The following is a 57671-nucleotide window of genomic DNA, read 5'->3' on the forward strand; positions in this document are numbered from 1 at the left end:
CGGGCAGCCGATCGACCCTCACGCCGACTGGGAGGAGTTCAAGGAGTTGCTGGCCGAGGCCGGGATCGAGGACCGACGCCAGCACGACGGCAGCCGTCACTCCGCCGGGACGATCCTCAACGAGCTGGGTGTGGACCCGTTCACCATCATGGAAATCCTCGGCCACTCGCAGATCAGCATGACCCGCCGCTACGTCAAGACGACCACGCCGACGACCCGCGAGGCAGCCCGGCGGATGGGCAACGCGCTGTGGCCCCAACCGGCCAAAAGTGAGACCACAACTGAGACCACGAACACGCGGGCGGCCCGCGCCCGTCGTCGCCGACGCATGATGTAGACGACAAAAGGCCCGGTCAGAGCACTGACCGGGCCTTTTGTCTTTTGAGCCGCCTGCGGGATTCGAACCCGCGACCTACGCATTACGAGTGCGTTGCTCTGGCCAACTGAGCTAAGGCGGCACCGTTGCCGTGTGTGGCGGCAACGCGGGCCAGTCTACACAGGTTCGCGGGTGATCCGTACTCGGATACCAGGGGGGTGGGTCAGGCGGAGGAGACGGCGAGCTTGGCGGCGAAGCCGGCGAACAGGACGGCGACGCCGCTGGTGAGGGTGGCGGAGAGGCGCTTGCGGCGGCGGAAGGCGGTGGCGAGGGTGGTGCCGGCGAAGATCAGCAGGGAGAGGTAGAGAACGCTGAAGGTCTGCAGGATGCCGCCGAGGAGGACGAAGGAGAGGGCGGGCCGGCCGTAGGAGGGGTCGACGAACTGGGTGAAGAAGGAGAGCAGGAAGAGGATGGCCTTGGGGTTGAGGAGGCTGACCACCAGGGCGCGGCGGAAGGGGTTCTCGGTGGACTCGGGGGCCGTCTCGGTGGCGGGGTCGGCCGTGGCCCGGCGTTCGCGCCAGAGCTGACGGGCGGCGCGGAGCATGCCGTAGCCGATCCAGAGCAGGTAGGCGGCGCCGCCGAACTTGACCACCGCGAAGACGGCCGGGTTGGCCTTCAGCAGGGAGGCCGCGCCGATCGAGGTGAGGCTGACCAGGGTGAGGTCGCCGACGAAGACGCCGGCTGCGGCCCGGTAGCCGGTCCGGATGCCCTTGCGGGCGGCGACGGACAGCACGTACAGGGAGTTGGGGCCGGGCAGCAGGACGATGACGAGGGCGCCGAGGACGTACGTCGCCAGGTTGTCGACTCCGAGCACGATGCGCTCCTGTGGGGGAAGGGCGGCAGAGGGGGGCGCTCATCGTAACGTCGCACCGGTAATCGATTGAAACGAAAACTACCTGCCGGCCGCCGGCGCCCGCGCCCCTACCGGTCGCAGCGCTTGCCCTGCTCAGGGGCCTCCCCGGTGAGCAGGAAGCGGTTCACCGCGCCGTCCACGCAGGCGCTGTGCCGGCCGTAGGCGGTGTGGCCGTCCCCGTCGAAGGTGAGCAGGCGGCCGGACTCCAGCTGCCCGGCCAGGGACTGGGCCCAGGCGTACGGGGTGGCCGGGTCGCGGGTGGTGCCGACGACGACGATCGGGGCGGCGCCCGCCGCCCGGATGGTGTGCGCCGCGCCGGTGGCCCGGACCGGCCAGTACGCGCAGGTCAGCGCCATCCAGGCCATGTCCCGCCCGAAGTGCGGCGAGGTCTGCTCGAAGTCCGGCACCGCCCGCTGGACGTCCTCCGGCCCGCTGAACGGGGCGGGCAGGTCCAGGCAGTTCACCGCGGTGTTGGCGAACATCAGGTTGGGGTACGAGCCGTCCGCCTCGCGCCCGTAGTAGGCGTCGGAGAGCTTCAGCAGCCCGGTGCCGTCGCCCGCCGCGGCGTCGGCGAGGGCGGCGCGCAGCTTGGGCCAGAGGAAGTCGGCGTACATCGCCTCGATGACGCCCGTGGTCGCCTGGGCCTCGGTGAGCCGCCGCCCGTTGTCGGTGGTGGGCAGCGCGGCGGTCCGGACGGCCGCGAACAGGGCGGTGAGCCGCTCGCCGGCCTGCTGCTCGGTTCGCCCGAGCGGGCAGTCCTCGCGCTTGGCGCAGTCCTTGGCGAAGGCGGCCCAGGCCGTCTCGAAACCGCCGGCCTGGGTGCGGTTGCCGGTGACCGAGTCGAGCGCCGGGTCCATCGCTCCGTCCAGCACCAGCCGGCCGGCCCGGCTCGGGAAGAGCCCGGCGTAGGTGGCGCCGAGGAAGGTTCCGTAGGACTTGCCGACGAAGTTGAGCTTCTCGTCGCCGAGCAGGGCGCGCAGCACGTCCATGTCCCGGGCGGCCTCGACGGTGCTGAGGTGGCCGAGTGCCGGACCGGCCTGCTTCCGGCAGCCCTCGGCGAACTCCTTGTCGGCGGCGACCAGTGCGTCGATCCCGCGCTGGTCGCCGGGGGTCAGGTCGACGGCGGTGAAGGCGTCCATCCGGTCGCCGCTGAGGCAGGTGACGGGGCTGCTGCGGCCCACCCCGCGCGGGTCGAGGCCGACCAGGTCGTACCGGGCGCGCACCCCGCTGTCGAACGTCCGGGCGGTGGCCTCCAGGTACTCGACCGCCGAGCCGCCGGGCCCGCCCGGGTTGAGCAGCAGCGACCCGAGCCGCGGGTCGTGGGCGCCGGCGCCGGGAACCGCGCCGGCGTCGGTGACCGCCCCGGCCGCGGCGGGGTCGGCCACCGAGCGGGCGGCAGCGAGGGTGAGGTCGCCGTCCCCCGGGTGGTCGTAGTCCAGCGGCACCCGGAACGTCGTGCACTCGAACCCGCCGTCGCACGACTGCCAGGCCGGCCGCTGCGCGTAGTACGGCGCGAGCCCGGCCGGGACGTCGGCGGGCAGCGGCTCCAGCGGCGTGGCCCCCGACGTGCCGGGGCCCGGGGCGGAGGACCCACCGGGGCGGGCCGAGTCGGACGAGGCCGCCCCCGGCACCCCGGACGGGCCCGAACTGCACCCGCCCGCCAGCAGCCCGACGGCCACCGCCGCGGCCGACAGCCGCACCGCGGCGGCCGGTACCCGAACCCGCCCGAAGGCCCTCATCCGGTTGCTCTCCTCAGAAGGGGTCGAAGGAACGAAAACGCGATGACGTGATGACGTGATGACGTGATGACGTGATGACGTGATGACGTGATGACGTGATGACGTGATGACGTGATGACGTGATGACACGAAGACAGACAGGAGGACGGGAGGACAGGGAGACGGGAGGGCTGGGGGACGCGGGGAACCCGGGGGATGCGCCGCTGCCCGGCACCCACCCCGGGGTACCGGGCAGCGTAACGCCCGCTCGGCGCTCCCTCAGGACGACTTGGCCAGCGCCTCGGCCAGGAACTGCGCCGCCTGCCGGACCAGCCGCAGCCGCTCCCGGTCGGGCGTGAAGTCCTGCACGTTGTCCGAGATCCGCACCTCGGCCTTGGCCGCCGGACCGGGGCCCGCCTTGAGCGAGGCCTGGAGCTTGCGGGCCGCGTCCAGCCCGGCGGCGTCGGCCTTGGCGGCGGCCAGCAGCAGCTTGGCCGCGCTGCCGGTCGGGGCCTCGGCGCCGGTCTGGGTGAGCGCGGCGGCGTCGTACCGGCCGGAGACCGCGGCGGCCGCGCCGTACAGGTCGGGGCGGGCCAGCCCGGCGGCGGCCGCGCACGGCGCGCCGCCCTCGACGCCGAGGGCACCCCAGGAGGCCGGGCCGGGTGGCAGGGTGCGGAAGGAGGCCGCGATGGTCGTGCGCAGCGCCGCGTCGTCGGCGACGGCGGCCGGGGCGGCGGCGACCAGCTCGCAGGGGTGGGCGGTGCCGTTGGGTGCCTCGGGGGCGACCAGGATGAACGGACGGGACTTGCCGGTCTGCAGCGCCGAACCGATGCCCTCGAAGACGTCGGGCACCTCGGCGTCGGCGGTCTTGCGCGGCGCGGCCGCGTGCATCACCACGACCGGGAAGCGCGCGTTGGGCTCCTTGGCGTACTGCGGCGGCAGCCAGACCCGGACGTTGCGCGGACGCCCGTCGGGGCCGAGCACGGCGGACTGGAGCAGCTCGCCGCCGCCCGGGTGGCCGACACTGTCGAAGCGGCTGGCCACCGCAGGGGCCGTGGTGGCGGCCGTGCCGGGGGCGGCAGCGGCCGACTCGGTGGCCGCGGGGGGCACCGCCTGCTGCCGGACGGCCGCACCGCCCGCTGCCCCCGCGTCCGCGCCCGCCGTGTCCACGACGGGCTCCGACCGGTCCGGTTGCCGGTCGCCGCGACCGAGGCCGCCGAAGGCGCCGAGCGCGGTGAGCAGCGTCAATCCGGTGACGCACACCCCGCAGACCATCGCGCCGCCCGCCCGCACCAGCATCGGCCACCGGTCGCCGGCCAGCTCGTAGGTCTCGGCGGCACGCAGGTCGCGCCAGCGCTGGAGGGCCCCGCGGGCTAGCCAGATCCCGCCGAGCGCGGCGGCCAGTAGGGGGATGACGAGGAGCGAACGAACCATGCGACGCACCGCCTCGGAGGAGGGCCGGCGCCGGACCGGACCCGGCGCGTACGGGAGGCGACCGGCCCGTCCGGGCGCAGTCGGCCCCCAGCGTGCACAACCGGCGGACGGTCACACGCGGGTGTGCCCGGCGCGTATCGCCCGTTCACTCGAAGGTGGGACAGCGCACCGGCTCCGGCAGGCGTACGGCCGTCGGCCGGTGGAGCGGTCGGACCGAGCCGGTCAGGCGGAGCGGTCGGACCGAGCCGGTCAGGCGGAGCGAGGCCCCGCAGAGCGCGTCGGAGCAGAAGCGCCTCGGGGCAGAGCGGGCCGGCGGACGACCGGGCGGACACCCCGCGGTCGGCTCAGCCCGCGCGCAGCGCCACCGTCATCGCCTCGACCGCGAGCAGCGGGTCCACGTTGCGGTCCAACGCCTCGCGGCAGGCCAGCACCGCCTCGATCCGGCGCAGCGTGCCCTCCGCCGGACCGGCCTGGGCCACCCGGTTCAGCGCCTGCCGCTGGTCCTCGTTGGCGAGCGCGCCGCTGGAGCCGAGCTGGATCGCGAGCACGTCCCGGTAGAAGCCCAGCAGGTCGAGCAGGGCCACGCCGAGGGTCTCCCGGCGGGTACGGGTGGCGCGGCTCTTCTGCCGCTTCTCCAGCTCCTTGACCGCGCCGGCCATGCCGCGCGGCGCCTTGCTGCCCTCGGCGGCGCCGTAGGCCGCCTTGAGGTCGTCGGTCTCCTTGGCGTCCTGGGTCTCGGCGAGCGCCTCGGCGTCGGCCTTGGCGGTGTCGACCAGGCGCTGGGCGGCGGCCAGGCAGCCGCCGATGTCACCGACCTCCAGCGGGATCCGCAGCACCTCCGCACGCCGGGAGCGGGCCTGCTCGTCGACGGCGAGGCGGCGGGAACGCTCGATGTCGCCCTGCCCGGCGAGCGCGGCGAGCCGGGCGGTCTCCGGGTCGACGCCGTCGCGGCGCACCAGCGTGTCGGCGACCGCCTCGGCGGCGGGGGTGCGCAGCACCAGCAGGCGGCAGCGCGAGCGGATGGTCGGCAGGACGTCCTGGACGGAGGGGGCGCAGAGCAGCCAGACGGTGCGCGGGGAGGGTTCCTCCACGCCCTTGAGCAGCGCGTTCGCGGCGGCCTCGGTGAGCCGGTGGGCGGCGTCCACCAGGATCACCGACCAGCGGCCGCCGGTCGGGTAGCTGGAGGCGCGCATCACCAGGTCACGCATGTCGCCGACGCCGATGGACAGGCCGTCCGTCCGGACGTACTTCACGTCGGCGTGGCTGCCGGCGAGCACGGTGTGGCAGCCGTCGCAGAATCCGCAGCCGGGCGTGCCGCCGAGCGCGAGGTCGGGGCTGGTGCACTGGAGTGCGGCGGCGAAGGCCCGCGCGGCGGTGACCTGACCGGCGCCGGGCGGACCGGTGAACAGCCAGGCGTGCGTCATCAGCGAGGCGTTCCCGCCCTCGACCGGTGCTGCCCCGCGACCGGCCTCGACCGTCGCCCCGGCCGCCCGGGCCGCGGCGGTCAGCTGCTCGACCACCCGCTCCTGGCCCACCAGGTCGTCCCAGACGGCCACTGCTGCTCCCAAGCTCCGTACGGCAGCGCCCGCGGCGCCTCTTCCCCGCCGTCGAGCATACGTCTCCGCCCTGACAGCCATTGCTCCGTCCGGGTCACGACGGACGGGCCCGGAAGCGGACGGCAGCACGCGGAGGCACCGGTGGAGGGCACCGGGGGACGCATCGGCGGACGGCACTGGCGGACGGCACCGGCGGACGGCACGGGCGGATGGCGGGACCACCACCGGCCGACACCGGCGCCGGCGCCCGCCCGACAGCAAGGCGGCGCCGCCGGGGACCTGCCCCGGCGGCGCCGCCGCGTCGTGTCCGGTCAGCCCCGGCGGCCCCAGCGACGGCCCTTGCCCTTGCCGTCGCCCTTGTCCTGCTTCTCCTGCTTCTCCTGCCTGTCCTGGCCCTCCTGGCCGAACCCGTCGCGCGGGTCCGCACCCTGCTGCGGAGCGCCCTGCGCCGGGCTGGCGTGCTCCCAACGCGTCCACTCGTCGTGCGAGCCGAGCAGGGTGTCGGTGAGGCTCGGCAGGTCGTCCATCGGCGTCTCCTCGGCCCACTCCGGCCGCGACCGCTCGGCGGCCGACGGGGGCTCCGGCTGGGCCTGGGGCTGAGGCTGGGCCTGAGGCTGCCGGCCCTGGGGCTGCGGCTGGCCCTGGGGCCGCTGCGCGGTCGGCTCCCCGCCGACTCGCGGCAGCTCACGCGTACCGTCCACCGGGCGGTCCGACCCGACCCGCGGCAGCACGGCCGTCCGGTCGGCGGCCTCCGCCGGCACCTTCGGCAGCACGGCCGTCTGATCCACCGCCGGCACCACCGGCAGCACGGCCGTCTGGTCCACCGCCGGCACCACCGGCAGCTTGGCGGTCTCGTCGACCGCCCCGGCGGCTCCGGCCGCCCTGCGCGCCTCGGCGGCATCGGCGGCCCGGACCGCGGTCTGCCGGTCCCGCAGCGACAGCTCGCGCGTCGCCTCGTCCCCGAGCCCGTCCGTCGGGCCCTGCGCCGACTCCTGCGGCACGTCCCGAACCGGCACGTCCCGAACCGGAGCACCCTGGTCCGAAGCGTCCCGAACCGGAGCGTCCTGCGGCGTCTCCCGGACCACCCGCAGCTCCGTGGTCACGGCGTCCCCGCCGGTCGACCCCGGCCGCCCGGCCGCCCGGTCCGCTGCCGTCTCGGCCGCCTCGGCCGCTGCCGCCAGGGCGGCGGCCTGCGCCAGCCGGGCCTCCTCGGCCCGCTGCAGCGCCTCCTCCGCCCGACGACGCTGCTCCTCGCGGGCGAGCTCGCGCTGGCGCTGCAGCTCGGCCTGGGCGGCCGCCTCGTCGGCGATCCGCTTGCGCTCGGCGGCCTCGGCCGCCAGCCGGGCCTCCTCGGCGGCGCGGAGCTTGGCCTCCTCCGCCGCGCGGCGCTCGGCTTCCGCCGCCGCCCGACGGCGCGCCTCCTCCTCGGCCTTGCGCCGGGCCTCGGCGGCGGCCCGCTCGGCCTCCTCCTTGGCCAGCCGTTCCTTCTCCGCCTGCTCGGCGCGCAGCTGAGCCAGCACTTCCTGCCGCTTGCGCTCGGCGGCCTCCTCCTCGGCCTTCTTGCGGGCCTCCTCCGCAGCGCGGCGCTCGGCCTCCTCACGGGCGAGGCGCTCCTGCTCGGCGCGGGCAGCCTTCTCCTGCTCGGAGAGCGGCAGCTCGCGGTCGAGCCGGTGCCGGATGGCGGTGGTGACGAAGCCGGGTGCCTGGCTGCCGTCCACGACCAGGTAGCGCGCCGGGTCGGCGGCCGCGAGGGCGAGGAAGCCGGCTCGGACCCGCTGGTGGAACTCGGTGGGCTCGGACTCCAGCCGGTCCAGCGCCTCGGTGAAGCGCTCCCGGGCCCTGGTCGGGTCGACGTCGAGGACGACGGTGAGGTCGGGCAGCAGCCCGCCGGTGGCCCAGCGGGAGATCCGGGCGACCTCGGTCGCGGCCAGGTCGCGCCCGGCGCCCTGGTAGGCGATGGAGGAGTCCATGTACCGGTCGGTGATCACCACGGCGCCGCGCGCGAGGGCCGGCCGGATGACGTTCTCGACGTGCTCGGCGCGGTCGGCGGCGTAGATCAGTGCCTCGGCGCGGTGCGACAGGCCGGTGTTGCCGACGTCCAGGACGAGGCCGCGCAGCCGCTGGCCGACCGGGCTGCCGCCGGGCTCGCGGGTGAGCACGACCTCGTGCCCCTTGCCGCGGATCCACTCGGCGAGCGCCTGGGCCTGGGTGGACTTGCCGGCACCGTCGCCGCCCTCCAGGGCGATGAAGAAGCCGGTGCCCGCGCCCCGGTGCGGCACCGGGCCGGCCGCGCCGCGCAGCGCGTCCACCAGGTCCCGGCCGAACGGCACGGTGCCCCGGCGGTCGTCGGTGCGCACCAGCACGACGGCGGCGAGCACCAGCGTGAGCAGCCCCGCGGTGGCCACGGCGAGGGCCGCGCCGCCGTGGATGAAGGTGAACGAGCCGGGCTCGGCGGTGCCGTAATCGACGTCCCCGTAGGCGGCGGCGATCAGCGGGACGACGACCAGCGCGGCGGCGACCACGACCCGCAGCACCGCGTACAGGTGCTCGGTGACCTTCGGCAGCCGGGCCTCCTCGACCTCCTGGGCGAGCAGGGTGCGCCCGGCCGAGAGGACGATCCCGGCAGCCAGGGCGGCCAGCACGGTGAGCAGCAGGACGAGCACGAAGTCCAGCACCAGCCCGGCCAGGATCAGCGCGACGCCCTGGGTGAGCAGCGCCAGCGCGAGCAGCCGGCGGCGGGAGAAGGTGGGCAGCGTGGCCCTGGTGAGCCGGGCGCCGAGGGCGGGCGCCCCGGTGGCGGCGAGCACCACCAGGCCGTAGCCGATCGGACCGGCCCGGTGCTCGGCGGCGGTCAGCAGCGCGAGCGCGGCGACGCCCGCCATCGAGGCGAAGGCCGCGGCGACGGCGAAGGTGAAGTAGGGGGCGCTACCGGTGCGGCCCTTGCTCAGCGCGGGGCCGGGGACCGCATCGGTCGGGGCGCGCAGGCCCTGCAGCGGGGAGACCGGGGCGACGGCCACCGGACCGCCGGGCAGCTGCTGGAGGTAGCCGCGGGCGGCCGAGGCGGCGAACAGGCCGACCGCGCCGAGCGCCGCGAAGGTGAGCTGGTGGGCGCGGAGCCAGTCCGAGCCGGCCGCCGCGCCGATGTTGTTGAGCAGGGTGAAACCGACCAGGCCGACGGCGGCCAGCGGCACGGTGACCCAGCCGGTGAAGCGGTCGATGACCCGGACGGTCTCCAGGTTGGCGGCGGCGGGCCGCCGCTCGGCGGCCGGGGCGTAGGGGTCGGCCGCCGGGAGCAGGCCGGGGACGGCGGCGGCCCTGGCGATCTCCCGGACCCGCTCGACCGCACCGGTGACGAACACGGTGGCGAGCAGGACGTAGGTGGCGGCGCCGGAGGGCTTGGAGCCGGAGCTCAGCCAGACGGTCCACCAGGGCGCGAGGCCGATCAGCAGGGCGCGCAGCGCGTCGGCGCCGAACAGCGTCCAGCGCCGGTCGAGCTTGCCCGCGACCAGCTGGTGCACCGGGCCGAGCAGCGCCACGCCGACCAGGCCGGTGGCCACCACGCGGACGGCGAGGACCGCGGCGAGGGCGAAGGAGAGGCTGCGCGGCAGGTCGCCGAACTGGCCGCCGAGGGCGGCGGCGATCACGGTGAGCGCGAGCAGCACCAGCAGGCCGAGCCGGTCGGCGGTGCCGCCGATCAGCTGGGTGGTCCACAGACGCCGGTAGGCGCGTGTCCGCAGCAGTGCCCGGGCCCGGTCCACCGGGGTACCGGCGGGTGCGACCTCGGGCAGGTCGGACGCCCAGGCTCTGGCGGCCGGGGCGGCGCTGGGGGTGGGCTGCTCCTCGCTCGTCATACGGTCAGCGTAGCGGGCGGGGCTTGGCCGGAATGTGGTGAACGGGCTTCCGGATCCCGCTCATCACCGGGTTGTGACGTTCCCCGCACAGATCCCGATCGTCTCGCCCGCCGGCTGAGGCCGACCCGGCCCACCGCTCGCCCGCGACTCGCCCCGCGACCCGCCCTCCGCTCGCCCTGCCCGCTCGCCCCGCGACCCGCCCGCGACTCGCCCGACCGCTCACCCGGCTGCCGACAGCGAACGGGCCCGCAACCCCCGGGATCGGGGGCGCGGGCCCGTCGGCGGTGACCGGCGATCAGCCCTCGTCGGTCGTCGTGTTCTTGCTCGCGGCCGTCTTCTTGGCTGCCGTCTTCTTCGCCGCCGCCGTCTTGGTGGTGGTGGTCTTCTTGGCGGCGGTCTTCTTCGCGGCCGCGGTCTTGGTCGCCGCGGTCTTGGTCGCCGTCGCCTTCTTGGCCGCCGTCTTCTTCGCCGGGGCCTTCTTCGCCGCCTTCTTCACCGGCCCGCGCGCCCGCTTCTCGGCGAGCAGCTCGTAGCCGCGCTCCGGCGTGATGGTCTCGACGTCGTCGTCCTTGCGCAGCGTGGCGTTGGTCTCGCCGTCGGTCACGTACGGGCCGAAGCGGCCGTCCTTGACCACCACCGGGCGCTCGCTGACCGGGTCGTTGCCCAGCTCCTTGAGCGGCGGGGCGGCGGCGGCCCGGCCGCGCTGCTTTGGCTGGGCGTAGATCGCCAGCGCCTCGTCGAGGGTGATCGTGAAGAGCTGGTCCTCGCTGGTGAGCGAGCGGGAGTCGGTGCCGCGCTTGAGGTACGGGCCGTAGCGGCCGTTCTGCGCGGTGATCTCCGCGCCCTCGGCGTCGGTGCCGACCACGCGCGGCAGCGAGAGCAGCCGCAGCGCGTCCTCCAGGGTGACGGTGTCCAGCGACATCGTCTTGAAGAGCGAGGCGGTGCGCGGCTTGACGGCGTTCTTGCCGGTCTTGGGCGTGCCCTCGGGCAGGATCTCGGTCACGTACGGGCCGTAGCGGCCGTCCTTGGCGACCAGCATGTTGCCGCTGACCGGGTCCGGGCCGAGCTCGAAGTCGCCGCTGGGCTTGGCCAGCAGCTCCTCGGCCAGCTCGATGGTGAGCTCGTCCGGCGGCAGGTCGTCCGGGATGTCGGCGCGCTGGCCGGGCTCGCCCTCGACGACGGAGGCGCGCTCGACGTACGGGCCGTAGCGGCCGACCCGCAGGGTGAGGTCGTCGCTGATCCGGAACGAGCTGATCTCCCGGGCGTCGATCGCACCGAGGTCGGTGACCAGCTCCTTCAGGCCGCCCAGGTGGTCGCCGTCGCCGTTGCCGGCCTCGGCGGCGCCGCCCGCGGCGTGGCCCTCGCCCTCGCCGAAGTAGAAGCGCTTCAGCCACGGCACGGACTGCGCCTCACCGGCGGCGATCCGGTCGAGGTCGTCCTCCATCTTCGCGGTGAAGTCGTAGTCGACCAGCCGGCCGAAGTGCTTCTCCAGCAGGTTGACCACGGCGAAGGACAGGAAGGACGGGACGAGCGCCGTCCCCTTCTTGAACACGTACCGGCGCTGGATGATCGTGTCGATGATCGACGCGTAGGTGGAGGGACGGCCGATCTCCCGGTCCTCCAGCTCCTTGACCAGCGAGGCCTCGGTGTAGCGGGCCGGCGGCTTGGTGGCGTGGCCCTCCGGGGTGATCCGCTCGGCGCCCAGCGGGTCGCCCTGGGTGACCTGCGGCAGCCGGCGCTCGCGGTCGTCGAGCTCGGCGTTCGGGTCGTCGGCGCCCTCGACGTAGGCCTTGAGGAAGCCGTGGAAGGTGATGATCTTGCCGGAGGCGGAGAACTCGACGTCCCGGCCGTCGGCGGAGTTGCCGCCGACCCGGACGGTGACGGACTGGCCGACCGCGTCCTTCATCTGGGAGGCGACGGTGCGCATCCAGATCAGCTCGTACAGCCTGAAGTCGTCACCGGTCAGGCCGGTCTCAGCGGGGGTGCGGAAGCGGTCGCCGGAGGGGCGGACGGCCTCGTGCGCCTCCTGCGCGTTCTTGACCTTGCTGGCGTAGGTGCGCGGGGCGTCCGGCAGGTAGTCGGCGCCGTACAGCTGGGTGACCTGGGCGCGGGCGGCGGAGATCGCGGTGTCCGACAGCGTGGTGGAGTCGGTGCGCATGTAGGTGATGAAGCCGTTCTCGTACAGCTTCTGGGCCACCTGCATGGTCCGCTTGGCGCCGAAGCCCAGCTTGCGGCTGGCCTCCTGCTGGAGCGTGGTGGTGCGGAACGGCGCGTACGGCGAGCGGCGGTACGGCTTGGACTCGACGCTGCGGACGCTGAACGCGGTCTGCTCCAGGGCGGCGGCCAGCTGCCGGGCGGCCTGCTCGTCCAGGTGCATGGTGTTGGCGCTGCCGGCCTTCAGCTGGCCGTTCGAGCCGAAGTCGCGGCCGCTGGCGATCCGCTTGCCGTCGACCGAGGCGAGCCGGGCGCCGAAGGTCTCCGGGTTGGCGGCGTCGGCCGGGGTGCGACCGGTGCCGAAGGTGCCGACCAGGTCCCAGTACGAGGCGGTGCGGAAGGCCATCCGCTCGCGCTCGCGCTCGACCACCAGCCGGGTGGCGACGGACTGGACGCGGCCCGCCGAGAGCTTCGGCATGACCTTCTTCCACAACACCGGCGAAACCTCGAAGCCGTAGAGGCGGTCGAGGATGCGGCGGGTCTCCTGGGCGTCGACCAGGCGCTGGTTCAGCTCGCGCGGGTTGGCCACGGCCTCCTGGATCGCCGACTTGGTGATCTCGTGGAACACCATCCGGTGCACCGGCACCTTGGGCTTCAGCACCTGCTGCAGGTGCCACGCGATGGCCTCGCCCTCACGGTCCTCATCGGTGGCGAGGAAGAGCTCGTCGGACTCCGCGAGCAGCGACTTCAACTTGCTGACCTGGGACTTCTTGTCCGCGTTGACCACGTAGATGGGCGCGAAGTCGTGGTCGACGTCCACCCCGAGGCGGCGCACCTCGCCGGTGTACTTGTCCGGCACCTCGGCCGCGGTGCTCGGCAGGTCGCGGATGTGCCCGACGCTCGCCTCGACGATGTAGCCGGGGCCAAGGTAGCCCTTGATCGTCTTCGCCTTGGCCGGCGACTCGACAATGACGAGTCGCTGTCCGTGCGCGGTCTCGCTGCTCGGGGACACCTTCGCTCTTCTCTCCCGGTCCTTATGTGGCTGGTCGGCGCGGCAGCACGGGCTGCGCTCCGCCCGACCCCTCCACCGTCCCGGGGTCGCCGCTTCACGACACCCCACCAGCGGAGTGTGACCGTACCCCGGCCACCCTTGTCAAACGGACGGATCCCGCTTTTTCACTTGCCGGGCTCACCGACGCCACTCGAACGGTAACCCGATGACGGAGGTTCGCGCCCCGTGGAGGCCGGGCTTCGGCAGGTTCCGGAGGATGGAATGACGGATTTCAAGATCTGTCAACGGAAAATCGACGGCCGGACGGGGGAGCTCGCCGAAGGCGCGGTCGGGACGTCGACGGGCGGGTGAGCGGGAACGGCGGCGCGCGGGTCGGCGGGAACGTCCGCACGGGTGGCTGGAACCAACTGCTCGCGGGCGGCCGGGGACGACCGCGCGCCGGTGGGCGGACCGCTCAGCCGCCGACCGCGGCCAGGAGGCCGGCGCCCGCCGCGAGACAGGCCACCCCCAGGGCGCTCCACAGCAGGTCGGCGACGGCGGCCCGGTCGATCTCCCCGGCCGCCGGCACCACCCGGCTCGGGCGCTGCGGGTCGTAGCAGATCCGTACCGGGGCACCCGGCGCGAAACGGGCCGGACGGCGCAGCGGGGTGTGCCCGCGCGGACGGGTGAGCACGAGCCCTGCCACCCGGCACGCGCCGGAGCCGCCGACCGAGGGCGGCACCGAGAAGGAGAGCAGCGGTGAGCTGTCCAGCTGGCCGTGCGCGTCGTCGTCGGCCACCACCGTGGCCACCACCGCCACCCCCCGACGGCGCACCCGGTGGCGGAGGCGCACTTCGGCGGCGCACCAGAGCAGCAGTACGCCACCGAAGAGGGCGAGCACCAGCCCGGCCACCGTCGCCGTCGTCGTGTCCACTCCTGGCCCCCGGCTCCCCAGCTCTGTCCACAGTCTGTGGACAGAGCCTCACAGCGGAGGGCCAACGCGGGGCAGCCGTTCGGGGACCACTGGACGAACCAGGAGGTACGGGCGGGTGAACCGGGGGCGCGATGCGGGCGGGACCGTCAGCGAACGGGTTCGATGAACCCCTGCTCGGTCAGCAGCCGCAGCGACTCCGGCACCCGGTCCCGCAGGACCACCCGGTCCTCGCCGAGCAGCTGTGCGATGGCGTCCACGATCTCGCCCGCGGACAGCGTGCCGTCGCAGACGCCGACGAAGCCGGCGCCCACCGTGTCCACCTTGGTGGCCCGCCGCATGCCGCGGTTGTGACGCAGGATCACGTGCTCCGGGTCCTCCGCGCCCGGCGCGCCGACCTGTTCCTGGACCACCTCGTCGGCCAGCAGGTAGCGGGCTGCGAGCAGGCCCGCGTCGTCGTGCGTGCGGAGGAAGTCCTGCCGGTCGAACCAGGCCTCGATGTGCGGGCCGAGCGGCTGCTCCACCGGGTGCGGCCACTCCTCGACCCGCACGGTCGGACGCTCGGCACCGCTCGCCCGCAGGGTGATCCACCCCATGCCGATGCCCTCGACCCCGCCCGCCTCGAAGGCGTCCAGCCACTCGCCGTAGCGGGCCTGGTAGTCGCCGCCGGGGCCGCGGTGGTCGCCGCCGTCGCGCAGCCACAACTCGGCGTACTGGGCCACGTCCTGGACCTCGCGCTGGACGACCCAGGCGTCCAGGCCGGTGCCCGCGACCCAGCCGGCCAGCCGCTCGTGCCAGTCCTCGCCCTTGATGTGCTGCCAGTTGGCGAGCAGCTGGCAGTAGCCGCCGGGCTCCAGGTGGTCGGCGGCGGAGCGGACCAGGCTGCGGCACAGGTCGTCGCCGGCCATGCCGCCGTCGCGGTAGGTGAACCGGCCGGCGGGCGAGATGACGAACGGCGGGTTGGAGACGATCAGGTCGAACTTCCGCTCCCCGACCGGCTCGAAGAGGCTGCCGGAGAGCACCTCGGTGTGGTCGAAACCGGACAGCGCCAGGGTCAGTTCGGTGAAGCGCAGCGCACGCGGGTTGAGGTCGGTGGCGGTGACCGTGCCGGCGTGCCGGGCCGCGTGCAACGCCTGCACGCCGGAGCCCGCGCCGAGGTCCAGCGCGGCCCGGACCGGACGGCGCACGGTGATGTTGGCCAGCGTGGTGGAGGCACCGCCGACACCCAGCACCAGGTCCTGCCGGGCCACCCCGTGCGCGGTCTCGCCGGAGCCGATTCCGCCCGCGCCACCCACCGCGCAGCCCAGGTCGGAGACCACCCAGGCGTCCGAACTCGGCATCCCGGCGACCTCGTTGGCGTACGGCCGGACGTCGACGGTGGCGCGCACCAGCTCCCCGTCGGGGCGCAGCCAGCCGTCCGCCAGGCAGTCCTCCACCGGCAGCGCGGCGGCGGCCGCCCGGTACGGCACCGGCTGCTGCAGCAGGAACAGCCGCACCAGCGTCTCCAGCGGACTGCCACCGCGTGTCGCACGCAGCGCCGGAACCGCCTCGCTGCGGGCCAGCGCCGAATAGCCGGTGGGCCCGAGCAGGTCCAGGCACCCGTCGGCGGTGAACGAGGCGGCGAGCAGCGCCTCGCGCAGCTTGGCGAGGCGGGTCGGGTCGAGAACGGGGCTACTGATCACCCCGCCATTGTCCCCCGCCGATCCCCCGCCGCCGCCCGCCGCGGGCCCGGGCGCCCCGCGCTGCGAGGTCCGCCTCCGGGCCGGCCGACCGCGAGCATCCCGTCGGGAGCCCGAGCCGGGACGCGCGCCCCACCGGGCTTCCACGCGCCCGGTCGCACGCCCCGGAGCCCGGGCGCGGTGGTTCCCTGCCGGTCGGCGGCTCGCTGTTGGCGCTCCTCGGCCTTGGCCGAGCCCGAGCCGTCTGCGCCTGTGCCTGTGCCTGCGTCTGCCTCTGCGCCTGCGCCTGTGCCTGCGTCTGCGCCTGCGCCTGCGCCTGCGCCCACGATGCGCAGCAGCCGGTGCTGCTCCTGCGAGCGGCACCGGCTGCTGCTTTCCCTCCCCTGGCAGGAGGGCGGGATCGTCTGCCCGGTCAGCTCGCGGTGGGAGCCGGGGTGCCGGCCGGGCCTGCCGGGGTGGTGGCGCCGGCGGCGGGGCTCGCGGTGTCGGTCGCACCGGGCGCGGGCGTGGCGGCGGTGCCCGGGGTGCCGCTCGCACCGGGGGTCGGGGTCGCGCTCGCGCCCGCGGGAGCCGGGGTGCCGCTCGCACCGCCGGTCGGGGCACCGCTCGCACCGCCGGTCGCGCCGCCCGTGGGGGCGCCGGCCGGGGACGGCTTGCAGCCCTCCTGCTTGGCCATCGCCGCGCCGAGGTCGCCGCGCTGCAGCTTGCTCTGCGCCTGGGTGGAGAGCGTGGCCAGCTGCTGCACCTGGTCGGCGACGCTGCGCAGCCCGTCGGCGAACTTGGCCTGGTCGTCGTTGGGCAGCGCGTCCAGCTTCTTCTGGACCTCCTGGTAGCCGTCGGCCGCCTTCTTCAGCTCGTCGACGGTGTCCTTCTGCAGGGCCGCGCCGTCCTGCACCTTGGGGGCACCGGCCGAGTCGATGGCAGCCGCTATGTCCTGGTTGGTCTTGGCCAGCCGCCCGATGTCCGTGGAGAGCCGCTTCTGCAGGTCCGCCGGGACCTCGCCGGTCTTCACCTGACCGGTGTCCGCGAGCGCGGTCCGGGACTGGGCGATCGGGTCCTTGGCCGCGCCGCAGACGTTCGACGCCCAGGACTCCAGCTGCTTGCTGTTGTCGTCGCCACCGCCGCAGCCGACGGCGCCGAACGCCAGCAGCACGCCGAGGGCGGGTACGGCCAGCAGTCGCTTGTTCACCGGGAGAAGCCTTTCGGTTTCGGTCGTCATCGGTCGTCGAACCTACACGGCCGCTCCCCACCGCCCGGTTCCCGGTTCCCGCCGCCGACCTCCCGTCCGGCCCGCCCACGTCTGCGGCCGCAGCCACGGCTCAGGCCCGCTCGACCCGGATCGGATCACCCGGCCGGACGGTGCGCAGCACGGCGGCGTCCCCGTCCAACGCGCCCAGGACGTTGCAGGGACCGGCCAGCCGGCACTCGCCGTCGCGTGCGATCGGCGTCGGCCCGTACGGCAGCGCGAGGCTGTCGCCGTCCGTCCAGAAGGCGACCGTGCCCGGCTCCACGACCTGCCGGGCATCGTTCTCGCGCGGCACGCTGACGGGCGTGCCGGAATAGACCTCCTCGCCCCAGGTGCTCGCCGACGAGCTGATCGGCAGCTCCGCCCAGAGCGCCTCGGCGGTGGGGGTGGCCGCCAGCGTGGCAGTCGCCTGCCCGGCCGGCCACAGGATGCGGATCCGCATGGAATTCCTCTTCCGCGACGAGGTCCGATCAGCGATCGGACCCGGTCGTGCCGGAAGCAGCGAACCGCGAGGCTCAACAGTTTGTCAACGCATGCCCGGGGAGCGGACCCCGCGCGCCTGGGAGGTGCCTCAGACCGAGACGGAGGCGACCGAGACCGGCCAGCTCATCCGGATCAGGCCACCGTCCGTGCCGTTGGTGACCTCCAGGTCCTCGACCAGGCCGGTGATCACGGCGATGCCCAGCGTGTCGTCCTCCGGCTCACCGCCGTCGGCGGCGCCCGAGTCCGGGACGGCGACGGGGCCGGCCTCGTCCTCGACCTCGATGAGGAAACGCTTCTCCTGGTCGGTCAGCGCGACCCTGACCGTGCCGCCGATGCCGCCCCGCTGGTGCAGGCCGACCGCGCGGGAGCACGCCTCGCCGACCGCGAGCCGTACCTCGTCGAGCACCGACTCGTCGACCCCGGCCCGTCTGGCGACGGCCGCGGCGACCAGGCGGGCCGTCCGCACGTGCTCGGGAAGCGCACTGAATCGAAGTTCGACGGTTGCCATCTCTCCCCCTCGGGGTGCTCCGACCGGGGCCGGAAGTACGGCCCCTACGGGCCGGCAGGGCCGGCCCAGAGGCGACCGGGACGCGCCGGGCCGCGGGGGCCCAGGCACCCCGGACGCGAGGAAACGGGGCGGGCCGGCCACGAGGGCCGGCCCGGCCGCGTCAGTCGGTCGCGTTGACCGCGTCGTCCACCGAGGTGTGGATCGGGAAGACCTTGGTCAGGCCGGTGATGCGGAAGATCTTCAGGATGCGCTCCTGGTTGCAGACGAGGCGCAGCGAGCCCTCGTGAGCGCGCACCCGCTTCAGACCGCCCACCAGCACACCCAGACCGGTCGAGTCCAGGAAGTCAACGCCTTCCATGTCGACGACGAGGTGGTACTTGCCGTCGTTGACGAGCTCGACCAGCTGCTCGCGCAGCTTCGGGGCGGTGTACACATCGATCTCGCCGCCAACCTCGACGACCGTGCGATCGCCGACTGAACGGGTCGACAGGGACAGGTCCACGGAACCTCCAGCACCTTGCCTTGCTACGTCATGTGCGATCCTCGGCCGGACGGCCGCCACCGCATGGTCGCGAGCCCGGACGCGCCCAGCCAACGCGTGGCAAGCCTCAGCGCTGCGACCCACGGCCGTACGGCCGTCACGGCCACATTCAACCACCTGCGACCATGCCCGCACGATGGCTTACGACGATTCTCCGTCACGCCGGTGACACACTGGGTCCTCATGCCGCCCCGACACAGCCCGCCCGAGGCACTGCTGACGACCCTGACCACTGATCGGGGGCGGTCCGACCGGCTCACCCATACGGAGCACCTTCCCGCCCGAACTGCGCGTTATTCACCCTGGCCCGAGTCGATCCGTCCGGAGATCGTGGACGCGGCACTCGCGGTCGGGGTCGAACAGCCCTGGGCGCACCAGGCAGAAGCGATGAACCTGGCGAAAAGCGGTCAGACTGTGGTGATCGCCACAGGCACCGCCTCGGGCAAGTCGCTTGGCTACCTCGCCCCGGTGCTCAGCGACCTGCTGGACGGCACCGAGGCCCGCAACGGCCGCGGCGCCACCGCGCTCTACCTGGCACCGACCAAGGCCCTCGCCGCCGACCAGCGCCGCCGGGCCGCCGAACTCGCCCCGCCGAGGGTCCGCGCCGCGCTGTACGACGGCGACACCCCGCCCGAGGAGCGCGAGTGGGTCCGCCAGTACGCCTCCTACGTGCTCACCAACCCGGACATGCTGCACCGGGGCATCCTGCCCGGCCACGCCCGCTGGTCCTCCTTCCTCAAGGCGCTGCGCTACGTGGTCGTCGACGAGTGCCACAGCTACCGGGGCGTGTTCGGCTCGCACGTCGCCCAGGTGCTGCGCCGACTGCGCCGCGTGTGCGCGCGTTACGGTTCGTCACCGACCTTCCTGCTGGCCTCCGCCACCACCGCCGATCCGGCCGCGACCGCCGAGCGCCTCACCGGCCTGCCCGCCGTGGCCGTCACCGAGGACGCCTCGCCGCGCGGGCCGATGGTCTTCGGCCTCTGGGAGCCGCCGCTGACCGAGAACGTCGGCGAGCACGGCGCGCCCGTCCGCCGCACCGCCACCGCCGAGGCCGCGCACCTGCTCACCGACCTGGTCGAACGGGGGACCCGCACCGTCGTCTTCGTCCGCTCCCGCCGCGCAGCCGAACTCGTCGCCCTCCAGACCCAGGACCAGCTCGGCCGACCGCTCGCCGAGCGGGTCGCCGCCTACCGCGGCGGCTACCTGGCCGACGAACGCCGGGCCCTGGAACGCGCCCTGCACAGCGGCCGACTGCTCGGCCTCGCCTCCACCTCGGCCCTCGAACTCGGCGTCGACGTCTCCGGCCTCGACGCCGTCCTGATGGCCGGCTACCCGGGCACCCGGGCCTCGCTCTGGCAGCAGGCGGGACGGGCGGGCCGCGAGGCCCAGGGCGCGCTGGCCGTCCTGATCGCCCGCGACGACCCCCTGGACACCTACCTGGTGCACCACCCGGAGGCGCTGTTCGCGGCGCCCGTCGAGGCCACCGTGCTCGACCCCGACAACCCGCACGTGCTCGCCCCGCACCTGTGCGCGGCCGCCGCCGAACTGCCGCTCGCCGAAACCGACCTGGAGCTGTTCGGCCCCTCCACCGCCCCGCTGCTGCCCGTCCTGGAACGGCGCGGTCTGCTGCGCCGACGCGGCGACGGCTGGTACTGGACCCGCCGTGAGCGCGCGGCCGACGCCGTGGACCTGCGCGGCAGCGGCGGCAGCCCGGTCCAGATCGTCGAGGCCGACACCGGCCGACTGCTCGGCACGGTGGACGCCGCGGCCGCGCACACCACCGTCCACACCGGGGCCGTCCACCTCCACCAGGGCCGCACCTACCTGGTCCGGGACTTCGACCTGGAGAACTCCGTCGCCCTGGTCGAACCGGCCGATCCGCCGTACACCACGGCCGCCCGCGACATCACCTCCATCTCCGTCCTCGACACCGACACCACCGTCGACTGGGGCGAGGGCCGGCTCAGCTTCGGCTCGGTGGAGGTGGTCAACCAGGTGGTCGGCTACCTCCGGAAGCGGATCTCCACCGGGGAGATCATGGGCGAGACCAAGCTCGACCTGCCGCCCCGCACGCTGCGCACCCGCGCGGTCTGGTGGACCGTCACCGAGGACCAGCTGCTCGACGCGGACATCCCGCTCGACCAGCTGCCCGGCGCCGCCCACGCCGCCGAGCACGCCTCGATCGGCCTGCTGCCGCTGTTCGCCACCTGCGACCGGTGGGACATCGGCGGCGTCTCCGTCCCGCTGCACCCGGACACCGGGCTGCCGACCGTGTTCGTCTACGACGGTCACCCGGGCGGGGCCGGCTTCGCCGAACGCGGCTTCCGGCGGGCGGCCGAGTGGCTGACGGCCACCCGCGCGGCGATCGCCTCCTGCGAGTGCGAGCGCGGCTGCCCGTCCTGCGTGCAGTCGCCCAAGTGCGGCAACGGGAACGACCCGCTGGACAAGGCGGCCGCCGTCCGGCTCCTGGACGTCCTGCTGGCCGGAGCACCGGGGGCCGCGGAGGCGGAGGCCGAGGCCGGGGCCGGCACGGGAGCCGGGGCCGGCACTGCAGCCGGGGCCGGGGCGTCCGAGTCGCGGGAGGTCGGGTCGGGACCGGACGGTGGGGCGCCGAGCGCCTCATGAGGCCGCCTCCGCACCGCCCGGGGCGCCGTCGAGGCCGTCCTCGGCGGCGGTGACCGCAGCCCGTACCGGCCCGGCCCGGGCCCTCGCCCGCGCCGGGCCGACCGGCAGGCGCACCGGGAGCCGGCCGACGTCCACCTCGGCCACCACGTCGACGGCGTCCGCCGACCGGTCCACCGCGCAGGACACCAGAACGGCGCCCTGGGCGGCGGCGATCCCCGCGGCCCGGGCGCAGCCGCCGTCCGGGTCCAGCAGCAGCCGGTCCGCCGCCGCGAGGGCCGCGAGGTCGGCGGCCGACTCGGCCCGGTGCCGGGCGGCGACCACGACGCCGATCGCGAGCGTCGCGGCGAACACCGCCGTGCCCAGCATCGCCAGGGCGAGCAGCCAGACCGTCGCCGAACCGGCGTCCGGCCCCCGCCCATCCGCCGCCGCTCGTCCCGCACGAGCCCGGGCGGCCCGTTCCACCGCCCTCCGCAGGCCGGACCGGACGGGCGGCGCCGCGGGGGCGGCGCGCCCGGGCCCGACGATCGGCCCGGCAAGACCCGTCGGCGCGGTCAGGGCGGGCGGAACGGGCAGATCGGGCGGAACGGGCAGGACGGTCACGGCGGCCATGCGGAGCCACCTCCCTCTGCGGCTCGCGCCAGCACGTCCTCACGCGCTGCCACGGCCGCCGCCCCGACCCGTACCGCGAGCAGTCCGCCGAGCCTGCCCGGCGCCGCGCACGGTGCGTCCACGTCCACCCGTACGGTGTCGGCCGCCGGGGTCACCCGGACGCGCGCGCCCGCCGGGGCCGCCGCACGGGCGAGTCCGGCGGCGTCCGCCTCCCCGCGCGCGGCCGCCCTGGCCCCGACCCGGGCGGCGTCCACGCAGCGGATCTGGGCGGCCGCCGCGAGCACGCCCCAGATCAGCATCGCCGCGAGCAGGACGAGCGCCGGCAGGGCCACCGCCGTCTCCGCCGTGACGAAGCCGCCGTCACCCCGCCGCCCCGACCGGCCTCCTCCCCGCGTCGCCCCGGGGCGCGGACCGACGCCCGGGCCCGGAAGGCGGGTTCCGGGCCCCGTCCTCGGCCCTCGGTGGTCCGCCCGGCGGGTCCGTGCGACCGCGTCGGAGCGCACGCCGAGCACGGCGGAGGACGGGAGCACGTCCCGGCCGGCGGGGCGGGGCACCTGCCCCGCGGGCGCCTCCCGGCCGGCGGGGAGCAGGAGCGGCGGTGGGCCTACGACGGTCCGTGGACTGGAACTAGGCCGCATGGAGCGCCCGTTGGAGCGTGTCGGTCAGCGCGCCGAAGACGGCTTCGCTGGTCACCACCTTGTACAGCACCGCGGCGAGGGCGCACGCGCCCAAGGTCCCGACGGCGTACTCGGCCGTGGTCATCCCCGCGTCCGAGCGGCCCCGGCGCCGGGCAACCCCGCGCATCCGGCAACCCGCCCAGCGGCTCTTCCTCCGCCACGCCCCGAGCAACCTCCGGAGCGGGCGCCCACCGACGGGCCTGATCGCGATCACTGCAGTCATGGATCCCTCCTGATCTCTCGATGTCCACACTTCTGATGTCACGTCACATCACTTGCCGGAAACGACCGGCGAGGCCGACGACCACCGGAACCACCCCGATCAGCACGAAGGCCGGCAGGAAGCAGAGCCCGAGCGGAGCGGTGGCGAGCACCGCGGCCCGGCGGACCCTGGCGTGGGCGGCTCGGGCCGCCGCCGTCCGCAGCCCCTGGGCCAGCCCGATCAGCGGCTCGGCGGCCGGGGTCCCGCCGAGGCTCGTCCGCACCAGGCAGCGCGCCATCGACGCCAGCGACGGGTGCTGGTCGCCGAGTCGGTTCCAGCACAGCTCCGGCGGAGCGCCAAGGGCCAGCTCGGCCCCGATCGCGGCCAGCCGCGGGCCCATCGGCGCGCCCACACTCCGGCCGACCGCCGACACCGCCTCGGAGGGCAATGCCGCCGAGCCCAGGCAGGCCGCCAGGAGTTCGGCACTCAGCGGGAGTTGCCTGGTCAGCAGCTCCTCCTCCAGCGCCGCCCGACGCTCCGCCGGTGACCGTGCCCCGGCCGACCAACGGTGGACGGCCGCCGCCGCCAGCGCCCCGGCGACGAGCCCGGCGCCGCCACCGATCAACAGGGCCGCCGCTATCCCCGCTCCGACGGCAGAGGCCGTCCGCCGTCGGCGTCCCGCCCCGGGACTCGTGGGCCCGGCCGGCGCCCGGCCCTCCTCCCGCTCACGGGCCCCGGCGATCGCCCGCCGACGTCTCGCCCTTTGCCGCACCAGCGCCCGCGCCCGCACCACGGCGGCCGCCATCGCCGGAACTCCGGCCACCGCCCACTCGGCTCCCCACATCACCCGGTCACCGCTTCCGCGCCGAGTGCCCGCTCCCTCAGTCGCGACAGCCCGCAACTCCGTCCGTCCGGGCGGGATGCGGACGGTGGACCGGCGGGAGCCCGGCGGGGCCCACCGCGCCCCGGAGGCGCCTCCAGTGCGCCCCGGGCCGCCGACCGGACGATGCGCGCCGTCCAGAGCACGCCCAGCCCCTCCAGAACCGCCCCCGCCACGAGGCAGCCCAAGCCGACGGGTGTGTGCAGCAGGACGGCCAGCGGGTCGGCCCCGAGCGCGGCACCGAGGAACAGCCCGGCTCCCGGCAGCGCGGCCAGGACGGCGATCGTCGTCCGCGGCCCGGCCAGCTCCCCGGCGATCTCCTCCGCCAACGCCTGCTCTCCGCGCAGCGCCTCCGCGACGCGGTCCAACGCGGCGGCCAGCCCCGCCCCGCTGTCCGCGGCGACCCGCCAGCAGGCCGCGAGTGCCGCCGCTCCGCACCCGCCCGGCAGTTCGGCCAGCAGGTGGAACGCTGCGGGCACGTCCCCGCCGTAGCGGCCCGCCGCGAGCCGGGCCACCGGCTCCTCGCCGAGCCTGCGCCGCCCGGCCGGGTCGCCGGCGAGCCGACCGGTGACCACGTGCAATGCCCGCTCCGGTGTCGCTCCGCCGCGCAGTTCCCCGGCCAGCCCGGCGCAGAGCTCCACGACGGCGGCGGCCCGCTGCCGGGCCTCGGCCGCCAGGCGTCGCCGCAACCGCCACCGGCGCAGCGGCAGGACGGCCAGGGCTGCCGCGAGCACCGGCACCGGAGAGGCGGCGGCCTGCCCGGCCGCCAACCCCACGGGCAGGGCCAGGAGTTCGGGCACGAGGACTTCCGATCGCCGGAGCCCGAGCCGGACTCGGAGTCGGGCTCGCAGCCACCTCGCCCGAGCCCGGCCAGGCGCCCACCCGGGGGGCCCACTGCCCGCAAGCACCAGCCTGGAACGCCGCCCGCCCGGCAGCCGATCCTGCAGCGCTCGCCACCCGGCGAAAGCCACCAGGCACAGCGCCAGCGTCCAGCAGAGCGCGAGCTGGTCCCTCGCCGCCATTCCTACCTCCACGGCCATGTCGCCGTCACTCCTTCCTTCTCCAGGCCCCGAGCAACGCCAGGGCACCGGCGGCGCAGCCGCCGAGCAGCAGGACGAAGGCGAGTTCGACCGCCCGCGCCCACGCGCCCGCCGTCACGACGGACCTCCGGGCCCGGTCCCGAGAGGCCCCGGTGCGAACCCCGGCCCGAGCGCCACTCCACGGGCCGCCAGCAGCCCGACCAGTCGCTCCCAGCCCGCCCCGGGAACGAGCCCGCCCGCTGCCGGGAAGGCCACCGCCGGGGTGGTCACCGCCAACCCGGTGCGGTCCCCGGCCAGGGTGTGGATCTCCGCCACCCGGCGCCGCCCCGAGCCCGGATCCCGGACCAGGTGCACCACCACGTCCAGCGCGGCCCGCAGTTGGCTGTGCAGCGCAGGCCGGTCGAGCCCGGCGAGTGAGCCCAGTGCCTCCAGCCGGACCGGCACGTCCGCCGCCGTGTTGGCGTGGACCGTGCCGCAGCCGCCTTCGTGCCCGGTGTTCAGCGCGGCCAGCAGGTCCGACACCTCGGCACCACGCACCTCGCCGATCACCAGCCGGTCCGGGCGCATCCGCAGCGCCTGCCGGACGAGGTCCCTGAGCGTGAACTCGCCCAGCCCTTCCTGGTTGGGCGGCCTGCTCTGCAGCCGGACCACGTGCGGATGGGCCGGTTGCAGCTCGGCGGAGTCCTCGGCGACCACGACCCGCTCGTCCGGCCCGACCAGCCCGAGCAGCGCGGCGAGCAAGGTGGTCTTGCCCGAGCCCGTCCCACCGGAGACGAGCAGCGACAGCCGTGCCCGCACGATGCCGGCCAGCAGGTCGGCGCCCTGCGGCGGCAGCGCCCCGCCCGCCACCAACTCGTCGAGCGTGAAGGGCCGCGGCCGGCACACCCGCAACGAGATGTGCGTGCAGCCGGCCGCGATGGGCGGCAGTACGGCGTGCAGCCGGGTGCCGTCCGGCAGCCGGGCGTCCACCCAGGGCCGGGCGTCGTCCAACCGCCGCCCGGCCGCGGTGGCCAGCCGGTGGGCCAGCCGCCGCACCGCCTCGGTGTCGGCGAAGCGGACTCCGGTGGCCCGTTGCAGGCCGCCGCCACGGTCGACCCACACCTCCTCCGGACCGTTCACCAGGACGTCCGTGACGTCGGGCGCCGCCAGCAACCGGTCCAGCGGGCCCGCACCCACCAGTTCGGCGCGCAGCGAGCGCACGGTGTCCAGGACCTCGTCCCCGCCGAGCGGTGGGCGGGTCGCCCGGAGCGCGGCGGCGACCGACCCCGCCGTCGGGGCGGCCCCCGACTCGGCCAGTCGCAGCCGCACCGCGTCCACCAGGGCCGCCGCCCGCTGCTCACGGGCCGTCCGGCCGTACGGGCAGGGCCCGTGCTCGGCCTCCGGCGGCCCGTCGGGCGGCGGGACGCTCCGGAGCGGCCGGTGCTCCCGCGCACCGGCGAGCGGACCGGGCTCGCCGCCCCGAAGGCTTGCTCTGCGCAGACGGACCATCAGTACACACCTCCTCCGACCGCCGGAACCGGCGGCAGCACCTCGTCCAGGAAGGTCGCGCAGAAGCGCGCGAGCGGGCCGCTCTCCCGGATCCCGGGCGGGACGCCCTTCTCGACGTCCGACGCCAGACCGGGCTCCGGCTCCAACTCCCCCGCCAGCGGCAGCCGCAGCCCGCGGGCGATCCGGTGGGCCGGGAGCCCGCCGGCCCGGACCGGCCGGACCACGGCCCGGACGTCCCCGAGCCGCATCCGGGCCGCCGCGGCGACCCGGTCGGCGGCGGCCACCGCCCGCAGCTCGGCCGGCACCACCAGCAGTGCCAGGTCGGACTGTTCCAGCGCCTGCCCGGCGGCCGCGTCGAGATGGCGGGGCACGTCGACCACCACCAGCCCGCCGCGCCGCCGGGAGGCGGCCAGCACGCTGCGCATGGCCTCCGGCGGCACCGTCAGGGTGTCGCCGCGGTCCCAGGAGAGGCAGGCCAACGCGGAGAGCCGTTTGAGCGCCGGCAGTGCCCGGGCCAGTTCGGCCCCGCTGACCCGCCCGCGCGAGCCGGCCAGATCGGGCCAGCGCAGCCCGCCCGCCGTCTCGCCGCCGAGGAGGACGTCGAGGCCGCCGCCCAGCGGGTCACCGTCGATGAGCATGGTCCGCCGGCCCGCCCGCGCGGAGGTGACCGCCAGCGCGCAGGCCAGCGTCGAGGCTCCGGCCCCACCACGGCCGCCGAGCACCGCGACGGTGACCGCCGGGGGCCCGCCGCCCTCCGCGGCGTCGGCGATCCGGTCGAGGAGCCAGGCCTCCGCGTCGGGCAGGAAGAGCACGTGCTCGGCGCCGAGCCGGACGGCCCGGACCCACACGCCGGGGTCGTCAAGGTCCAACCCGAGCAGCAGGACCCCGCCGCGCCGACCCAACTCGGCGCAGTGGACGGCCTGGTCGTCCCCGACCAGGACCAGTGAGGCCCCTTCCCAGAGCTCCCGCGTCGGCGGCGCGCCGCGGATCAGCCTCGGTTCGGTGCCCGCCGCCGCGCAGAGCCGCAGCAGGTGCTCGGCCAGGCCGTCGTCCTCGGTGACGACGAGCGGCCCGGCGGAGCCGGGGCCCTCGGCGGTGACGTGGTCGGCGATCGGCGTCGACATGGTGGTCTCCCCTCCGCGTCGCCGGCCACCGGGGCGGCCGGCGACGCACGTCGGACGGTTCCGGCGGACGGCCGCCCGGCAGACCCCTGGGAGAAGAAGGGGGATGGGGCCTGCCCGGCGACCGCCGCCGACCATCACGGTGGGGGGAGATCCGGATTCCGTCATCCACGTTGCGATTGCCTGTGGATAACTCGTGGGCTGTGGATGAAAACGTTCACCCGGGCGGGGGGCTAATCGGCGAAGAATTGACGAAAGGAGGTCACGGAGATGAACCGGCGACTCGTCGCGACGGGATCGGAGGATCTTCCGGCGGCCCTTACTCGGGTAACGGCACCCCGCGGACCGGTCCTGCCCCGCCGATCGGAACCAGCCGTTCGCTTCCCGGCAGCCATGAGCAAACAGCAACACAGAGTGACCGAAGACGGTCGGCGGGCCGAGGTGTCGACACCCCCTGTAGACCGTCGGCACGGCGCGGACGGAATGCGCCCCCAGGCGCCTTCAAGCCCCGAAAATGGCCCCGGACGTGCGACGACCCCCGCCGGGGGGGAGAGCGGGGGTCGTCTATCCACAGCCCGACTCGGGGGGGAGGAGCCGGACCGGGTTAGCACGGTCGCGAACGATCCGTGACTTCCATGGTGTACCCGAGCGGCCAGAAACACAAACCCGCACGCCCGCGAGTACGCCGAATGGCGGGGTGTTTTGTGGCTCCCTCTATCCTCGGTTCCCGTGGACACCACCGAGAACGCCGACGACCACGCCGACGAGTCCCAGGGCGGCACCAGCGGGCCCGAAGAGCTCCGCGCACCCGCCCCCGCCCGGTCCGGCGGGCTGCGCACGGCGGCCTTCTTCGACCTCGACAAGACCATCATCGCCAAATCGAGCGCACTGGCCTTCAGCCGCCCCTTCTACCAGGGCGGCCTGATCAACCGTCGGGCCGTACTGCGCAGTGCGTACGCGCAGTTCGTCTTCCTGGTCGGCGGCGCGGACCACGACCAGATGGAGAAGATGCGCGAGTACCTCTCCGCGCTCACCCGGGGCTGGAACGTCCAGCAGGTCCGCGAGATCGTCGCCGAGACCCTGCACAACCTGATCGACCCGATCATCTACGACGAGGCCGCCTCGCTGATCGAGCAGCACCACGCGGCCGGCCGGGACGTGGTGATCGTCAGCAGCTCCGGCTCCGAGGTGGTCGAGCCGATCGGCGCCCTGCTCGGCGCGGACCACGTGATCGCCACCCGGCTGAAGGTCGAGGACGGCTGCTACACCGGCGAGATCGAGTACTACGCCTACGCCGAGAACAAGGCTGCCGCCATCCGGGAGTTGGCCGCGGTCGAGGGCTACGACCTCGCCGCCTCCTACGCCTACAGCGACTCCTCCACCGACCTGCCGCTGCTGGCGGCGGTCGGCCACCCGTCGGCCGTCAACCCGGACCGCGCCCTGCGCAAGGAGGCGCAGGCGCGGGAGTGGCCGGTGCTGGTCTTCGACAAGCCGGTGGAACTGCGGCGGCGGCTGCCCGAGTTCTCGGCCCCGAGCGGTTCGGTGCTGACCGCGGTGGCGATCGGGACGGCCGCCGTGACCGCCGGGGTGATCTGGTACCTGGCCCGTCGGCGCCGCCCACTGGCCTGAGGACCCGCCCCGGGCTCCCTTCGGACAAAACGGGCAATCGGCACAGACTTCTTGTTTCGGGTTCCCCTTTCGCCCGAAACGCGATACAAATGAAGCACGGCCCGCGAGACCCGGTCAGGACCGAAGAGGTCAAACCGACAACGCAGTTCAGGCCCCACGGACCGCACGTACAGGTATCCGAGCACCCACATGCAGCCGACCCGCTGTCGGGCCGCCGGACCAGACGAACGGGCAGGATCCCCGTCTGATCGGCACTTCCGGTGCATGCATGGTCACCCGGTACCTGCACCAGCGGCGGCACCCTGCAACACCAGGTGCCGCCGCATCCGTGCGTACGGGCCCGCGCACGGGCCCGCGCACGGGCCCTTCCACCGCTCCGGCCGCTCAGGCCATGCCGCGCTGCATCGCCTCGCAGACCGCCGTGCTCTCCCGAACGCCGAGCCGCAGCGCCGCGCCGCAGTGCGCGATCCAGGCCGCCATCCCCTCGGGCGTGCCCGCGAGGTAGCCCGCGAGGGCCCGCCGGTAGGTGCCGGTGCCGAGCTCCGCCAGGCCGACCTCGGCCGGGCAGATCGCCTTCGGGTCGAGCCCCTCGGCGATCAGCACGATCCGCTGGGCGGCCCGCGCGATCACCCCGTTGTGGGCGCCGAACGGCCGCAGCGCGAGCAGTTCGCCGTGCACCACCGAGGCCACGACGAGGGCCGGCGTGCCCACGCCCTGCCCGTCCGCGCGCGCCACCAGCAGCCGGGAGAGCTGGTCGAGCCGGGCCGCGACCTCCTCCGCGCCCGGCGCGGGCGGCAGCTCGGGCAGCGGCCCGTCCACAGCCTCGACCCGGACGCTCTCCACCGGTTCCAGCTCCAGCGGGAACAGCGCCTCCGCGCCCTCCCCCGCCCGGCGCGGACGCCCTGCAGCCGGGTCCCCGTCGCCGACCGCGAGCAGGTGCAGCCGGGCCAGCACCTGGAGCGGCGAGTGCCGCCAGATGCTGAGCAGCTGGCCCGCCTCGGCGGCGATCCGCAGGGACGCGCCGACCGTGCGGGACTCCGCGTCCGCGCCGAAGTCGGTGCGGCGGCGGACCTCCTCCAGCGACCAGTCGGCCCCGGCCAGGGCCGCCGACGCGCGGGCGCCGCGCAGTGCGGACTCGGAGGTGACCTCGGCCGCGCGGCGGCGCATCACCCGGTGGCCGTAGAGCCGGTCGACGGCCTTGCGCACCTCGGCCACCGCGTCGGGCACCCCGGGGAGCTGGGCCAGCGGGGCGAGGGGATCTGTTCCAGTGCTCACCTACCCGAGAGTAATGAACGGGCCGCCCATCCCGGAACAGCAAACCCGCATCACCCGTTAGAGGCAATCCTCACTTCCCTCCCCCGGCGACGCCCAAACCCCGGCTAGCATGGCCACTATCGGAGACGATAACGATTTCCAACTAGGGGGCGCCCCCGTCACACGCGCCCCTGGACAGGCGGCCCCGAGCGAGGGCCCTGAGCGAGAGCCGGAGTCCCCAGATGAAGATCGCCTTCGTCGGCAAGGGCGGCAGCGGGAAGACCACGCTGTCCGCCCTGTTCATCCGCCACCTGGCCGCCGCCGGCCGGCCGGTCATCGCCGTGGACGCCGACATCAACCAGCACCTGGGCCCCGCCCTCGGACTGACGGACGGCCAGGCCGCCGACCTGCCCTCGCTCGGCGCGCACCTGCCGGAGATCAAGGAGTACCTGCGCGGCAGCAACCCGCTGATCCGCTCGGCCGAGGAGATGATCAAGACCACCCCACCCGGCCGCGGCTCGCGGCTGCTGCGGATCGTCGAGGAGAACCCGGTCTACGCCGCCTGCGCCCGCCCGGTCGCGCTGGACGAGGGCTCGGTCCGGCTGCTGGCGACCGGCGCCTTCACCGAGGAGGACCTCGGGGTGGCCTGCTACCACTCCAAGGTCGGCGCGGTGGAACTGCTGCTCAACCACCTGCTGGACGGCCCCGACGAGTACCTGGTCACCGACATGACGGCGGGCTCGGACTCCTTCGCCTCCGGCCTGTTCACCCGCTTCGACCTGACCTTCCTGGTGGCCGAACCGACCCGCAAGGGCGTCTCCGTCTACCGCCAGTACCGGGACTACGCCGCCGACTTCGGCGTCCAGCTGCGGGTGGTCGGCAATAAGGTGCAGGGCCCGGACGACCTCGCCTTCCTGCGCCGCGAGGTCGGCGACGACCTGCTCACCACCTTCGGGCACTCGGACTGGGTGCGCCGGCTGGAGCAGGGCGCCGAGCCGCCGCTGAAGTCCCTGGAGCCGGCCAACCGCGCCGTGCTGGAGCAGCTGCGGGCCGAGGCCGACGCGGCGTACGGACGGCGGGACGCGCACCGCTACACCGAGCAGGCCGTGCTCTTCCACCGCCGCAACGCGGAGAGTTGGGCCAACGCCAAGGTCGGCATCGACCTGGCCACCCAGGTGGACGAGGGCTTCGTGCCGGGCGGGTTCGCGGACGACCGCGAGCAGCCGACCCCGGCGGGCGCCCACGCCTGACGCACGCGCCACCGCGCCCGGACGGGCCGCGACCTCCCTCCACCCCGGGAAGGCCGCGGCCCGTCCGCCGTTTCCGGTACCGCCGCCCGCCCTGCCGCCCAGCCACCCACCGCCCGGCGCCCGGCGCCCGCCCGCCCGCCCGCCCACCGACCCCACCAGCAGATTCCCTGCGGTTCGGACACCACCCATTGGGGTGAACCAGGGGGTTTTCCGCTTCCCACCCGCAACCACGCTGTGCAAAGCTTTCATTACCCTCGGTTTACCGAGTCTTGATGGTCCGTCCCGACGGCCCTCGGCGAGACGTCCCGCACCTCGCCCGGGCTCCTGGCGGGCCCGATGGTCAACGCCGGCCGGTGACACCCGCACTCCCCGCCGCGCCACGCCATCCCGCCACGCCGTCGCGACCCACGACAGCCGATCCGCCCGGAGCCCCACCCCGGACTCACCGCCGGACCTGACTGCGTTCGTTCCCCCGGACAGACGGGAAGACAATGACCCTCGACATCTCCAGCGCCCCCATCGCCTCCGACACCACCGACCACGCACCACCGGGCCCCGGCGCCCGAATCCGCTGGGCCCAGGACCTCTCCGCCTCGCTCGTGGTCTTCCTGATCGCCGTGCCGTTCTCCCTCGGCATCGCGCTGGCCACCGGCGCCCCGCTCACCGCCGGGCTGGCCGCCGCCGCCGTGGGCGGCATCGTGGTCGGGCTGTTCGGCGGCACCGCACTCATGGTCAGCGGCCCCTCGGCGGCGCTGACCGTGATCACCGCCGGGCTGATCACCCAGTACGGCTGGCGGGCCACCTGCGCCGTCACCCTCGCCGCCGGCCTGCTCCAACTCCTGCTCGGCGCACGCCGGGTGGCCCGAACGGCGCTCGCCGTGTCGCCCGCGATCGTGCACGGCATGCTGGCCGGGGTCGGCCTCACCATCGCCATCGCGCAACTGCACGTCGTGCTCGGCGGCTCGCCGCAGAGCTCCGCGATCGCCAACCTCCTCGCCCTGCCCGGGCAGTTGGCCGGCCCCCACCCGCCCGCGCTGCTGGTCGGCGCGGTGACGGTGACCGTCCTGCTCGGCTGGCCCCGGCTCGGCCGACTCCCCGGCCGCGCGGGCCGGTTGGGCGCCCGGGCGGCCAGGCTGCCGGGCCCGCTCGCCGCCGTCGCCCTGGCCACGTCCCTGGCGCTCGCCCTGGACCTGCGGCTCGCCCACATCGAGCTGCCCGCGTGGCAGCCGCACTCCCTCGTGCCCGCCCTGCCGCACGGTCCGGTGCCCGGCCTGATCGCCGCCGTCCTCACCGTCACCGCCGTGGCCAGTGTGGAATCGCTGCTGTCCGCCGTCGCGATCGACCGGATGTCCCGCCGCACCGGCGACCTCGACCGCGAGCTGCGCGGCCAGGGCCTCGCCAACCTGCTGAGCGGCCTGGTCGGCGGGCTGCCGATCGCCGGCGGCGCGGTGCGCAGCACCGCCAACGTGCAGGCCGGCGCGCAGTCCAGGTGGGCCTCCGTGCTGCACGGCGTCTGGGTGCTGGCCGCCGCGCTCGCGCTGACCGGCGGGCTGCGCCGGATCCCGCTGGCCGCGCTCGCCGCGCTGGTCCTGGTGGTCGGGCTGCAGATGGTGAGCTTCGCGCACATCCGCAACGTGCACCGGCACCGGGAGTTCCCCGTCTACCTCACCACCGTGGTCGCCGTGGTGGCGGCCGGGGTGCTGTGGGGCGTCGCGATCGGGGCCGGCACCGCCGTCCTGCTCGCGCTCTACCGGCTGACCCGCGCCCACGTGGACGTCGAGACCGGGCCGGACGGCTCGGTCACCGTCCAGACGCACGGCCCGCTCACCTTCACCGCCGTGCCCCGGCTCAGCCGGGCACTGGCCGGCATCCCGGCCGGAGCCGGGGTCACGGTGATCCACGACGGCTCCTTCCTTGACCACGCCGCGTACGAGACGCTGCACACCTGGCGCGCCGGACACCAGGACGCGGGCGGCCGGGTCTCGATGGTGACGAGGCGCCAGGACGACGAGGTGCTCGATCCCGACGGCACGGTGCGCGCGGGGAGTTCACCAGGGCCGCACCGCTGCCGGGCCTGGACGCCCTGGGTCGGCCACCACTGCATCGACCAGCAGGAGGACCCGCACGGTCGGCTGCTGGACGGGGTCCGGGTGTTCCAGCTGCACACCGCCCCGCTGATCAGGCCCGAACTCGCCCGGCTGGCACGGGAGGGGCAGACGCCCTCCCAGCTGTTCCTGACCTGCGCGGACTCGCGGATGGTCACCAGCATGATCACCAACAGCGGCCCGGGCGACCTCTTCACCGTCCGCAACGTGGGCAACCTGGTGCCGGCCCCGTTCGAGCCCGGCGCGGCCGACGACTCGGTGGCCGCCGCGGTGCAGTACGCGGTCGAGGTACTGGAGGTGCGCTCCATCACGGTCTGCGGGCACTCCGGCTGCGGCGCGATGCAGGCCCTGCTGGACGGCGTGCACGAGCGCCCCGGTCCGCCCACCCCGTTGGCCCGCTGGCTGCGCAACGGCCGCGGCTCGCTGGACCGGCTCCGACGGGTGCCCGCGGAGTTCGCCACCCGGCCCGTGGTGGACCCGGTGGAGCAGCTCTGCATCACCAACGTGGTGCAGCAGTTGGACCAGCTGATGGCGAACCCGGCAGTGGAACGGCGGGTCCAGGAGGGCACCCTGCGACTGGTCGGGATGTACTTCGACTTCGCGACCGCCCAGGCCTACGTCCTGGACCGCGCCGCCGGGACGTTCAGCCCGGTGGAGGCCCGCACCGGGTCCGGAACGGGTGCCGGTTCCGGGTGTGGCCCCGGTCCCGGATCGGGGACCGGCGAGGGCTCCGCCGAACGGGTGAATGAGGGCGGTCTGGTTCCGTCCGGCGGCGGCGGGAAGGGCCCCCGACTGGCCGCCTGAGAGCCGGGCCCGTGTCCCCGCCGGGCGGGCCGGGGCACGGGCCCACCAGCCCCCGGACGGTCTTCCGCTCCCGGGCGGCGAACCGTGCGGGTCTCAGCCCGCCCAGCAGCCAAAGGTCTACACCAATTCCAGGGAGCCTCTTGTCAAGTGCCCCATTCGCCTGGTGAGCTGTGCGCTGGGACACACGGGACAATCCCCACGCACGGGATCGTCCCCGATCATGACTCGATGAGGAGTGCGTGTTGAGCAACGAGAGCCTGGCCAACCTGCTCAAGGAGGAGCGGCGCTTCGCTCCTCCGGCAGAGCTCGCCGCAGCGGCCAACGTCACCGCGGCCGCGTACGCGCAGGCCTCCGAGGACCGCCTGGCGTTCTGGGCCGAGCAGGCCCGCCGCCTCAGCTGGGCCGTCGAGCCGACCGAGACGCTGGACTGGTCGAACCCGCCGTTCGCGAAGTGGTTCGCCGACGGCAGCCTCAACGTGGCCTACAACTGCGTCGACCGCCACGTCGAGAACGGCCTGGGCGACCGGGTCGCCATCCACTTCGAGGGCGAGCCCGGCGACGGCCGCTCCATCACCTACGCCCAGCTCAAGGACGAGGTCTCCCAGGCCGCCAACGCCCTGCTGGAGCTCGGCGTCCGCAAGGGCGACCGCGTCGCCGTCTACCTCCCGATGATCGCCGAGGCCGTCGTCGCGATGCTGGCGTGCGCCCGGATCGGCGCCACCCACTCGGTGGTCTTCGGCGGCTTCTCCGCCGACGCCGTCGCCTCCCGCATCCAGGACGCCCAGGCCAAGCTCGTCATCACCGCCGACGGCGGCTACCGCCGCGGCAAGCCCTCCGCGCTCAAGCCCGCCATCGACGAGGCCCTCACCAAGGCCGACGGCGTCGAGCACGTCCTGGTCGTCCGCCGCACCGGCCAGGACATCGCCTGGACCGAGGGCCGCGACGTGTGGTGGCACGAGATCACCGCCCGCCAGTCCACCGAGCACACCCCCGAGGCCCACGAGGCCGAGCACCCGCTGTTCATCCTCTACACCTCCGGCACCACCGGGAAGCCCAAGGGCATCCTGCACACCTCCGGCGGCTACCTCACCCAGGCCTCCTACACCCACCACGCGGTCTTCGACCTCAAGCCGGAGACCGACGTCTACTGGTGCACGGCCGACATCGGCTGGGTCACCGGCCACTCGTACATCGTCTACGGACCGCTGTCCAACGGCGCCACCCAGGTCATCTACGAGGGCACCCCCGACACCCCGCACCAGGGCCGGTTCTGGGAGATCGTCCAGAAGTACGGCGTGACCATCCTCTACACCGCGCCGACCGCGATCCGCACCTTCATGAAGTGGGGCGACGACATCCCCGCGAAGTTCGACCTGTCCAGCCTGCGGGTGCTGGGCAGCGTCGGCGAGCCGATCAACCCCGAGGCGTGGATCTGGTACCGCGAGCACATCGGCGCCGGCAAGACGCCGATCGTGGACACCTGGTGGCAGACCGAGACCGGCGCCATGATGATCAGCCCGCTGCCCGGCGTCACCGAGACCAAGCCCGGCTCCGCGCAGCGCGCCCTGCCGGGCATCGCGGCCACCGTCGTCGACGACAACGCCGTCGAGGTCCCCAACGGCTCCGGCGGCTACCTCGTCCTCACCGAGCCCTGGCCCTCCATGCTCCGCACCATCTGGGGCGACGACCAGCGCTACATCGACACCTACTGGTCCCGCTTCGAGGGCCGCTACTTCGCCGGCGACGGCGCCAAGAAGGACGAGGACGGCGACATCTGGCTGCTCGGCCGGGTCGACGACGTCATGCTCGTCTCCGGCCACAACATCTCCACCACCGAGGTCGAGTCCGCCCTGGTCGGCCACCCCTCCGTGGCCGAGTCCGCGGTCGTCGGCGCCACCGACGCCACCACCGGCCAGGCCATCGTCGCCTTCGTCATCCTGCGCGGCGGCACCACCGAGAGCCCCGAACTCGTCGACGAACTGCGCGCCCACGTCGGCCGCACCCTGGGCCCCATCGCCAAGCCCAAGCAGATCAAGGTCGTCGGCGAGCTCCCGAAGACCCGCTCCGGCAAGATCATGCGCCGCCTGCTGCGCGACATCGCCGAAGGCCGCGAGGTCGGCGACACCACCACGCTGGCCGACAGCTCGGTCATGAGCCAGATCCAGGCCCAGCTGCCGCCCTCGGAGAACGGCAACGGCTGATCCGACTGAGACGGCGACTGTGCCCCGGGCGGTGGTCACCGCCCGGGGCACAGTCGTCGGCAGGGCAGCTCTGGCAGGGCATTCGCCGGCAGGGGCACTGTGTGCGGCGGGCCTTCGGGGAGGCGCGGCGCCCGCCGTCGGCAGCCCAGTCGTCGGCCGGGGGGCGGCCGGGGGGCGGCCAGTCGTCGGCCGGAGGGCGGCCGGGGAACCGGCAACGGTCACACCTCCGGGCGTGGGGCGGGGCTCCTCCGCGTTCACCCGGGTGCAGGCGACCGGGGCCTACAGGCACCGGGCCGCTCGTCCTCCGGAGTGCAGGACCGGCCCACAGGGCTTAAGTCCTTTATCAAGACAATCCGGATGTCACCCGAACACCCCGCTAGACTGTTAACGACGCATCAAGATCCCCTCGCCGGGGATCCGGGCGTCACAGGGCGAGCCGGGAAGTCTGGTCGGCAACTGCACCACCCGTGCATCCGTTGCCGCTCCCCGCCCCAGGAGGTCCCGCGTGACCGACCAGCCGCCCGTCCAAGAGCCGACGACCCGCCGCCGGCAGTTCCTCGGCCGGCTGCCACTGCCCGAGCGCACCTTCATCGCCGACGCCCTGCGCACCGAGACGGTCGGCGGTGTGCTGCTGCTCGGCGCCGCCGTCATCGCGCTGATCTGGGCCAACGTCTGGCCGCAGGCGTACCAGAGCATGATCGACTACACCATCGGCCCGTCCACCCCGCTGCACCTCGACCTCACGCTGGCCACCTGGGCCAAGGACGGGCTCCTGACGGTCTTCTTCTTCGTCGCCGGGATCGAGCTCAAGCGCGAGTTCGTCGCGGGCGAGCTGCGCACACCGAGCGCCGCGGTGCTGCCCGTCATCGCCGCCGTCTGCGGGGTGGCACTGCCCGCGATCCTCTACGCCCTGGTGAACTCCGGCAGCGGCGGACACCCCGGCGGCTGGGCGATCCCGACCGCCACCGACATCGCCTTCGCCCTCGGCGTGCTGGCCGTGGTCGGCAGCCACCTGCCCTCGGCGCTGCGCGCCTTCCTGCTCACCCTGGCCGTCGTGGACGACCTGATCGCCATCCTGATCATCGCGATCTTCTACAGCTCCGGCATCAAGTTCTGGGCGCTCGGACTGGCCCTCGCCGGGCTGGTGCTGTTCTGGTTCCTGCACCGGCGCGGGGTGCACGGCTGGTACCTGTTCGTGCCACTGGCGCTGGTGACCTGGGCCCTGATGCACGAGAGCGGCATCCACGCCACGGTCGCGGGCGTCGCGATGGGCCTGATGCTGCGCTGCCACCGGGAGGGCGACGAGCAGCACTCCCCAGGTGAGCACATCGAGCACCTGGTCCGCCCGCTCTCGGCCGGCCTGGCCGTCCCGCTGTTCGCGCTGTTCTCGGCCGGGGTGACGATCTCCGGCACGGCGCTGCGCGAGGTGTTCACCCAGGCCGTCCCGATCGGCATCGTGATCGGTCTGCTGGTCGGCAAGTCGGTGGGCATATTCGGCGGCACCTGGCTGACCGCCCGGTTCACCCGGGCCGAGCTGAACCCGCAGCTCAAGTGGGCCGACATGATGGCCGTCTCGGTGGTCGCGGGCATCGGCTTCACCGTCTCGCTGCTCATCAGCGAACTGGCCTTCCCGAACGACCCGACGCTCGCCGGCCGGGCCAAGACCGCCGTGCTGGTCGGCTCACTGCTCTGCGCGACGGTCGCCACGGTGCTGCTGAAGCTGCGCAACCAGCACTACCGCGCGCTGTGCGAGGAGGAGGAGCGGGACGTGGACGAGGACGGCGTCCCGGACGTCTACCAGGAGGACGACCCGGCCTGGCGGGCTCGGGTCTCGGAGCGGGCTCGGGTCTCGGAGCAGGCCCGGGGCTCGGAGCAGGCCCGGGGCTCGGAGCGGGCCCACCCGCTGCCCGGCGAGGCCTCCGGCGCTACCGGGGCCTCCGGCGTTCCCGGGGCCTCCCAGGATTCCGAGGACTCCCCGGACTCCCGGACCTCCGGGGACTCCTCGGCGGAGCACTGACGGTCCCTCCGGGACCCCACACAACGGACCCCGGAGCCCACCCCGGCGCTCCCGCCGGAACTCCCGCCGGAACTCTCACGGGAGCCCCGCCCCGGAACGTTCCCGGAATCCCTCCGGCAGCCCCCTCCAGGAGCCCCCCGGAGGCCGCAGGCGGCCGGACACGTCCCTCCGGCGGGGCCCCGGAGTGGTGTCCGACTGACCGGTAGAGGCATGATTCTGAGCTGTCGACAATCCACTGACGCCCCGGGACCCCCCACCGGCCCCCGGAACCGCAGACCCGCGGTGGCGTCACGCCGCACAGCCGCAGAGGAGAACCGCTGATGCCCGCAGGAGCCGCAGACCCGTCCAGCAACGGCCGGGCGCCCTACGAGGGCGAGCGTTCGGTGGGGCAGCTGTTCGCGGCGGCCACCGCCGACCTGTCCGCGCTGGTCCACGACGAGATCGCACTCGCCAAGGCCGAGATCCGCGCGGACGTCAAGCGCGGTGTCTCCGGCGGCGTCTCGCTGATGGTCGCCGGTGTGGTGGCGCTGTTCTCGATCCCGATGCTGAGCGCCGCGGCGGCCTTCGGCATCCACGCGCTGGGTCTGTCGCTGGGCTGGTCCTTCCTCATCGTGGCGGGCGCCTACCTGCTGCTCGCGGCGCTGCTCGGGGTGCTGGCGTACCGCTCGTTCAGGAAGATCGAGCCGCCGCACCGCACCATCGAGGGCGCCCAGAAGACCGCCGACGTGCTGAAGAACGCCCGGCCGCGCCCGGCCACCAAGGAGGAGATCGACCGGGCCCTGGGCCGCATCCCGTAAAGCACCCGCGTCAACGGACACCCCCTGGGCGAACCCCCCGACAGTGAGTGCCGGGCACGTGTCCGGTGCGCGGATGTGACACGCTCTCGGTATGCCGCTTGACCAGAAGCCCGTACCCGCGCAGCCGTCCGCCGGTTCCGGACCCGACTCCGGGCCAGACTCCGGGCCCGGCCCCGTCCCCGAGGGCCCCGGCCCGACCGCCGGACCGGAGACCGCCGGAGCGGCCGTCGAGGCGGGCACCGGGGCCGAGCCGGCAGCCGCGGGCGGGGGCGCTTTCGGGGCCGGGGCCGAGGCGTGGAGCATCCGGCAGGCCGGCCCGTGGACGCACCGCGACCTCGCGGCCAACGGCGCCCGCTTCCACATCGCCGAGCTGGGCTCGGGCCCGCTGGTGCTGCTGGTGCACGGCTGGCCCGAGTACTGGTGGGCGTGGCGCCACCAGCTGACCGCGCTCGCGGAGGCCGGCTACCGGGCGGTGGCGCTCGACCTGCGGGGCATCGGCGGCAGCGACCGCACCCCGCGCGGGTACGACCCGGGCAACCTCGCCCTGGACATCACCGGCGTGATCCGCTCGCTCGGCGAGCGCCGGGCACACCTCGTCGGGCACGCCTCCGGCGGCACCCTGGCCTGGGTGGCGGCGGTGATGCGCCCGTCCGTCATCCAGAGCCTGACCGCGGTCTCCGCCGCACACCCGAGGGACCTGCGCCGGGCCCTGCTGACCGACCGCCGCCAGTTCGCGGCCTTCGAGCACGTCCTGGGCTTCCAGCGGCCGTGGATACCGGAACGCCGGCTGGTGGCCGACGACGCCGCGCTGGTCGGCCGCTACCTGACTTCCTGGACCGGCCCGAACGGCCTGGACGAGGCCTCGGTGCACGCGTACCGGCAGGCGATCCAGATCCCCAGCACCGCGCACTGCTCGATCGAGCCGTACCGCTGGCTGATGCGGTCGATGGCCCGGCCGGACGGCATCCAGTTCGCCCGGCGGATGAAGAAGCCGATCACCGCGCCGACCCTGCACGTGCAGGGCGCGGCGGACCCGGTGCTGCTGTCGCACACCGCGCTCGGCGGCGGCGAGTACGTGGCCGCGCCGTACCGCTGGCGGCTGCTGCCGGGGGTCGGGCACTTCCCGCACGAGGAGGCGCCGGAGGAGTTCACCGCCGAGCTGCTGGACTGGGTCGGGCGCCACAAGGAGTGACGGACGGGGGCACCCGGGGCGGCCGACCGTGCGACGTCGCGGAGGGGCCCCAGGGTCCAACTGCCCTGACGCTGAGTTCATATGACAATCGCATAGGCCAATTTCGGCACAGCCTGGACGGTTTCCCCCACCGGCCCAGGGGCATCCATTCCGGTATGAGTTGGATGCCCGATCGCGGCGCCGCCCCGCGCGGCCGACGCCAGAACAGCCCCCAGCGTTCCGCCCACCGCCCCGACCGGGCGGACGACCTCGGCTTCGACGGCCTCGACGGCCATCCGCGCGCGGAACGGCGGGAGCTCGGCATCCCGCGCATCCTCGGCCGGCGCGCCCGCTGGGTGGGCGCACGGCTGCGGCGCGAGACCTGAGGCCCCGCGCCGCGTCTGTCCGGAGGTGGCGTCTGTCCGGAGGTGGCGGGCGGCCGTCGACGGCCGCCCGGCCCGCGCCGCTCAGTTCGTGATCGTGATCGGCGACAGCGCCGTGAACCAGAGCAGGACGAAGGTCGCCACCGACATGATCGGCACCAGCACCTTGGTCTCCACGTTGTTGCCGCTGCGCTTGATCAGCACGACCTCGTAGCGCTCCTTGTGCGGCCAGAGCAGCGGCGCGCCCTTCTTGGTCAGGCAGTCGCCCAGCAGGTGCGCCAGCGTGCCCAGCGCCACCGCGTACGGCAACCAGCCGGGCGAGTTGGGCATCCAGGTGTTCATCCCGAAGGTGCCCAGCGCGGACAGCCCGATGACGGTGATCCACGCCTCCGGGCCGTTGCTCGGCGGGCAGAGCCGCAGCGCCCTGATCGCGAGCGCCAGCAGGAAGAAGGTCAGCGCGAGCGTGAAGTTGCGGCCCAGGTAGGTGACGCCCGCCCAGGTGCCGGCGCCCATCAGGGCGACGAACAGCAGCGAGTGGGTGGCGTGCCGGTGGCCGCCGGAGGCCCAGGCCACGACGCGGCAGAGCGCCTTGGAGACCGGGCCGAGGAAGTTGGCGATCGAGCCGTCGTGGTGGTCGAGGTCCGGCAGCAGGGCGGCGCCCGCGCACAGCACTGTGCCCATCAGTATGTCCGCCGGCTTCAGCGTCGTGTGCAGCAGCAGCGGGGGCAGGAAGGGGGCCGAGGCCGCGTACAGCATCGCCCCGCTCACCGCGTGCGAGTGACCCATCATCGGACTGCCAGGACCTCCCCGTAAGGCCCACTCCGGGACGCGCCCGGTTGAGCCGAACGGGTGAGCGCGGCCGACGCTACCAGGGCGGGCTGACGGTGCGACGGATATCGCACGGCCCGGCCCGGCGCGTCCCGTCGCGCCCCGTCGTGCCGGCCCGACCCGGGGCCCGTCCGGCCTGCACACGCCCCGTCGTGCCGGCCCGACCCGGGGGCCATCCGGCCTGCACACGCCCCGTCGCCCCGCCCCGGGGGCCGATCCCGGCCCCGGGGCGCCCCCGTCAGAGCGCGCAGCCCTGGGTGTCCACCCGGGCGGTCGCGGCGCCGCCCTGCTGGGCGTCCTCGCGGACCTCGGCCGCGGTCAGCACGTACCCGGTGTCGGCGCTGTCCAGGGACTTGGCGAACACCACGCCGTACACCTGGCCGTCCGGGGTGAGCAGCGGGCCGCCGCTGTTGCCCTGGCGGACGGTCGAGCGCACCGAGTAGACGTCGCGCACGACCTGGCCGCGGTGGTAGATGTCCGGGCCGTTGGCCTGGATCCGGCCGCGGATGCGGGCGGGCTGGACGTTGAAGGCGCCGTTCTCCGGGAAGCCGGCCACGATCGCGCTGTCGTTGGTCTTCGCCTCGCCCGCGAAGGTGAGCGCGGGCGCGTTCAGCTTGGGCACGTCCAGGATCGCGATGTCGCGCTGCCAGTCGTAGCGGACCACCGTCGCGTCGTACAGCTGGCCGACGCCGCCGATCTGCACGGTCGGCTCGTTGACCCCGCCGACCACGTGGGCGTTGGTCATCACCCGGTGCGGGGCGAAGACGAAGCCGCTGCCCTCCAGGGTCTTGCCGCAGGAGGGCGCGGTGCCGACCACCTTGACCAGGCTCTGCTTGGCCCGCGCCACCGCCGGGCTGGCGGCCAGCGCCGGGTCCGGGGTGTCGACCTGGGTGATCGGCTCGTGCTCGAAGGGGTTGAAGACCTGCGGGAAGCCGTTGCGGGCGAGCACCTTGGAGAAGTCCGAGAACCAGTTCGGTGCGTCGGACGGCAGCGCGTTCTGCACGCCGCCGAGGATCGCCGAGGAGCGGACCTGCTTGGAGACCGTCGGCAGCGAGGCACCGGCCAGTGCCGAGCCGATCAGCCAGGCCACCAGCAGCATCGAGAGCACGTTCACCACCGCCCCGCCGGCCGCGTCCAGCACCCGGGCCGGACGGCGGTCGATGTGGCCGCGCAGCTTCCAGCCGAAGTGCGCGGTGATCGCCTGGCCGATCGCCGCGAAGACGATCACCACCACGACCGCCACCACCGAGGCCGTGGTGCCGGGGCTCAGGTGGTCCAGCAGCAGCGGCAGCAGCTCGACGGCCAGCAGGCCGCCGCCGAGGAAGCCGACCAGCGACAGCACGCCGACCACGAAGCCCTGCCGGTAGCCCGACACGGCGAACCCCACGGCGGCGATGATCAGCAGGACATCCAGGACGTTCACCACGACACCCTCCCACGGCCCGGCGGCCGGGTGTACCGACGGCCTGTCACGGGACGCTGCCGGCTCACGGGGCGCTGCCGGCTCACGGGGCGCCGCCGGCTCACGGGGCTCCGGCGTCGCCGCCCGGCAGGACGCGGGAGTGTTCGAGGTCGCCCTGGACCAGGGCCAGCGCGTCGTCCGAGAGGTCGACGATCCGGGACGGGGCCCAGGGCAGCTCCAGTCCGCTGTGGTGCAGCACCCGGTCGATCACCCCGGCGGTGAAGCCCCAGACCAGCCGCCCGGCGACCGCGAAGGCCGGACCGATGTGCCCCGACGGGTGGCGCAGCCGCACCCGGTTCGCCGGATCGGCCAGGTCGGCGATCGACACCCGGAACACCGCGCCGGTCTCGCCCTGGTCCACCGGGTGCACCGGCGACTCCTCGCGCCACCAGCCGAGCACCGGGGTCACGACGAAGCGGCTCACCGGGATGTACAGCCGTGGCAGCGCCGCGAACACCTGCACCCCGGCCGGGTCCAGTCCGGTCTCCTCCCACGCCTCGCGCAGCGCCGCGGCGATCGGGCCCGGACCGTCCGGGTCGCCGTCCTCCGGGTCCAGCGCGCCGCCCGGGAAGGACGGCTGGCCGGCGTGCGAGCGCAGTGAGCGGGCCCGCTCGATCAGCAGCAGGTCCGGCCCGTCCGGGCCCTCGCCGAACAGCATCAGCACGGCCGCCGCCCGGCCGCCGTCGGCCGGCGGCAGGAAGCGGCTCAGCTGCTCGGGCAGCACCCGCTCGGCAGCCTCCCGGACCGGCTCCAGCCAGGTCGGCAGGTCGTCCCGCTCGATCCCGCGCGTGATCATTCCGCCACCGCCAGGTCCGCGACCTGCCCGTGGTGGGCGGCGGCGTCCGCCCGGGCGGCCGCCTCGCCGGGGTAGTCCGCCGGGGGCCTCAGCCGTTGCCCCGGCTGGCCGCCCATCTCGTACTTGAGCAGCTTGCGCGCCTTCTCCGGGTCGGTCACGCCCTCGCCGTACGCGGGGCAGAGCGGCGCGATCGGGCAGGCGCCGCAGGCCGGCTTCTGGGAGTGGCAGATCCGGCGGCCGTGGAAGACCACGCGGTGCGAGAGCATCGTCCACTCCGACTTCGGGAAGATCTCCGCGACGGCCGCCTCGACCTTCACCGGGTCCTCCTCGGTCGTCCAGCCGAACCGCCGGGCCAGGCGGCCGAAGTGGGTGTCGACGGTGATCCCGGGGACCCCGAAGGCGTTGCCCAGCACGACGTTGGCGGTCTTGCGGCCGACGCCCGGCAGGGTCACCAGATCGGCCAGGCGGCCGGGGACCTCTCCGCCGAACTCGTCACGCAGCGCGATCGAGAGGCCGAGCAGCGACTTCGCCTTGTTCCGGAAGAAGCCGGTCGGACGGATGATCTCCTCCAGCTCCTGCGGGTCCGCCGCCGCCATGTCCTCCGGCGTCGGGTACTTCGCGAACAGCGCGGGGGTGGTCTGGTTCACCCGGAGGTCGGTGGTCTGCGCCGACAGCACGGTGGCCACCAGCAGTTGGAAGGGGTTGTCGAAGTCCAGCTCCGGATGCGCGTACGGGTACAGCTCCGCCAGTTCACGGTTGATCCTCCGGGCCCGCCGCACCATCGCCAGGTGCGACTCGGGCTTCCTCGGCTTCACGGCGGGCCGCTTCGCCGCCCGCTTCACCGCGGGCTCGGCCTTCGGCGCCGCCGCTTTCCGGACCTTGCTCTCTGCCATGCACGAAGGCTACGCCGACCGGCGGGTGGCCCGGGGGCGATCATGCGCGGAAGCGGGCCCGGCCGGGGCGAGTTCCTCGGCGGGATTCCTCGGGATTCCTCGGGATTCCTCAGGATTCCTCGGCGGGAGCGATGAGTTTCGCGGCGGGCGCCGGTCTACCCCTGTGACCGGCTCGCACGACGACAGAAGGAACTCCCATGAGCACCGTGGTCTCCACCGACGGCACCACCATCGCCTGCACCGTCACCGGCTCCGGCCCGGCCGTCGTGCTGGTGGACGGGGCGATCGGCCACCGGGCCTTCGACCCGGGCGTCGCCCTCGCCGAGCAGCTCTCGGCCCACCACACCGTGTGGGCGTACGACCGGCGCGGCCGGGGCGGCAGCGGGGACACCGCGCCGTTCGCGGTGGAGCGCGAGATCGAGGACCTGGCCGCGGTGATCGCGGCGGCCGGCGGCTCGGCCGCCGTGTACGGCATCTCCTCGGGCGCCGCGCTCGCGCTGCGGGCGGCCGCCGCAGGGGTCGGCGTGCGCCGACTCGCCGTCTACGAGCCACCGTTCAGCACCGCGGAGGGGCAGAGCGAGCGCTTCGTCGGGTACGCCGGCGAACTGGAGGCGGCGCTCGCCGAGGGGCGCCGCGGGGACGCCGTGGCGGCCTTCATGACCTTCGTGGGGATGCCCGCCGAAGCGGTGGACGGGATGCGCGCCGCCCCGGTGTGGCCGCTGTTCGAGGCGGTCGCGCCGACGCTGGCGTACGACGCGGCGGCGCTCGGCGCGCGGACCGGGGGGACCGTCCCGGTCGACGTGCTGGCCCGGATCGAGGTGCCGACCCTGGTGCTGGACGGCGGTGCCAGCCCGGAGCTGCTGCGGGCACCGTCCGCCGCGGTGGCCGCGGCCGTGCCGGACGCCGAGTACCGGACGCTGGCCGACCAGACCCACGAGGTGGCGGCCGGGGCTCTGGTGCCGGAACTGGTGGAGTTCTTCGCCTGACCACCGGCCTGCGCCCCGCCCCGCGGTCACTAGTCTTCCGACGAACCGATGAATCGTCGAACTGACGAACTGACGAACCGACGAACCGACGAGCGGAGAACGAGGGAGCATGGACGCGGACTTCAAGGACATCCCCACCACCACCCTGGCCGACATCCTGGGCCGCGAGCGGGTCATGGACATCGGCCTGCGCCCGCTCTGGGACGGCATGCCCCGGGTGGCCGGCCCGGCCTTCACCGTGCAGTGCCCGCCCGGGGACAACCTGATGCTGCACGCCGCGATCCACCGGGCCGAGCCCGGCTCGGTGATCGTGGTCGAGTCCGGCGACCTGGACTACGCACTGGCCGGCGGCAACGTGTGCGCCGTGGCGCAGCGCCGGGGCGTGGTGGCCTTCGTGGCCGACGGCCTGATCCGGGACCTCGGCGAGGTCCGGGAGGCGGGCTTCCCGGTCTTCGCCCGCGGGGTCATCCCGATCCCCGGGGCGAAGAAGGCGCTGGGCACGCACGGCGCCCCGGTGCGCTGCGGCGGCGTGCTGGTGGCGGCCGGCGACATCGTGGTGGCCGACGAGGAGGGTGTCGTGGCGGTGCCCGCCGCCGAGCGGGACCGGGTCCTGGAGGCGGCCCGGGCGAAGCTGGCCAAGGAGGCCGCCCAGACCCTGGACGAGTGGGCGGCGGAGCACCGCGACCGGATCGAGCGGACCCTCGCCGAGCTGGGCTTCCAGGGCTGACCCGCGGCGACCGGGCCCACGGCGGCGCTGCGGCACGTCGGCCGCCGTGGGCCGGCCGCCGTCAGCCCCGGTACAGCCCGTCCAGCTCCCCGAAGCCCAGCGCCCCGTCGAGCTGCGTCAGCGTCCCGGCGCCGAGCAGTTCGACGGCGGCGCGGCGGGCCGCGGTGTACGCGAGCTGGGCCAGGCCGGTACCGACGCTGATCCGCCGCACCCCCGTGGCGGCGAGTTCGGCGACGCTCGGCCCGCCCGGGACGGCCATCGCGTTCACCGGCAGCGCCGAGCGCCGGCACAGCTCGGTGAGGGCGTCGAGGTCCAGCAGCCCGGGGACGAACAGGCCGTCGGCGCCCGCCTGCGCGTAGGCCTCGGCCCGGACCAACACGTCGTCGAGCCCGCCCAGTCCGAACAGGAAGACGTCCGTCCGGGCGTTGACCACCAGCTCCGGCAGCCCCGCGGCGGCGGCCGCCGTACGGGCCGCGCGCAGCCGCTCGGCCTGCTCGGCCACCGGGAAGAGCGGGCCGCCGACGACCGTCGAGTCCTCCAGGTTGACGCCGACGGCGCCCGCCCCGACCAGCGCGGTCACGGTCTCGGCCACGTCGGCGGGCAGTGGCCCGTACCCGCCCTCGGCGTCGACGGTGACCGGCAGGTCCACCGCGGCGACGATCCGGCGGGCCGCCTCGACCGCGGCCGCCCGGCCGAGGCGCTGGCCGTCGCCGTGCCCGAGCGACCAGGAGACGCCGCCGCTGGTGGTGGCGACCGCCCGGGCGCCGGCCGAGGCGATCACGGCGGCACTGCCCGCGTCCCAGGCGTTGGGCAGGACGAGCCCGCCGTCCGTGACCAGTTCGCGCAGCCGCAGCGCCCGCTCGCGGGACTCGGGGGTGGTGGACATGGGTGTCACCGGCTTTCGTACGGATCGGTGGGGACGCAGGCATCCTGCGCCCGGCTCCCCCACCCGTACCAGTGATTAAGCTGAGGCTGAATCTTTCCCGGAGGGGGCCGCATGCGATCCGAACTGCACTTCTCCGCGCAGGACTTGGCTCTGACCAGGTTCGCCGTCTCCCCGATGCAGGAGGTGGTGACCAGCCTGCGCGCCCTCGCGCGGCACCCCGCGCCGGCGCTGCACCGCCGCTGGGCCGCGGAGGTCCGCGGGCGGCTGGCCGCCGCCGCGCCGACCATGGACCGGCTGGCCGCCCTGGTGCCGCCCACCGGCCACCTGCCGGACTTCCTCAACCCCGCCCCGGCCGGCCACTCCCCCACGCTCGCCGAAGAACTGGCCGCGATCACCGCCACCGGCGCCGAACAGGTCCGGGCCGACCTCGACATCATGGCCGCCGAGGCGGGCGGCCGGCTGCCCGCCGTCCTCGCCCCGCTGCACCGCGACCCGGCCGCCCAGCTGCCCCGGCTGGCCGCCGACCTCCGGGCGTACTGGGAGCTGGCGCTCGCCCCCTACTGGGCCCGGATCCGGGCGCTGCTCTCGGCGGACGTCTTCCACCGCTCCCGGCAGGCCGCCGAGCACGGCACCGCGCGGATGCTGGACGAGCTGCACGACACGGTCCGCTGGGACGGCACCGCACTGCTGCTGGAGCAGCGGCACTGCGCGGTCACCCGGCTGACCGCCGGCTCCGGGCTGCTGCTCCTGCCCTCGGCCTTCGCCTGGCCCCGGGTGCTCACCCGGGTGCTGCCGCCCGACCCGCCGCAGCTGATCTACCCGGCACGCGGCACGGCCGCCCTCTGGGAGCGCCGGGCGGGCACGGCGGCCCGCACGGACGCGCTGGCCGGCGTCCTCGGCCGCTCCCGCGCCCGGCTGCTGGCCGAGCTGGACTCCCCGGCCTCGACCACCGAGCTGGCCGACCGCACCGGGCTCTCCCCGGCCGGGGCCTCGCAGCACCTCACCGCGCTGCGCACGGCGGGCCTCACCAGCGCCCACCGGGCGGGCCACGCCGTCCTGCACGCCCGCACCGCGATCGGCGATTCGCTGTTCGATCAGAACGAACAGGAGTGCGACAGGAGCACGTGAGGGCGCTCCCGCAGCCCGCCCCGCCCCATGACCAACCGGTACGAATGGCCCCGCACGGCACACCTCGGCACACCCCCTCCTCATATGATCGGAGCGACATGCGCCATGCTTGGTGATGCAGAACACTGAACGGAACTTGCGCCGGACGGCCCACCCGCCGTACGGCCGAGAAGGAGGAAGCACGTGGACGACGTTCTGCGGCGCGCCGCACTCTTCGCGGCACTCGACGACGAACAGGCCGGCGAGCTGCGCGCTTCCATGACCGAGGTCACCCTCGCCCGTGGGGAGTCGCTGTTCCACGAGGGCGACCCGGGCGACCGGCTCTACGTCGTCGCGGAGGGCAAGGTCAAGCTGCACCGCGCATCCCCGGACGGCCGCGAGAACATGCTCGCCGTCCTCGGCCCCAGCGAGATGATCGGCGAGCTGTCGCTGTTCGACCCGGGCCCGCGCACCGCGACCGCCAGCGCGCTGACCGAGGTCAAGCTGCTGGGCCTGGGCCACGGTGACCTGCAGCCCTGGCTGCACGCCCGCCCCGAGGTCTCCATCGCGCTGCTGCGGGCCATCGCCCGCCGACTGCGCCGGACCAACGACGTGATGTCCGACCTGGTCTTCTCCGACGTGCCCGGCCGCGTCGCCAAGGCCCTGCTGGACCTCTCCCGCCGCTTCGGCGTGCAGTCCGAGGAGGGCATCCACGTCGCCCACGACCTCACCCAGGAGGAGCTGGCCCAGCTGGTCGGCGCCTCCCGCGAGACGGTCAACAAGGCGCTCGCCGACTTCGCCGGCCGCGGCTGGCTGAAGCTGGAGGCGCGCGCGGTGGTCCTGATGGACGTCGAGCGGCTGTCCCGCCGCTCGCGCTGACGCCCCGAACACGCCGAAGGGCCCGTCCGGACGGACGGGCCCTTCGGCGTTCACGAGCCCTTCGGCGTTCACGGGCCTCCCGGCCGCGCTCCGGGAGCGGCCCGGGTCGATCGGGCTCCGGGGCCGACCGGGCGCCGGGGTCAGTCGAGCTACGGGGTCAGTCGAGCTCCGGGGTCAGCCCGTGCTCCTCCAGGTACTCCAGCTGGGCCCGGACGGACAGCTCCGCGGCCGGCCAGAGCGCCCGGTCCACGTCCGCGTAGACCCGCGCCACCACCTCGGGAGCGGTCCGCAGACCCGCCTCGACCGCCGTCTCCACCTGCGCGAGCCGGGCGGCCCGGTGCGCCAGGTAGTAGTCGACGGCGCCGAGCGCGTCCGCGAGCACCGGGCCGTGCCCGGGCAGCACGGTCCGCACACCGTGCTCGGAGGCCATCGTGTGCAGCCGGCGCAGCGAGTCCAGGTAGTCCCCCAGCCGGCCGTCGGGGTGGGCCACCATCGTGGTGCCGCGGCCGAGCACGGTGTCCCCGGTGAGGATCGCGCCGTCGTCCGGCAGGTGGAAGGTCAGCGAGTCCGAGGTGTGGCCGGGGGTGGCCACCACCCGCAGGTCCAGGCCGCCGACGTCCAGGCGCCGGCCGCCCACCAGGCCCTCCGAGCCCAGCCGGTGCGCCGGGTCCAGCGCCCGGACCTCGGTGCCGGTGAGCTCGGCGAACCGGGCCGCGCCCTCGGAGTGGTCGGCGTGACCGTGGGTGAGCAGGGTCAGCGCGATCCGCTTGCCCCGCTCCTCGGCGAGGTCGATCACCCGGCGCAGGTGCTCCTCGTGCAGCGGGCCCGGGTCGATCACCACGGCGAGGTCGGAGCCGGGCTCGGAGAGCAGCCAGGTGTTGGTGCCGTCCAGCGTCATCGGCGACGGGTTCGGCGCCAGCACGCACAGCGCCCGGGAGGTCGCCTCGCCGCCGACGACGGCGGCGGGGTCACCCGGCAGGAGGCTCATGCACCCACCTCGACGAATCGCTCGCGCTGCTCGCTCACCGGCCGCCCTCGGCGTCGCGTTGGAGGGCCCGCAGCGGCAGTGCCCGGACGAGGGCGCGCTGCGCCACCTCGACGAACGGGACCGGGCTGTCACAGGCCGGGGTACGGGGGTTCAGGCGGCGGGCGGGCATCTCGGGTGCCGTCCGGCGAGCCACGTCGTTGTGGGTCATCGGGCGTCGGTCCTTTCTCTGCGGTGGTGCGGCGGATCTTCTTCGGATGGATCTTCTTCGGACGGGTCCTCTGCGGACAAGGCTTCCCGGGGATTCGCTCCCCGGGCCGGCCGTCCCCGCCGGTGGTGGTGCGGCGCGGGCGGACGGCTTCAGGAGTCCTCGGGGAACTCCCCGTCGATGGTCAGCTCGTCGTACCCGGGCCAGCGGACCGTCATGCGGTCCCCGCGGACCTCGGCCCGGCCCAGGACCGGCTCCAGCCGGCGCTCGGCGGCCGCGGCCAGCGCCTCGGCGGCGGTGCGCACCGGCGACAGCTCGCGCAGCACCGTCACGGTCGGCGGCAGCATGCCGAACCGGCCCTCCTGGTGGCCCCGGACGGCCTCGGCCGGGCTCAGCCACGCGACCCGGTCGGCCTCGCCGACCTCCAGCGCCGCGCGCTGGCCGGCCGGCAGGGCCGCCACGAAGAACCAGGTGTCGTAGCGCCGCTCCTCGAACTCCGGGGTGATCCAGCGCGCCCAGCCGCCCAGCAGGTCGCTGCGCAGCACCAGGCCGTGGTCCCGGAGGAACTCGGCGAAGGACAGCTCGTGCGCCTCCAGCGCGGCCCGTTCGGCGGTCCAGTCGCGCGGCGCGGCGACGCTCCGCTCGTCCGGGCCGGCCAGCAGCACGCCGGCCTCCTCGAAGGTCTCACGGACGGCCGCGCAGACCACCGCCCGGGCGGTCCGGACGTCCACCCCGAGGCGGCGCGCCCACTCCTCGGGCGGGGGCCCGGCCCAGCCCGGCTCGACCTCGGCGTCGCGCGGGTCCACCCCGCCGCCCGGGTAGGCGTACATCCCGGCCGCGAAGGCCATCGAGGTGCGCCGGCGCAGCAGGTAGGCCTCCGGCCCGGCGTCGGCGTCGCGCAGCAGCACGACGGTGGCCGCCTGCCTGGGCACCGGCGGCGTCAGCACGCCGGAGTCGACCGCCCGGATGCGGGCAGGCCAACCGGGCGGCATCGGGAGCGTCGTTGCTCGATGGTCCATGCCCGGATGCTAAGCGCACGAAGGCGGGCTCGGCCAGGGCCGATCCCGCCTTCGTGATCGGGACTCAGACGGTCTTGACGCGGACCTGGAGCTCGACCTCGACCGGGGCGTCCAGCGGGAGCACCGCGACACCGACGGCGCTGCGGGCGTGCACGCCCGCGGCGCCGAGCACCTTGCCGAGCAGCTCGCTGGCGCCGTTGACGACGCCGGGCTGGCCGGTGAAGTCGGGGGCGGAGGCGACGAAGCCGACGACCTTCACGACCCGCTCGATCCGGTCGAGGTCGCCGATCACCGACTTCACGGCGGCCAGGGCGTTCAGCGCGCAGATCTGCGCGAGCTCCTTGGCCTCCTCCGGCGACACCTCGGCGCCGACCTTGCCGGTGCTCGGCAGCTTGCCCTCGACCACCGGGAGCTGGCCGGAGGTGAAGACGAACTCGCCGGACTGCAGGGCCGGCACGTACGCGGCGACCGGCGCGGCCACCGGCGGCAGGGTCAGGCCCAGCTCGGCGAGCTTCGACTCGACGGCGCTCATGCGTTCTTCTCCCGCTTGAAGTAGGCCACCAGCTGCTCCGGGTTCGGACCGGGCACGACCTGGACGAGCTCCCAGCCGTCCTCGCCGAAGTTGTCCAGGATCTGCTTGGTGGCGTGCACGAGCAGGGGCGCCGTCATGTATTCCCACTTGGTCATGGCCAGACTCTAGACGAGCCGCCGCGGGGATCGGCGCCGCGTGGCGGGCGGCGTGTGAGGTGGGGCACAAAGAGGGCATGATCAGGCCTGGCAACCCCAGGTGCTCCGGGCATCCGGCGCGGTCCCTGGTTACCCTCGCGGGAGGGCACCCTGGCGAGGGGCCACCCTCGTCAGGAGGGGACGCCCGTAGGACGGAGACGGACGGAGACGGAGCGTGGCACGCACCCCCGGCCAGGCGGACCGGCGCGACCCCGACTGGGAGGGCGTCCGGCTGCACGTGGTCAGCGGCAAGGGCGGCACCGGGAAGACCACGCTGGCCGCAGCGCTGGCCCTGGCGCTGGCCGCCGACGGCGGTCGGGTCCTGCTGATCGAGGTCGAGGGCCGGCAGGGCATCGCCGAACTGTTCGGGATCGCCGCACTGCCCTACGAGGAGCGCCGGATCGCCTCGGTCTCCCGTCGGCAGCTGGGGCTCCCGGCCGCGGAGGCGCCCGCGGACGCGGCGCAGCCCGGCGAGGTGTTCGCGCTGGCGATCGACACCGAGCAGGCGCTGCTCGAATACCTGGAGATGTTCTACAAGCTCGGCCGGGCCGGCAAGGCGCTGCAGAAGGTCGGCTTCGTCGACTTCGCCACCACCATCGCGCCCGGCGTCCGGGACGTCCTGCTCACCGGCAAGGCCTGCGAGGCGACCCGGCGCAAGGACCCGGACGGCCGGCGCCGCTACGACGCGGTGGTGATGGACGCCCCGCCGACCGGACGGCTGACCCGGTTCCTGAACGTCAACGCCGAGGTCGCCGGGCTGGCCCGGATCGGCCCGATACACACCCAGGCGCAGGCCGTGATGCGGGTGCTGAAGTCCCCGGAGACCGCGGTGCACCTGGTCACCCTGCTGGAGGAGATGCCGGTGCAGGAGACGGTCGACGGCATCGCGGAGCTGCGCGAGGCGAAGCTGCCGGTGGGCGGGGTGATGGTCAACATGGTCCGCCCGCCGGTCCTGGACGCCGCCGCGGTGGCCGCGGTGGACGGCAACCACCGCGAGGAGGTCGCGCTGGCGCTCGGGGAGGCCGGGCTCGGCGGCCGCTCGCGCAAGCCGGAGACGGTCCGCGCGGCGGTGGAGCCGTTGATCGACCCGCTGCTGGAGCAGGCCAGGGAGCACGCCGAGCGGGTCGAGCTGGAGCGCGCGCAGCGCGCCGACCTGCAGCAGCTGCGGATCCCGACGTACGAACTGCCGCTGCTGGGCGAGGGCGTGGACCTCGGCGGACTGTACCGGCTGGCGGGCGACCTGAAGCGGCAGGGGGCGGCATGACCTCGAACGGGGTGCGGAGCACCGGGAAGCGGCTCGCGGTGGACGAGCTGATCGACGATCCGGGGACCAGGATCATCGTCTGCTGCGGCTCCGGCGGCGTCGGCAAGACCACCACCGCCGCGGCGATCGGCCTGCGGGCCGCCGAACGGGGCCGCAAGGTCGTGGTGCTGACCATCGACCCGGCCCGCCGGCTCGCCCAGTCGATGGGCCTGACCGAGCTCGACAACACCCCCCGGGTGGTCAAGGGGGTGGCCGGCGACGGGGAGCTCCAGGCCATGATGCTGGACATGAAGCGGACCTTCGACGAGGTCGTGCTGGCCCACGCTGAGCCCGAACGGGCCCGGGCGATCCTGGAGAACCCGTTCTACCAGTCCCTGTCGGCCGGCTTCGCGGGCACGCAGGAGTACATGGCGATGGAGAAGCTCGGGCAGCTGCGCGACGCCGAGGAGTGGGACCTCATCGTCGTGGACACCCCGCCGTCGCGCTCGGCGCTGGACTTCCTGGACGCGCCCAACCGGCTCGGGTCCTTCCTGGACGGCCGGGTGATCCGGATACTGACCGCCCCGGCCAAGGTCGGCGGGCGCAGCGCCATGCGGTTCCTGAACGCCGGGATGGGCCTGCTCACCGGCGCCCTGGGCAAGATCTTCGGCGCCCAGCTGCTCACCGACGTGCAGACCTTCGTCAGCGCGATGGACTCGATGTTCGGCGGCTTCCGCGAGCGCGCGGACCGTACGTACCAGCTGCTCAAGGCGCCGGGCACGGCGTTCCTGGTGGTGGCCGCGCCGGAGCGGGACGCGCTGCGCGAGGCGGCGTACTTCGTGGACCGGCTCGCCGCGGACCGGATGCCGCTGGCCGGGCTGGTGCTCAACCGGGTGCACGGCTCGGGCGCCCCGCAGCTCACGGCGGAGCGGGCGCTGGCGGCGGCCGAGGCACTGGAGGAGAACGGCTCGGAGCACTCCTCGCCGGAGGCGGAGCTGCTCGCGGCCGGGCTGCTGCGGCTGCACGCCGAGCGGATGCAGATCATGGGGCGGGAGCGCCGCACCCGCGACCGCTTCGTCTCGGTCTACCCGGACGTGCCGATCGTGGAGGTCCCGGCGCTGCCGGGTGACGTGCACGACCTCGACGGCCTGCGGGCCATCGGCGACCGGCTCAGCAACACGGCCTAGGACGGCGGACGACGTAGGACGTGGGACGGCGCGGAACGCCGTCGGACGGCTCGGGCGGTGCGGCGTGGGCGCCCGCCCGGGGCCGACCGGCCCGGACCCCCCGGTACGGCCGGTTCGGCCTGTGCAGCCGGTGTGCCCCGGCTCAGCCCGCCTGGGCGTAGTCCGTCAGTATCACACCGGTCGCGAGGGACTCCTCGTACTCGGTGCGGGCCGTCTCCAGCAGCCTCCGCCACGAGATGACCGTCGGGCGGCGGCGCAGCAGCGCCCGGCGCTCGCGCTCCGTCATCCCGCCCCAGACCCCGAACTCCACCCGGTTGTCCAGGGCGTCCGCGAGGCACTCCGTGCGCACCGGGCAGCCGCTGCACACCGCCTTCGCGCGGTTCTGCGCCGCCCCCTGGACGAACAGTTCGTCCGGATCACTCGTGCGGCAGGCGGCCTGCGCACTCCAGTCGTCAACCCAGCCCATGCCGGCGCCGTCCTCTCCCGTATCGAGGCTCCCCCACGGCGGCAACGGCATATTCACCGTTGCCAGTTGAGGACGTTACGGAAGAACGACAGCTTGCAACAGCCCCTTCGGGCTCAATCTCGAATGACCCGATTGGACTATGGGTATCGGTCAGCTCACTCGTTGGAGTGATCGCAGGTCGCACACCTTGCCAAGCGCGGAGCCCCCACTCTCGCCGCAGGCGTCATCACGGAGCGCAACCGTTCACCCGTGCACAGCAGGCCCCAGCCGCCTCAAAGCCCGGACATTCCCGGGCGATTCGGGCAACTCTCCTCGCCCACAAGAGTGAATGATGCTGACGCACCGAAGCTGTACCAAGCTTGTGACAAGCCTAGGCGAACACGTGCCCCTATGTACGGGAATCCGCGACGTAGGGTTCTCCCCATGGCACCGAAGCGCCCACAGGCATCCCAGCCCCCAGGCAACACCGGAGCTCCGCGCGGCGGCAGCGGCGGATCACCGTTGGAGCACGTCGGCAACGGCGTGAAGTTCCTGGGCGTCAGCGTGCTCTCCGGAGTCCTGCTGGCAGGACTCGCCCTGCCCGCCGTCGGCGCCATCGGGCTGACCGCCAAGGACACGGCGGAGAGCTTCGACAACATCTCCGACGACTTCAAGACCCCGCCGCTCACCCAGGCCACCCAGATCTTCGACGCCAAGGGCGGCCTGATCGCCAAGGTCTACGAGCGCGACCGCACCGTCCTCACCGCCGACCAGATGTCGCCGTTCATGCGGCACGCCCAGGTGGACATCGAGGACGCCCGCTTCTACGAGCACGGCGCCGTCGACCTCAAGGGCATCCTCCGCGCGGCCAGCAAGAACGCCGAGAGCGGCACCGCCTCGCAGGGCGCCTCGACGCTGACCCAGCAGTACGTGAAGAACGTCAACGTGGAGAAGGCCGGCGACGACCAGGCCGCCGTCCTGGAGGCGCAGCGCAAGACCCTGGGCCGCAAGATCCAGGAGCTCAAGGTCGCCATCAAGCTGGAGGAGGACCTGAGCAAGGACCAGATCCTCACCAACTACCTCAACATCACCTTCTACGGCCACCAGGCCTACGGGGTCGAGGCCGCCTCCCAGCGCTACTTCAGCAAGAGCAACAAGGACCTGACCATCGCCGAGGCCGCCACGCTGGCCGGCATGGTGCAGAACCCCTCGTCCTACGACCCGGTGCGCTACCCCGAGAACACGGTCAAGCGCCGCAACGTCGTGATCGACAAGCTGCTGGAGAACAAGCACATCACCGCGGACCAGGCGAAGGAGGCGAAGGCCGCCCCGCTGGGCCTGAAGTACAAGGACCCGCAGAACGGCTGCATCACCGCCCAGGCCGGGATGGGCTTCTTCTGCGACTACGTCCGCCACGTGGTCAAGCAGGACCCGGCGTTCGGCAAGAGCGCCGACGAGCGCAAGAAGCTCTGGGACACCGGCGGCCTGAACATCTACACCACGCTGGACCCGGACAAGCAGGCCGCGGCCCAGAACGCCGTCACCAAGAAGGTCAACGTGACCGACCAGGTGTCGGCGGCCGCGACCATGATGGAGCCGGGCACCGGCAAGATCCTGGCGATGGCCCAGACCCGCCCGTACGGCCTGGACTCGAACAAGAACCAGACCGTCGTCAACCTCAACGTGGACGCCTCGATGGGCGGCGGCAACGGCTTCCAGACCGGTTCGACCTTCAAGCCGATCCTGGCCGCGGCGGCGCTGGAGTCGGGCATGTCGCCGACCCAGGCGTTCCCGTCCGAGAACAAGATCGACTACCCGCAGATGTCCACCTGCTCGGGCACCTGGAAGAACGTCCCGGCGCCCGGCGAGCAGAAGGCCACGGTCAAGAACGAGTCCGAGTCCGAGAAGGGCCCGTACCAGCTGAAGCAGGCCATGGCGCTGTCGGTCAACACCTACTTCGTGCAGATGGAGCAGCAGGTCGGCCTCTGCGCGATGAAGCAGATGGCGAACAAGCTGGGCATCACCCAGTCCGCGAAGGGCGACGCCTTCCGGGAGGTGCCCTCGATGGTCCTGGGCACCCTGGAGCTCTCCCCGCTGACCATGGCGAACGTCTACGCGACCTTCGCCGCGCGCGGCAAGTACTGCACCCCGATCGCGATCAACAAGATCAGCACGGTGGACGGCAAGGAGCTCCAGGTCCCGCAGACCCAGTGCAGCCAGGCCTTCTCCGAGGACACCGCGGACAAGCTCAACACCGTCCTGCTGAACGTGACCGAGAAGGGCACCGCGGCCGCGCTCGGCCTGGACGGCGGCCGCAAGATCGCCGGCAAGACCGGTACCACCGACGAGAAGAAGGCCGCCTGGTTCAGCGGCTACACCCCGTCGCTGGCCACCTCGGTCTGGCTCGGCGGCCCGGCCGGCGGCGTCAAGATGAAGAACATCAACATCGGCGGCAAGCACTTCGACGAGGTGTTCGGCGCCGACGGCCCCGGCCCGATCTGGCAGATGGCGATGAACCAGGCGCTCCAGGGCACGCCGATGGAGCCGATCCAGACCGTCGACATCCCGGACCCGCAGCCGGCCACCCCGCCGGCCGACCCCAACCCCCAGCCGCCCGCGGGCAACCCCCCGCCGCCGCAGGGCGGCGGCAACCCCGGCGGCGGCAACCCCGGGGGCGGCGGTCCCGGGGGCGGCGGTCCCGGCGGGATGATCGGCGGCGG

General features: G+C 74.3%; 48 protein-coding genes and 1 tRNA gene (2 of these 49 cut by a window edge). 17 read left to right on the forward strand and 32 right to left on the reverse strand.

Features of this window, described 5'->3' with window-relative positions:
• Window positions 1-337 carry the final stretch of a tyrosine-type recombinase/integrase gene (locus ACIGG8_RS02230; protein ID WP_396545233.1) on the forward strand. 1022 nt of this gene lie to the left of the window's left edge, so 337 of the gene's 1359 nt are visible here — the last part of the coding sequence; its start codon lies off the left edge, out of view; its stop codon occupies window positions 335-337.
• A 47-nt stretch (window positions 338-384) separates the two neighbouring features.
• Here the strand turns inward: ACIGG8_RS02230 and ACIGG8_RS02235 are convergent.
• The 13 genes from ACIGG8_RS02235 to bldG form a co-directional block, all read right to left on the reverse strand.
• Window positions 385-458 (reverse strand) — tRNA-Thr (locus ACIGG8_RS02235).
• Window positions 459-539: 81 nt separating this feature from the next.
• Window positions 540-1190: a leucine efflux protein LeuE gene (leuE, locus tag ACIGG8_RS02240; protein ID WP_396544942.1), complete on the reverse strand. Its 651-nt coding sequence runs from the start codon at window positions 1188-1190 to the stop codon at window positions 540-542.
• 107 nt (window positions 1191-1297) lie between these two features.
• Window positions 1298-2968 (reverse strand): alpha/beta fold hydrolase, encoded by a 1671-nt coding sequence (locus tag ACIGG8_RS02245; protein WP_396544944.1) that lies wholly within the window; start codon window positions 2966-2968, stop codon window positions 1298-1300.
• 258 nt (window positions 2969-3226) lie between these two features.
• Window positions 3227-4381, reverse strand: coding sequence for a hypothetical protein (locus tag ACIGG8_RS02250; protein WP_396544946.1), 1155 nt, complete (start codon window positions 4379-4381; stop codon window positions 3227-3229).
• A 344-nt stretch (window positions 4382-4725) separates the two neighbouring features.
• Entirely contained in the window at window positions 4726-5937 is a 1212-nt protein-coding gene (locus ACIGG8_RS02255; RefSeq protein WP_350519855.1) for a DNA polymerase III subunit delta', read from the reverse strand.
• Window positions 5938-6248: 311 nt separating this feature from the next.
• Window positions 6249-9788 carry a dTMP kinase gene (gene tmk, locus ACIGG8_RS02260; RefSeq protein WP_396544948.1) on the reverse strand — a complete coding sequence of 1180 codons (3540 nt, stop codon included), beginning with the start codon at window positions 9786-9788 and terminating at the stop codon, window positions 6249-6251.
• 295 nt (window positions 9789-10083) lie between these two features.
• Window positions 10084-12954 carry a type I DNA topoisomerase gene (topA, locus tag ACIGG8_RS02265; RefSeq protein ID WP_396544950.1) on the reverse strand — a complete coding sequence of 957 codons (2871 nt, stop codon included), beginning with the start codon at window positions 12952-12954 and terminating at the stop codon, window positions 10084-10086.
• A gap of 454 nt (window positions 12955-13408) precedes the next feature.
• Window positions 13409-13867 (reverse strand): DUF3592 domain-containing protein, encoded by a 459-nt coding sequence (locus ACIGG8_RS02270; RefSeq protein ID WP_396544952.1) that lies wholly within the window; start codon window positions 13865-13867, stop codon window positions 13409-13411.
• Window positions 13868-14013: 146 nt separating this feature from the next.
• Window positions 14014-15546: a methyltransferase gene (locus ACIGG8_RS02275; protein ID WP_396544954.1), complete on the reverse strand. Its 1533-nt coding sequence runs from the start codon at window positions 15544-15546 to the stop codon at window positions 14014-14016.
• A 409-nt stretch (window positions 15547-15955) separates the two neighbouring features.
• Window positions 15956-16732, reverse strand: coding sequence for a hypothetical protein (locus tag ACIGG8_RS02280; RefSeq protein WP_396544956.1), 777 nt, complete (start codon window positions 16730-16732; stop codon window positions 15956-15958).
• A gap of 130 nt (window positions 16733-16862) precedes the next feature.
• Window positions 16863-17231 (reverse strand): cyclophilin-like fold protein, encoded by a 369-nt coding sequence (locus ACIGG8_RS02285; RefSeq protein ID WP_396544958.1) that lies wholly within the window; start codon window positions 17229-17231, stop codon window positions 16863-16865.
• Window positions 17232-17360: 129 nt separating this feature from the next.
• Window positions 17361-17780 (reverse strand): ATP-binding protein, encoded by a 420-nt coding sequence (locus ACIGG8_RS02290; protein WP_350519822.1) that lies wholly within the window; start codon window positions 17778-17780, stop codon window positions 17361-17363.
• 160 nt (window positions 17781-17940) lie between these two features.
• The gene (gene bldG / locus ACIGG8_RS02295; protein ID WP_049659132.1) at window positions 17941-18282 is read right to left on the reverse strand and encodes an anti-sigma factor antagonist BldG; all 342 of its coding nucleotides are present in this window, start codon (window positions 18280-18282) and stop codon (window positions 17941-17943) included.
• A gap of 222 nt (window positions 18283-18504) precedes the next feature.
• Here bldG and ACIGG8_RS02300 point away from each other — a divergent pair, with 222 nt between their 5' ends.
• Window positions 18505-20946, forward strand: coding sequence for a DEAD/DEAH box helicase (locus ACIGG8_RS02300; RefSeq protein ID WP_396544961.1), 2442 nt, complete (start codon window positions 18505-18507; stop codon window positions 20944-20946).
• Here the strand turns inward: ACIGG8_RS02300 and ACIGG8_RS02305 are convergent.
• From ACIGG8_RS02305 to ssd, 7 genes are all read right to left on the reverse strand, one after another.
• Entirely contained in the window at window positions 20941-21555 is a 615-nt protein-coding gene (locus tag ACIGG8_RS02305; RefSeq protein WP_396544963.1) for an Rv3654c family TadE-like protein, read from the reverse strand. The genes ACIGG8_RS02300 and ACIGG8_RS02305 overlap by 6 nt on opposite strands.
• Window positions 21543-21887 (reverse strand): TadE family type IV pilus minor pilin, encoded by a 345-nt coding sequence (locus tag ACIGG8_RS02310; protein WP_396544965.1) that lies wholly within the window; start codon window positions 21885-21887, stop codon window positions 21543-21545. Before ACIGG8_RS02310 ends, ACIGG8_RS02305 begins: the two co-directional genes overlap by 13 nt.
• Before the next feature lie 295 nt (window positions 21888-22182).
• Window positions 22183-22455, reverse strand: coding sequence for a DUF4244 domain-containing protein (locus tag ACIGG8_RS02315; RefSeq protein ID WP_396544967.1), 273 nt, complete (start codon window positions 22453-22455; stop codon window positions 22183-22185).
• 43 nt (window positions 22456-22498) lie between these two features.
• Window positions 22499-23059, reverse strand: a complete 561-nt coding sequence (locus ACIGG8_RS02320) for a type II secretion system F family protein (RefSeq protein WP_396544969.1) — start codon at window positions 23057-23059, stop codon at window positions 22499-22501.
• Between the two features lie 218 nt (window positions 23060-23277).
• Window positions 23278-24114, reverse strand: coding sequence for a type II secretion system F family protein (locus ACIGG8_RS02325; protein WP_396544971.1), 837 nt, complete (start codon window positions 24112-24114; stop codon window positions 23278-23280).
• Window positions 24115-24468: 354 nt separating this feature from the next.
• A complete protein-coding gene (locus ACIGG8_RS02330) occupies window positions 24469-25842 on the reverse strand; it encodes a TadA family conjugal transfer-associated ATPase (protein WP_396544973.1) in 1374 nt (457 codons plus the stop codon).
• A complete protein-coding gene (ssd, locus tag ACIGG8_RS02335; RefSeq protein WP_396544975.1) occupies window positions 25842-26966 on the reverse strand; it encodes a septum site-determining protein Ssd in 1125 nt (374 codons plus the stop codon). The genes ACIGG8_RS02330 and ssd overlap by 1 nt, the downstream gene beginning before the upstream one ends.
• An 828-nt stretch (window positions 26967-27794) precedes the next feature.
• On the opposite strand from ssd, the gene ACIGG8_RS02340 reads away from it, so the two are divergent.
• Window positions 27795-28592, forward strand: coding sequence for an HAD-IB family hydrolase (locus ACIGG8_RS02340; RefSeq protein ID WP_350519854.1), 798 nt, complete (start codon window positions 27795-27797; stop codon window positions 28590-28592).
• Window positions 28593-28976: 384 nt separating this feature from the next.
• Here ACIGG8_RS02340 and ACIGG8_RS02345 read toward each other — a convergent pair whose 3' ends face one another.
• A complete protein-coding gene (locus ACIGG8_RS02345; protein WP_396544977.1) occupies window positions 28977-29867 on the reverse strand; it encodes an oxidoreductase in 891 nt (296 codons plus the stop codon).
• A 221-nt stretch (window positions 29868-30088) separates the two neighbouring features.
• On the opposite strand from ACIGG8_RS02345, the gene ACIGG8_RS02350 reads away from it, so the two are divergent.
• The 7 genes from ACIGG8_RS02350 (at window position 30089) to ACIGG8_RS02380 (ending at window position 40577) form a co-directional block, all read left to right on the forward strand.
• Window positions 30089-31096 carry an ATP-binding protein gene (locus ACIGG8_RS02350; RefSeq protein ID WP_350519812.1) on the forward strand — a complete coding sequence of 336 codons (1008 nt, stop codon included), beginning with the start codon at window positions 30089-30091 and terminating at the stop codon, window positions 31094-31096.
• A 491-nt stretch (window positions 31097-31587) separates the two neighbouring features.
• Window positions 31588-34005, forward strand: a complete 2418-nt coding sequence (locus tag ACIGG8_RS02355; RefSeq protein ID WP_396544979.1) for a SulP family inorganic anion transporter — start codon at window positions 31588-31590, stop codon at window positions 34003-34005.
• Between the two features lie 242 nt (window positions 34006-34247).
• Window positions 34248-36206, forward strand: a complete 1959-nt coding sequence (acs, locus tag ACIGG8_RS02360) for an acetate--CoA ligase (protein ID WP_396544981.1) — start codon at window positions 34248-34250, stop codon at window positions 36204-36206.
• A 505-nt stretch (window positions 36207-36711) separates the two neighbouring features.
• Window positions 36712-38223, forward strand: coding sequence for a Na+/H+ antiporter NhaA (gene nhaA / locus ACIGG8_RS02365; RefSeq protein WP_396544983.1), 1512 nt, complete (start codon window positions 36712-36714; stop codon window positions 38221-38223).
• 320 nt (window positions 38224-38543) lie between these two features.
• Window positions 38544-39020 carry a phage holin family protein gene (locus ACIGG8_RS02370; RefSeq protein ID WP_350519808.1) on the forward strand — a complete coding sequence of 159 codons (477 nt, stop codon included), beginning with the start codon at window positions 38544-38546 and terminating at the stop codon, window positions 39018-39020.
• A gap of 91 nt (window positions 39021-39111) precedes the next feature.
• The gene (locus ACIGG8_RS02375) at window positions 39112-40212 is read left to right on the forward strand and encodes an alpha/beta fold hydrolase (RefSeq protein WP_396544985.1); all 1101 of its coding nucleotides are present in this window, start codon (window positions 39112-39114) and stop codon (window positions 40210-40212) included.
• 155 nt (window positions 40213-40367) lie between these two features.
• Window positions 40368-40577, forward strand: coding sequence for a hypothetical protein (locus ACIGG8_RS02380; RefSeq protein ID WP_396544987.1), 210 nt, complete (start codon window positions 40368-40370; stop codon window positions 40575-40577).
• An 81-nt stretch (window positions 40578-40658) separates the two neighbouring features.
• On the opposite strand, the gene ACIGG8_RS02385 is transcribed toward ACIGG8_RS02380, so the two are convergent.
• The 4 genes from ACIGG8_RS02385 to nth all read right to left on the reverse strand — a co-directional run bounded on the left by ACIGG8_RS02385 (window position 40659) and on the right by nth (window position 44553).
• The gene (locus ACIGG8_RS02385; RefSeq protein ID WP_350519805.1) at window positions 40659-41363 is read right to left on the reverse strand and encodes a metal-dependent hydrolase; all 705 of its coding nucleotides are present in this window, start codon (window positions 41361-41363) and stop codon (window positions 40659-40661) included.
• Window positions 41364-41640: 277 nt separating this feature from the next.
• Complete coding sequence (locus ACIGG8_RS02390; RefSeq protein ID WP_350519804.1) at window positions 41641-42825, reverse strand: MarP family serine protease; 1185 nt, start codon at window positions 42823-42825, stop codon at window positions 41641-41643.
• A gap of 100 nt (window positions 42826-42925) precedes the next feature.
• On the reverse strand, window positions 42926-43660 hold the full coding sequence (locus ACIGG8_RS02395; protein ID WP_396544990.1) for an NUDIX hydrolase: 735 nt from the start codon (window positions 43658-43660) through the stop codon (window positions 42926-42928).
• Complete coding sequence (nth, locus tag ACIGG8_RS02400; protein WP_396544992.1) at window positions 43657-44553, reverse strand: endonuclease III; 897 nt, start codon at window positions 44551-44553, stop codon at window positions 43657-43659. The genes ACIGG8_RS02395 and nth overlap by 4 nt, the downstream gene beginning before the upstream one ends.
• A gap of 197 nt (window positions 44554-44750) precedes the next feature.
• Between nth and ACIGG8_RS02405 the strand changes: the two genes are divergently transcribed.
• Together ACIGG8_RS02405 and ACIGG8_RS02410 are read left to right on the forward strand one after the other, a co-directional pair.
• Window positions 44751-45539: an alpha/beta fold hydrolase gene (locus tag ACIGG8_RS02405; protein WP_396544993.1), complete on the forward strand. Its 789-nt coding sequence runs from the start codon at window positions 44751-44753 to the stop codon at window positions 45537-45539.
• Window positions 45540-45648: 109 nt separating this feature from the next.
• Window positions 45649-46266: an RraA family protein gene (locus tag ACIGG8_RS02410; RefSeq protein WP_396544995.1), complete on the forward strand. Its 618-nt coding sequence runs from the start codon at window positions 45649-45651 to the stop codon at window positions 46264-46266.
• Window positions 46267-46327: 61 nt separating this feature from the next.
• On the opposite strand, the gene ACIGG8_RS02415 is transcribed toward ACIGG8_RS02410, so the two are convergent.
• A complete protein-coding gene (locus tag ACIGG8_RS02415) occupies window positions 46328-47152 on the reverse strand; it encodes an isocitrate lyase/phosphoenolpyruvate mutase family protein (protein ID WP_396544997.1) in 825 nt (274 codons plus the stop codon).
• A 111-nt stretch (window positions 47153-47263) separates the two neighbouring features.
• On the opposite strand from ACIGG8_RS02415, the gene ACIGG8_RS02420 reads away from it, so the two are divergent.
• A complete protein-coding gene (locus ACIGG8_RS02420) occupies window positions 47264-48280 on the forward strand; it encodes a DUF5937 family protein (RefSeq protein WP_396544999.1) in 1017 nt (338 codons plus the stop codon).
• Between the two features lie 183 nt (window positions 48281-48463).
• Window positions 48464-49138, forward strand: coding sequence for a Crp/Fnr family transcriptional regulator (locus tag ACIGG8_RS02425; RefSeq protein ID WP_030240972.1), 675 nt, complete (start codon window positions 48464-48466; stop codon window positions 49136-49138).
• A 157-nt stretch (window positions 49139-49295) separates the two neighbouring features.
• On the opposite strand, the gene ACIGG8_RS02430 is transcribed toward ACIGG8_RS02425, so the two are convergent.
• The 5 genes from ACIGG8_RS02430 to ACIGG8_RS02450 all read right to left on the reverse strand — a co-directional run bounded on the left by ACIGG8_RS02430 (window position 49296) and on the right by ACIGG8_RS02450 (window position 52037).
• A complete protein-coding gene (locus ACIGG8_RS02430) occupies window positions 49296-50126 on the reverse strand; it encodes an MBL fold metallo-hydrolase (RefSeq protein ID WP_396545001.1) in 831 nt (276 codons plus the stop codon).
• 34 nt (window positions 50127-50160) lie between these two features.
• Window positions 50161-50334, reverse strand: a complete 174-nt coding sequence (locus ACIGG8_RS02435) for a hypothetical protein (protein WP_350519796.1) — start codon at window positions 50332-50334, stop codon at window positions 50161-50163.
• 149 nt (window positions 50335-50483) lie between these two features.
• Window positions 50484-51350 carry an NUDIX hydrolase gene (locus tag ACIGG8_RS02440; protein WP_396545004.1) on the reverse strand — a complete coding sequence of 289 codons (867 nt, stop codon included), beginning with the start codon at window positions 51348-51350 and terminating at the stop codon, window positions 50484-50486.
• A gap of 64 nt (window positions 51351-51414) precedes the next feature.
• Window positions 51415-51882 carry a RidA family protein gene (locus ACIGG8_RS02445; RefSeq protein ID WP_350519794.1) on the reverse strand — a complete coding sequence of 156 codons (468 nt, stop codon included), beginning with the start codon at window positions 51880-51882 and terminating at the stop codon, window positions 51415-51417.
• A complete protein-coding gene (locus ACIGG8_RS02450; protein WP_094743074.1) occupies window positions 51879-52037 on the reverse strand; it encodes a DUF4177 domain-containing protein in 159 nt (52 codons plus the stop codon). The genes ACIGG8_RS02445 and ACIGG8_RS02450 overlap by 4 nt, the downstream gene beginning before the upstream one ends.
• Window positions 52038-52251: 214 nt before the next feature.
• On the opposite strand from ACIGG8_RS02450, the gene ACIGG8_RS02455 reads away from it, so the two are divergent.
• The gene (locus ACIGG8_RS02455; protein ID WP_396545006.1) at window positions 52252-53340 is read left to right on the forward strand and encodes an ArsA-related P-loop ATPase; all 1089 of its coding nucleotides are present in this window, start codon (window positions 52252-52254) and stop codon (window positions 53338-53340) included.
• Window positions 53337-54506 carry an ArsA family ATPase gene (locus tag ACIGG8_RS02460; RefSeq protein ID WP_396545008.1) on the forward strand — a complete coding sequence of 390 codons (1170 nt, stop codon included), beginning with the start codon at window positions 53337-53339 and terminating at the stop codon, window positions 54504-54506. The genes ACIGG8_RS02455 and ACIGG8_RS02460 overlap by 4 nt, the downstream gene beginning before the upstream one ends.
• A gap of 142 nt (window positions 54507-54648) precedes the next feature.
• Here the strand turns inward: ACIGG8_RS02460 and ACIGG8_RS02465 are convergent, their stop codons facing one another.
• Complete coding sequence (locus ACIGG8_RS02465; protein ID WP_030240986.1) at window positions 54649-54972, reverse strand: WhiB family transcriptional regulator; 324 nt, start codon at window positions 54970-54972, stop codon at window positions 54649-54651.
• 423 nt (window positions 54973-55395) lie between these two features.
• Between ACIGG8_RS02465 and ACIGG8_RS02470 the strand changes: the two genes are divergently transcribed.
• Window positions 55396-57671: the 5' portion of a transglycosylase domain-containing protein gene (locus tag ACIGG8_RS02470; RefSeq protein ID WP_396545010.1), read on the forward strand. The gene runs 73 nt beyond the window's last position; only the first 2276 of its 2349 coding nucleotides appear in the window; it begins with the start codon at window positions 55396-55398; the stop codon falls past the right edge of the window.

The sequence above is a fragment of the Kitasatospora sp. NPDC085464 genome (genome assembly GCF_044541955.1).
Taxonomy (GTDB): domain Bacteria; phylum Actinomycetota; class Actinomycetes; order Streptomycetales; family Streptomycetaceae; genus Kitasatospora.

Excerpts from the sequence above, each read along its gene's own strand:
- tmk (WP_396544948.1), bottom strand. The coding sequence starts at position 9,788 with ATGACGAGCGAGGAGCAGCCCACCCCCAGCGCCGCCCCGGCCGCCAGA.
- ACIGG8_RS02465 (WP_030240986.1), bottom strand. The coding sequence starts at position 54,972 with ATGGGCTGGGTTGACGACTGGAGTGCGCAGGCCGCCTGCCGCACGAGT.
- ACIGG8_RS02420 (WP_396544999.1), top strand. The coding sequence starts at position 47,264 with ATGCGATCCGAACTGCACTTCTCCGCGCAGGACTTGGCTCTGACCAGG.
- ACIGG8_RS02380 (WP_396544987.1), top strand. The coding sequence starts at position 40,368 with ATGAGTTGGATGCCCGATCGCGGCGCCGCCCCGCGCGGCCGACGCCAG.
- ACIGG8_RS02285 (WP_396544958.1), bottom strand. The coding sequence starts at position 17,231 with ATGCGGATCCGCATCCTGTGGCCGGCCGGGCAGGCGACTGCCACGCTG.
- ACIGG8_RS02415 (WP_396544997.1), bottom strand. The coding sequence starts at position 47,152 with ATGTCCACCACCCCCGAGTCCCGCGAGCGGGCGCTGCGGCTGCGCGAA.
- ACIGG8_RS02330 (WP_396544973.1), bottom strand. The coding sequence starts at position 25,842 with ATGGTCCGTCTGCGCAGAGCAAGCCTTCGGGGCGGCGAGCCCGGTCCG.
- ACIGG8_RS02430 (WP_396545001.1), bottom strand. The coding sequence starts at position 50,126 with ATGAGCCTCCTGCCGGGTGACCCCGCCGCCGTCGTCGGCGGCGAGGCG.
- ACIGG8_RS02385 (WP_350519805.1), bottom strand. The coding sequence starts at position 41,363 with ATGATGGGTCACTCGCACGCGGTGAGCGGGGCGATGCTGTACGCGGCC.
- ACIGG8_RS02300 (WP_396544961.1), top strand. The coding sequence starts at position 18,505 with ATGCCGCCCCGACACAGCCCGCCCGAGGCACTGCTGACGACCCTGACC.
- ACIGG8_RS02450 (WP_094743074.1), bottom strand. The coding sequence starts at position 52,037 with ATGACCAAGTGGGAATACATGACGGCGCCCCTGCTCGTGCACGCCACC.
- ACIGG8_RS02245 (WP_396544944.1), bottom strand. The coding sequence starts at position 2,968 with ATGAGGGCCTTCGGGCGGGTTCGGGTACCGGCCGCCGCGGTGCGGCTG.
- ACIGG8_RS02370 (WP_350519808.1), top strand. The coding sequence starts at position 38,544 with ATGCCCGCAGGAGCCGCAGACCCGTCCAGCAACGGCCGGGCGCCCTAC.
- ACIGG8_RS02290 (WP_350519822.1), bottom strand. The coding sequence starts at position 17,780 with ATGGCAACCGTCGAACTTCGATTCAGTGCGCTTCCCGAGCACGTGCGG.
- ACIGG8_RS02445 (WP_350519794.1), bottom strand. The coding sequence starts at position 51,882 with ATGAGCGCCGTCGAGTCGAAGCTCGCCGAGCTGGGCCTGACCCTGCCG.
- ACIGG8_RS02315 (WP_396544967.1), bottom strand. The coding sequence starts at position 22,455 with ATGACTGCAGTGATCGCGATCAGGCCCGTCGGTGGGCGCCCGCTCCGG.
- ACIGG8_RS02435 (WP_350519796.1), bottom strand. The coding sequence starts at position 50,334 with ATGACCCACAACGACGTGGCTCGCCGGACGGCACCCGAGATGCCCGCC.
- ACIGG8_RS02355 (WP_396544979.1), top strand. The coding sequence starts at position 31,588 with ATGACCCTCGACATCTCCAGCGCCCCCATCGCCTCCGACACCACCGAC.
- ACIGG8_RS02405 (WP_396544993.1), top strand. The coding sequence starts at position 44,751 with ATGAGCACCGTGGTCTCCACCGACGGCACCACCATCGCCTGCACCGTC.
- ACIGG8_RS02375 (WP_396544985.1), top strand. The coding sequence starts at position 39,112 with ATGCCGCTTGACCAGAAGCCCGTACCCGCGCAGCCGTCCGCCGGTTCC.
- ACIGG8_RS02440 (WP_396545004.1), bottom strand. The coding sequence starts at position 51,350 with ATGGACCATCGAGCAACGACGCTCCCGATGCCGCCCGGTTGGCCTGCC.
- ACIGG8_RS02460 (WP_396545008.1), top strand. The coding sequence starts at position 53,337 with ATGACCTCGAACGGGGTGCGGAGCACCGGGAAGCGGCTCGCGGTGGAC.
- ACIGG8_RS02350 (WP_350519812.1), top strand. The coding sequence starts at position 30,089 with ATGAAGATCGCCTTCGTCGGCAAGGGCGGCAGCGGGAAGACCACGCTG.
- ACIGG8_RS02250 (WP_396544946.1), bottom strand. The coding sequence starts at position 4,381 with ATGGTTCGTTCGCTCCTCGTCATCCCCCTACTGGCCGCCGCGCTCGGC.
- nth (WP_396544992.1), bottom strand. The coding sequence starts at position 44,553 with ATGGCAGAGAGCAAGGTCCGGAAAGCGGCGGCGCCGAAGGCCGAGCCC.
- ACIGG8_RS02395 (WP_396544990.1), bottom strand. The coding sequence starts at position 43,660 with ATGATCACGCGCGGGATCGAGCGGGACGACCTGCCGACCTGGCTGGAG.
- ACIGG8_RS02410 (WP_396544995.1), top strand. The coding sequence starts at position 45,649 with ATGGACGCGGACTTCAAGGACATCCCCACCACCACCCTGGCCGACATC.
- ACIGG8_RS02305 (WP_396544963.1), bottom strand. The coding sequence starts at position 21,555 with ATGGCCGCCGTGACCGTCCTGCCCGTTCCGCCCGATCTGCCCGTTCCG.
- ssd (WP_396544975.1), bottom strand. The coding sequence starts at position 26,966 with ATGTCGACGCCGATCGCCGACCACGTCACCGCCGAGGGCCCCGGCTCC.